The 56,369-nt window shown below is 63.6% G+C and carries 50 protein-coding genes and 1 pseudogene (2 of these 51 only partly in view); 20 read left to right on the top strand and 31 right to left on the bottom strand.

The features are described 5' to 3' along the window. The 3 genes from A9K66_RS25445 to A9K66_RS25435 all read left to right on the top strand — a co-directional run. Window positions 1-3,603 carry the 3' portion of a hydantoinase B/oxoprolinase family protein gene (locus tag A9K66_RS25445; RefSeq protein ID WP_067329019.1) on the top strand. The gene continues 24 nt to the left of window position 1, outside the view, so only the last 3,603 of its 3,627 coding nucleotides appear in the window; its start codon lies off the left edge, out of view; its stop codon occupies window positions 3,601-3,603. Window positions 3,604-3,687: 84 nt separating this feature from the next. Then, window positions 3,688-4,935, top strand: a complete 1,248-nt coding sequence (locus A9K66_RS25440; protein WP_067329013.1) for a DUF3419 family protein — start codon at window positions 3,688-3,690, stop codon at window positions 4,933-4,935. Then, entirely contained in the window at window positions 4,932-5,597 is a 666-nt protein-coding gene (locus A9K66_RS25435; protein WP_067329011.1) for a class I SAM-dependent methyltransferase, read from the top strand. The genes A9K66_RS25440 and A9K66_RS25435 overlap by 4 nt, the downstream gene beginning before the upstream one ends. Window positions 5,598-5,603: 6 nt before the next feature. Here the strand turns inward: A9K66_RS25435 and A9K66_RS25430 are convergent, their stop codons facing one another. Beyond that, entirely contained in the window at window positions 5,604-6,989 is a 1,386-nt protein-coding gene (locus tag A9K66_RS25430) for a serine hydrolase (protein WP_067329156.1), read from the bottom strand. A 230-nt stretch (window positions 6,990-7,219) separates the two neighbouring features. Here A9K66_RS25430 and A9K66_RS25425 point away from each other — a divergent pair, with 230 nt between their 5' ends. Both A9K66_RS25425 and A9K66_RS25420 read left to right on the top strand, forming a co-directional pair. After that, entirely contained in the window at window positions 7,220-8,011 is a 792-nt protein-coding gene (locus tag A9K66_RS25425; RefSeq protein ID WP_067329008.1) for a GH25 family lysozyme, read from the top strand. Between the two features lie 171 nt (window positions 8,012-8,182). Next, window positions 8,183-9,361, top strand: coding sequence for a lytic murein transglycosylase (locus A9K66_RS25420; RefSeq protein WP_067329003.1), 1,179 nt, complete (start codon window positions 8,183-8,185; stop codon window positions 9,359-9,361). 36 nt (window positions 9,362-9,397) lie between these two features. On the opposite strand, the gene A9K66_RS25415 is transcribed toward A9K66_RS25420, so the two are convergent. Continuing rightward, the gene (locus A9K66_RS25415; RefSeq protein WP_067329154.1) at window positions 9,398-10,618 is read right to left on the bottom strand and encodes an alanine racemase; all 1,221 of its coding nucleotides are present in this window, start codon (window positions 10,616-10,618) and stop codon (window positions 9,398-9,400) included. Window positions 10,619-10,831: 213 nt separating this feature from the next. Between A9K66_RS25415 and A9K66_RS25410 the strand changes: the two genes are divergently transcribed. Further along, the gene (locus A9K66_RS25410) at window positions 10,832-11,752 is read left to right on the top strand and encodes a DMT family transporter (RefSeq protein ID WP_067329001.1); all 921 of its coding nucleotides are present in this window, start codon (window positions 10,832-10,834) and stop codon (window positions 11,750-11,752) included. A gap of 425 nt (window positions 11,753-12,177) precedes the next feature. On the opposite strand, the gene metF is transcribed toward A9K66_RS25410, so the two are convergent. Together metF and A9K66_RS25400 are read right to left on the bottom strand one after the other, a co-directional pair. Further along, window positions 12,178-13,095, bottom strand: a complete 918-nt coding sequence (gene metF / locus A9K66_RS25405; protein ID WP_067328999.1) for a methylenetetrahydrofolate reductase [NAD(P)H] — start codon at window positions 13,093-13,095, stop codon at window positions 12,178-12,180. Then, window positions 13,095-14,102 carry a metalloregulator ArsR/SmtB family transcription factor gene (locus tag A9K66_RS25400; RefSeq protein ID WP_067328997.1) on the bottom strand — a complete coding sequence of 336 codons (1,008 nt, stop codon included), beginning with the start codon at window positions 14,100-14,102 and terminating at the stop codon, window positions 13,095-13,097. The genes metF and A9K66_RS25400 overlap by 1 nt, the downstream gene beginning before the upstream one ends. 141 nt (window positions 14,103-14,243) lie before the next feature. Between A9K66_RS25400 and tsaA the strand changes: the two genes are divergently transcribed. The 3 genes from tsaA to A9K66_RS25385 all read left to right on the top strand — a co-directional run bounded on the left by tsaA (window position 14,244) and on the right by A9K66_RS25385 (window position 16,118). Then, complete coding sequence (gene tsaA, locus A9K66_RS25395) at window positions 14,244-14,750, top strand: tRNA (N6-threonylcarbamoyladenosine(37)-N6)-methyltransferase TrmO (protein ID WP_067328995.1); 507 nt, start codon at window positions 14,244-14,246, stop codon at window positions 14,748-14,750. Further along, window positions 14,747-15,061 (top strand): DUF2293 domain-containing protein, encoded by a 315-nt coding sequence (locus A9K66_RS25390; protein WP_066990672.1) that lies wholly within the window; start codon window positions 14,747-14,749, stop codon window positions 15,059-15,061. Before tsaA ends, A9K66_RS25390 begins: the two co-directional genes overlap by 4 nt. 97 nt (window positions 15,062-15,158) lie before the next feature. Beyond that, window positions 15,159-16,118, top strand: coding sequence for a D-amino acid aminotransferase (locus A9K66_RS25385; RefSeq protein ID WP_067328993.1), 960 nt, complete (start codon window positions 15,159-15,161; stop codon window positions 16,116-16,118). 70 nt (window positions 16,119-16,188) lie between these two features. Here the strand turns inward: A9K66_RS25385 and A9K66_RS25380 are convergent, their stop codons facing one another. Then, window positions 16,189-16,818, bottom strand: coding sequence for an MOSC domain-containing protein (locus A9K66_RS25380; protein WP_067328991.1), 630 nt, complete (start codon window positions 16,816-16,818; stop codon window positions 16,189-16,191). A gap of 180 nt (window positions 16,819-16,998) precedes the next feature. Between A9K66_RS25380 and A9K66_RS25375 the strand changes: the two genes are divergently transcribed. Further along, window positions 16,999-17,565, top strand: a complete 567-nt coding sequence (locus tag A9K66_RS25375; protein WP_067328990.1) for an isoprenylcysteine carboxylmethyltransferase family protein — start codon at window positions 16,999-17,001, stop codon at window positions 17,563-17,565. 6 nt (window positions 17,566-17,571) lie between these two features. On the opposite strand, the gene A9K66_RS25370 is transcribed toward A9K66_RS25375, so the two are convergent. The 4 genes from A9K66_RS25370 to A9K66_RS25355 all read right to left on the bottom strand — a co-directional run bounded on the left by A9K66_RS25370 (window position 17,572) and on the right by A9K66_RS25355 (window position 22,433). Beyond that, the gene (locus tag A9K66_RS25370; protein WP_067328988.1) at window positions 17,572-18,693 is read right to left on the bottom strand and encodes a beta-ketoacyl-ACP synthase III; all 1,122 of its coding nucleotides are present in this window, start codon (window positions 18,691-18,693) and stop codon (window positions 17,572-17,574) included. A gap of 118 nt (window positions 18,694-18,811) precedes the next feature. Continuing rightward, window positions 18,812-19,579 carry a trans-aconitate 2-methyltransferase gene (gene tam, locus A9K66_RS25365; protein ID WP_067328986.1) on the bottom strand — a complete coding sequence of 256 codons (768 nt, stop codon included), beginning with the start codon at window positions 19,577-19,579 and terminating at the stop codon, window positions 18,812-18,814. A 37-nt stretch (window positions 19,580-19,616) separates the two neighbouring features. Next, window positions 19,617-21,266 (bottom strand): energy-dependent translational throttle protein EttA, encoded by a 1,650-nt coding sequence (gene ettA, locus A9K66_RS25360; RefSeq protein WP_067328984.1) that lies wholly within the window; start codon window positions 21,264-21,266, stop codon window positions 19,617-19,619. 156 nt (window positions 21,267-21,422) lie between these two features. Then, entirely contained in the window at window positions 21,423-22,433 is a 1,011-nt protein-coding gene (locus tag A9K66_RS25355) for a ribonuclease (RefSeq protein WP_067328982.1), read from the bottom strand. Window positions 22,434-22,629: 196 nt separating this feature from the next. Here A9K66_RS25355 and A9K66_RS25350 point away from each other — a divergent pair, with 196 nt between their 5' ends. The 3 genes from A9K66_RS25350 to A9K66_RS25340 are packed head-to-tail and all read left to right on the top strand — an operon-like array spanning window position 22,630 to window position 26,464. Continuing rightward, window positions 22,630-23,589, top strand: a complete 960-nt coding sequence (locus tag A9K66_RS25350) for an alpha/beta hydrolase (protein ID WP_067328980.1) — start codon at window positions 22,630-22,632, stop codon at window positions 23,587-23,589. A 53-nt stretch (window positions 23,590-23,642) separates the two neighbouring features. Further along, complete coding sequence (locus A9K66_RS25345; protein WP_067328979.1) at window positions 23,643-24,818, top strand: CaiB/BaiF CoA-transferase family protein; 1,176 nt, start codon at window positions 23,643-23,645, stop codon at window positions 24,816-24,818. Continuing rightward, window positions 24,815-26,464: a thiamine pyrophosphate-binding protein gene (locus tag A9K66_RS25340; protein ID WP_067328977.1), complete on the top strand. Its 1,650-nt coding sequence runs from the start codon at window positions 24,815-24,817 to the stop codon at window positions 26,462-26,464. Before A9K66_RS25345 ends, A9K66_RS25340 begins: the two co-directional genes overlap by 4 nt. Before the next feature lie 51 nt (window positions 26,465-26,515). On the opposite strand, the gene A9K66_RS25335 is transcribed toward A9K66_RS25340, so the two are convergent. From A9K66_RS25335 to A9K66_RS25310, 5 genes are all read right to left on the bottom strand, one after another. Then, window positions 26,516-26,962 (bottom strand): CHRD domain-containing protein, encoded by a 447-nt coding sequence (locus tag A9K66_RS25335; RefSeq protein WP_066990644.1) that lies wholly within the window; start codon window positions 26,960-26,962, stop codon window positions 26,516-26,518. A 174-nt stretch (window positions 26,963-27,136) separates the two neighbouring features. Then, a complete protein-coding gene (locus A9K66_RS25330) occupies window positions 27,137-28,108 on the bottom strand; it encodes an ABC transporter substrate-binding protein (RefSeq protein WP_067328975.1) in 972 nt (323 codons plus the stop codon). Window positions 28,109-28,146: 38 nt separating this feature from the next. Then, the gene (locus tag A9K66_RS25325) at window positions 28,147-29,301 is read right to left on the bottom strand and encodes an ABC transporter permease (protein WP_067328973.1); all 1,155 of its coding nucleotides are present in this window, start codon (window positions 29,299-29,301) and stop codon (window positions 28,147-28,149) included. Further along, window positions 29,298-30,176, bottom strand: coding sequence for an ABC transporter permease (locus tag A9K66_RS25320; protein ID WP_067328971.1), 879 nt, complete (start codon window positions 30,174-30,176; stop codon window positions 29,298-29,300). Before A9K66_RS25320 ends, A9K66_RS25325 begins: the two co-directional genes overlap by 4 nt. Window positions 30,177-30,537: 361 nt before the next feature. Continuing rightward, on the bottom strand, window positions 30,538-31,329 hold the full coding sequence (locus tag A9K66_RS25310) for an ABC transporter ATP-binding protein (RefSeq protein ID WP_066990627.1): 792 nt from the start codon (window positions 31,327-31,329) through the stop codon (window positions 30,538-30,540). A 110-nt stretch (window positions 31,330-31,439) separates the two neighbouring features. Here A9K66_RS25310 and A9K66_RS25305 point away from each other — a divergent pair, with 110 nt between their 5' ends. Continuing rightward, a complete protein-coding gene (locus A9K66_RS25305; protein WP_170950346.1) occupies window positions 31,440-31,850 on the top strand; it encodes a cupin domain-containing protein in 411 nt (136 codons plus the stop codon). A gap of 17 nt (window positions 31,851-31,867) precedes the next feature. On the opposite strand, the gene A9K66_RS25300 is transcribed toward A9K66_RS25305, so the two are convergent. The 4 genes from A9K66_RS25300 to A9K66_RS25285 all read right to left on the bottom strand — a co-directional run bounded on the left by A9K66_RS25300 (window position 31,868) and on the right by A9K66_RS25285 (window position 36,412). Further along, complete coding sequence (locus tag A9K66_RS25300; RefSeq protein ID WP_067328965.1) at window positions 31,868-32,245, bottom strand: hypothetical protein; 378 nt, start codon at window positions 32,243-32,245, stop codon at window positions 31,868-31,870. A gap of 2 nt (window positions 32,246-32,247) precedes the next feature. Further along, complete coding sequence (gene hydA, locus A9K66_RS25295; RefSeq protein ID WP_067328963.1) at window positions 32,248-33,699, bottom strand: dihydropyrimidinase; 1,452 nt, start codon at window positions 33,697-33,699, stop codon at window positions 32,248-32,250. Between the two features lie 64 nt (window positions 33,700-33,763). After that, entirely contained in the window at window positions 33,764-35,014 is a 1,251-nt protein-coding gene (locus A9K66_RS25290) for a Zn-dependent hydrolase (protein WP_067328961.1), read from the bottom strand. Window positions 35,015-35,083: 69 nt separating this feature from the next. Beyond that, window positions 35,084-36,412 carry an aspartate aminotransferase family protein gene (locus tag A9K66_RS25285; protein WP_067328959.1) on the bottom strand — a complete coding sequence of 443 codons (1,329 nt, stop codon included), beginning with the start codon at window positions 36,410-36,412 and terminating at the stop codon, window positions 35,084-35,086. Between the two features lie 254 nt (window positions 36,413-36,666). On the opposite strand from A9K66_RS25285, the gene A9K66_RS25280 reads away from it, so the two are divergent. After that, complete coding sequence (locus A9K66_RS25280) at window positions 36,667-37,296, top strand: TetR family transcriptional regulator C-terminal domain-containing protein (RefSeq protein ID WP_067329152.1); 630 nt, start codon at window positions 36,667-36,669, stop codon at window positions 37,294-37,296. A gap of 12 nt (window positions 37,297-37,308) precedes the next feature. Here the strand turns inward: A9K66_RS25280 and A9K66_RS25275 are convergent, their stop codons facing one another. Next, window positions 37,309-38,181 carry a helix-turn-helix transcriptional regulator gene (locus A9K66_RS25275; protein ID WP_067328958.1) on the bottom strand — a complete coding sequence of 291 codons (873 nt, stop codon included), beginning with the start codon at window positions 38,179-38,181 and terminating at the stop codon, window positions 37,309-37,311. A 102-nt stretch (window positions 38,182-38,283) separates the two neighbouring features. Between A9K66_RS25275 and A9K66_RS25270 the strand changes: the two genes are divergently transcribed. Both A9K66_RS25270 and A9K66_RS25265 read left to right on the top strand, forming a co-directional pair. Beyond that, window positions 38,284-39,129 carry an SDR family NAD(P)-dependent oxidoreductase gene (locus tag A9K66_RS25270; protein ID WP_067328957.1) on the top strand — a complete coding sequence of 282 codons (846 nt, stop codon included), beginning with the start codon at window positions 38,284-38,286 and terminating at the stop codon, window positions 39,127-39,129. Then, window positions 39,126-39,842: an SDR family oxidoreductase gene (locus A9K66_RS25265; RefSeq protein ID WP_067328956.1), complete on the top strand. Its 717-nt coding sequence runs from the start codon at window positions 39,126-39,128 to the stop codon at window positions 39,840-39,842. Before A9K66_RS25270 ends, A9K66_RS25265 begins: the two co-directional genes overlap by 4 nt. A 5-nt stretch (window positions 39,843-39,847) precedes the next feature. On the opposite strand, the gene A9K66_RS30865 is transcribed toward A9K66_RS25265, so the two are convergent. From A9K66_RS30865 to A9K66_RS25235, 6 genes and pseudogenes are all read right to left on the bottom strand, one after another. Further along, window positions 39,848-40,666 (bottom strand): DUF3592 domain-containing protein, encoded by an 819-nt coding sequence (locus tag A9K66_RS30865; protein WP_197507519.1) that lies wholly within the window; start codon window positions 40,664-40,666, stop codon window positions 39,848-39,850. A 210-nt stretch (window positions 40,667-40,876) separates the two neighbouring features. Then, complete coding sequence (locus tag A9K66_RS25255; protein WP_067328952.1) at window positions 40,877-41,335, bottom strand: carboxymuconolactone decarboxylase family protein; 459 nt, start codon at window positions 41,333-41,335, stop codon at window positions 40,877-40,879. Window positions 41,336-41,346: 11 nt separating this feature from the next. Then, window positions 41,347-41,865: an Rrf2 family transcriptional regulator gene (locus A9K66_RS25250; RefSeq protein ID WP_067328950.1), complete on the bottom strand. Its 519-nt coding sequence runs from the start codon at window positions 41,863-41,865 to the stop codon at window positions 41,347-41,349. A 110-nt stretch (window positions 41,866-41,975) separates the two neighbouring features. After that, the gene (preA, locus tag A9K66_RS25245) at window positions 41,976-43,289 is read right to left on the bottom strand and encodes an NAD-dependent dihydropyrimidine dehydrogenase subunit PreA (RefSeq protein ID WP_067329150.1); all 1,314 of its coding nucleotides are present in this window, start codon (window positions 43,287-43,289) and stop codon (window positions 41,976-41,978) included. A gap of 2 nt (window positions 43,290-43,291) precedes the next feature. Then, window positions 43,292-44,656: an NAD(P)-dependent oxidoreductase gene (locus A9K66_RS25240; protein ID WP_067328948.1), complete on the bottom strand. Its 1,365-nt coding sequence runs from the start codon at window positions 44,654-44,656 to the stop codon at window positions 43,292-43,294. 108 nt (window positions 44,657-44,764) lie between these two features. Then, window positions 44,765-45,491: pseudogene (locus A9K66_RS25235) on the bottom strand (gamma-glutamylcyclotransferase). Window positions 45,492-45,770: 279 nt separating this feature from the next. Here A9K66_RS25235 and A9K66_RS25230 point away from each other — a divergent pair. Continuing rightward, window positions 45,771-46,547: a VOC family protein gene (locus A9K66_RS25230; RefSeq protein WP_067328946.1), complete on the top strand. Its 777-nt coding sequence runs from the start codon at window positions 45,771-45,773 to the stop codon at window positions 46,545-46,547. Window positions 46,548-46,671: 124 nt separating this feature from the next. Here A9K66_RS25230 and A9K66_RS25225 read toward each other — a convergent pair whose 3' ends face one another. Next, entirely contained in the window at window positions 46,672-47,160 is a 489-nt protein-coding gene (locus A9K66_RS25225; RefSeq protein ID WP_067328944.1) for a hypothetical protein, read from the bottom strand. 199 nt (window positions 47,161-47,359) lie between these two features. Between A9K66_RS25225 and A9K66_RS25220 the strand changes: the two genes are divergently transcribed. After that, window positions 47,360-47,752 (top strand): DoxX family protein, encoded by a 393-nt coding sequence (locus tag A9K66_RS25220; RefSeq protein WP_067328942.1) that lies wholly within the window; start codon window positions 47,360-47,362, stop codon window positions 47,750-47,752. Between the two features lie 27 nt (window positions 47,753-47,779). On the opposite strand, the gene A9K66_RS25215 is transcribed toward A9K66_RS25220, so the two are convergent. Together A9K66_RS25215 and A9K66_RS25210 are read right to left on the bottom strand one after the other, a co-directional pair. Further along, entirely contained in the window at window positions 47,780-50,206 is a 2,427-nt protein-coding gene (locus A9K66_RS25215) for an FAD-dependent oxidoreductase (RefSeq protein ID WP_067328940.1), read from the bottom strand. A gap of 250 nt (window positions 50,207-50,456) precedes the next feature. After that, the gene (locus A9K66_RS25210) at window positions 50,457-51,995 is read right to left on the bottom strand and encodes a trimethylamine methyltransferase family protein (RefSeq protein ID WP_067328938.1); all 1,539 of its coding nucleotides are present in this window, start codon (window positions 51,993-51,995) and stop codon (window positions 50,457-50,459) included. 210 nt (window positions 51,996-52,205) lie between these two features. On the opposite strand from A9K66_RS25210, the gene A9K66_RS25205 reads away from it, so the two are divergent. Continuing rightward, window positions 52,206-52,796: a transglycosylase SLT domain-containing protein gene (locus A9K66_RS25205; protein WP_067328936.1), complete on the top strand. Its 591-nt coding sequence runs from the start codon at window positions 52,206-52,208 to the stop codon at window positions 52,794-52,796. Between the two features lie 20 nt (window positions 52,797-52,816). On the opposite strand, the gene A9K66_RS25200 is transcribed toward A9K66_RS25205, so the two are convergent. The 3 genes in view from A9K66_RS25200 to A9K66_RS25190 are tightly spaced (at most 50 nt apart) and all read right to left on the bottom strand, a layout consistent with a single transcriptional unit that may run on beyond the window. After that, window positions 52,817-55,027, bottom strand: a complete 2,211-nt coding sequence (locus A9K66_RS25200; protein WP_067328934.1) for an ABC transporter ATP-binding protein — start codon at window positions 55,025-55,027, stop codon at window positions 52,817-52,819. Between the two features lie 50 nt (window positions 55,028-55,077). Beyond that, the gene (locus A9K66_RS25195; RefSeq protein ID WP_066990564.1) at window positions 55,078-56,235 is read right to left on the bottom strand and encodes an ABC transporter permease; all 1,158 of its coding nucleotides are present in this window, start codon (window positions 56,233-56,235) and stop codon (window positions 55,078-55,080) included. Between the two features lie 12 nt (window positions 56,236-56,247). Beyond that, on the bottom strand, window positions 56,248-56,369 hold the 3' portion of the coding sequence (locus A9K66_RS25190) for an ABC transporter permease (RefSeq protein ID WP_067328931.1). 913 nt of this gene lie beyond the right edge of the window; only the last 122 of its 1,035 coding nucleotides appear in the window; the start codon falls outside the window, past its right edge — the gene reads right to left on this strand; the stop codon is at window positions 56,248-56,250.

The following is a 56,369-nucleotide window of genomic DNA, read 5'->3' as shown; positions in this document are numbered from 1 at the left end:
AAATGGGATTTCTGGATCGACCGGGGCGGGACCTTCACCGACATCATCGGCCGCGATCCGCAAGGCCGACTGCATCCCCGCAAGCTTTTGTCGGAGAACCCTGAGGCCTATGCCGATGCCGCTATCCAGGGCATCCGCGAACTGCTTGGACTGAAAACCGGCGCCGCCATCCCCGCGGAGCGCATCGGCGACATAAAGATGGGCACCACTGTCGCTACCAACGCGCTGCTGGAGCGCAAGGGCGACCGCGTGCTGCTGCTCATCACCAGGGGTTTTCGCGACGCGCTGCGCATCGCCTATCAGGCGCGGCCGGATATTTTCGCCAAGGAGATCATCCTGCCCGAACAGCTCTATGAGCGGGTGGTAGAGATCGACGAGCGCGTGCGCGTGGACGGGTCCGTCGAGCGCCTGCTCGACATCGCCGCCTGCCGCCCGGCCATCGAGCAGGCCAAGGCCGACGGCATCGACGCGGTAGCCATCGTCTTGATGCACGCCTGGAAATATCCCGACCATGAAAAGGCAGTCGCGAAAGTCTGTCGCAAGATCGGCTTCAGCCAGATATCGGTCAGCCACGAGGTCTCGCCGCTCATCAAGCTGGTCGGTCGTGGCGACACCACGGTGGTTGACGCCTATCTGTCGCCGATCCTGTCACGCTACGTGCAAAGGGTGGCGGGAGAATTGGGCGCCGGCCCGCGGCTGATGTTCATGATGTCATCGGGCGGGTTGACCGCCGCCGACATGTTCCAGGGCAAGGATGCGCTGCTTTCCGGCCCGGCCGGCGGCGTCGTCGGCATGGTCGAGACGGCGAAGCTCGCCGGCTTCGACAAGGTCGTCGGCTTCGACATGGGCGGCACCTCGACCGACGTCGCCCATTATGACGGCGAATACGAGCGCGCCTTCGACACTGAAGTCGCCGGCGTTCGCATCCGCGCGCCGATGATGCGTATTCATACGGTCGCGGCCGGCGGTGGCTCGATCCTGCATTACGAGGCCGGTCGCTTCCGCGTCGGCCCGGACTCCGCCGGCGCCAATCCCGGCCCGGCCGCTTATCGACGCGGCGGCCCGCTCGCCGTCACCGACGCCAATGTCATGCTCGGTAAGCTGCAGCCCGACGTCTTCCCGGCGATCTTCGGCCCCGGTCAAGACCAGCCGCTCGACGTCGCCGCCGTGCGCGAAAAATTCGCGGCTTTAGCCGCCGAGATCGGCGATGGACGCTCGCCCGAAGCGGTGGCCGAGGGTTTCGTCACCATCGCCGTCGAGAACATGGCCAACGCCATCAAGAAGATTTCGGTGCAGCGCGGTTACGATGTCACTGAATATCTCTTGAACTGTTTCGGTGGCGCCGGCGGCCAGCATGCCTGCCTCGTCGCCGATGCGCTCGGCATGGAAGCGGTGCTTATCCACCCCTTCTCCGGCTTGCTTTCGGCTTACGGCATCGGGCTGTCGACGGTTTTCGCCTCGCGCCAGCAGGCGTTGCTGAAGCCGCTCGCCGAAGAGTCCCGCTCCTCGATCGAGGACCTGATTGCGACCTTGCACCAGGGCGTCATCGCCGAGCTTGCAGTGCAAGGCATTGCGCAAGACGCCATCGCCTCAAAGCCGGTCCTGCAGATCCGTTATGACGGCACCGACACAACTTTGCCGGTCAACTTCGAGCACGGCTCGATTTTTCGCGCCAGGAGCGATTTCGAGGCCGCCCATCAAGCGCAATTCGGCTTCGTCTACGAAGACAAGCCGATGATCGTCGAGGCAGTCGGCGTCGAAGGCAGCGATGTCGGGACCGCCAGCCGCGACGAAAGTGAATCAGGGCTCGAAGACCAGGTGGGAAGCCCCTGGCAGTCCCGGCAATTCTTCGCCGACGGCGCCTGGCGCGATGCCGGCATCTTCCGTCGCGAGGATTTGAAGCCTGGTCACAAGGTGGCCGGCCCCGCGCTCGTCATCGAGCCGAACCAGACCATCGTCGTCGAGCCGGGCTGGCAGGCCGAGATCACGGCCAGGAACCATGTGCTGCTGCGGCGTATAGAGAAAAAGGCCCGACAGGCGGCGCTCGGCACCAAAGCCGATCCGGTGATGCTCGAGGTCTTCAACAACCTTTTCATGTCGATCGCCGAGCAGATGGGCGTCACGCTGCAGAACACCGCCTATTCCGTCAACATCAAGGAGCGACTGGACTTTTCCTGCGCCGTGTTCGACCGCCATGGCGCGCTGGTCGCCAACGCGCCGCACATGCCGGTGCATCTGGGGTCCATGGACCGCTCCGTCGAAACCGTCATCCGCCTGAATTCGGGCGATATCCATCCCGGCGACGTTTTTGCGCTCAACGCGCCCTACAATGGCGGCACGCATCTGCCCGACATCACCGTGGTGACGCCGGTGTTCGACGACGCACGCAAGGAAATCCTCTTCTGGGCGGCCTCGCGCGGCCACCATGCCGATGTCGGCGGCACGGCGCCCGGCTCGATGACGCCTTTGGCCACCACCGTCGACGAGGAAGGCGTGCTGTTCGACAATTTCCGCATCGTCGATCGCGGCCGCTTCCGCGAGGAGGAGCTCGAGGCGCTCCTCACCGACCATCCCTATCCTGCCCGCAATCCCGCCCAGAACATCGCCGACCTCAAGGCGCAGATCGCCGCCAACGAAAAGGGCGTGGCGGAGTTGCGCAAGATGGTCGCGCATTTTGGCCTCGCTGTCGTCGAGGCCTATATGGGCCATGTTCAGGACAATGCCGCCGAGAGCGTGCGCCGCGTGCTGGAAAGGCTGCCCGACAGTTCCGACTACGAGTATGCCACCGACACCGGCCAGGTGATCAAAGTGAAGATCACCGTCGATCGGCAAAGACGCGACGCGACGGTCGATTTCACCGGCACCTCGAAGGTCATGAAGAACAATTTCAATGCGCCGGAGCCGGTGGCGCGAGCCGCTGTGCTCTATGTCTTCCGCGTCATGGTCGAGGACATGATCCCGATGAACGCCGGATGTCTCAGGCCGATCAACATCGTCATCCCCGACGGTTGCATGCTCAAACCCTCCTACCCTGCCGCCGTCGTCGCCGGCAATGTCGAGACCTCGCAGCATGTCACCAACGCGCTGTTCGGCGCCATGGGCGCGATGGCCAACGCGCAAGGCACAATGAACAATCTCACCTTCGGCAACCGGCAATACCAATATTATGAGACGATCTGCTCCGGCTCGCCGGCCGGCCAAATGAATTCGGGCCGCGGCTTTGCCGGCACCTCCGGCGTCCACACGCATATGACCAATTCGCGACTTACCGATCCCGAAGTGCTGGAACTGCGCTTCCCGGTCGTGCTGGAAGACTTCCACATCCGCGACGGTTCCGGCGGCAAGGGCAAATGGAACGCCGGCAACGGCACCAAACGCACGATCCGCTTCCTCGAAAAAATGGAATGCGCCATCCTCTCCTCACACCGCAACCGCCCGCCGCAGGGTCTGAACGGCGGCGGCGACGGCGAGGCCGGCTCGACCAAGGTCAGACGCAACGACGGCTCGATCGAGGTGCTGAAGGCCTGCGACCAGACCACGCTCGACGCCGGCGAGGCCGTCATCGTCGTCACGCCGACGCCCGGCGGATTCGGCAAGGCCTAAGACTCAGCTTCAGCAGCCTGTCACCCGCCTGTCACAACGCTGCGCTACCCGCTTGCGCCAATGCAAACGGGGAATCAGCTTGCCATGTCGGATGTATCGGGAGAACTCGTTTTTCGACGCGGCAAGGAAGTTGGAAAGGCCGTCTACCAGAACCGCGCCCTGTCGAAGGACGGCATTTCCGAGCGGCTTTTCGCCTTCCTGTTTTCCGGCCTCGTCTATCCCCAGATCTGGGAAGACCCGGATGTCGACATGGACGCCATGCAGCTTGGCGCCGGCCATCGCGTCGTCACAATCGCGTCGGGCGGCTGCAACATTCTGGCTTACCTCACCCGCTCGCCGGCCCGGATCGACGCCGTCGACCTCAACGCCGCGCACATCGCGCTGAACCGCATGAAGCTGGAGGCGGTGCGCCATCTGCCCTCGCAGGGCGATCTGTTCCGCTTCTTCGGCGCAGCCGATACCAGCCACAACTCGGAAGCTTACGACCGCTTCATCGCGCCGCATCTCGACCCGGTCAGCCGTCACTACTGGGAGCGCAGGAACTGGCGCGGCCGCCGCCGCATCGCGGTTTTCGACCGCAACTTCTACCAGACCGGCCTGCTTGGCCTCTTCATCGCCATGGGCCATCGTGTGGCAAAACTGTTCGGTGTCGATCCGGCCGGCATCATGAAGGCCGAGAACATCGGCGAGCAGCGCCGTTTCTTTAACGAGGAGCTGGCGCCGGTCTTCGACAAAAAGCTGCTACGCTGGGCGACATCGCGCAAGGCCTCGCTTTTCGGTCTGGGTATCCCGCCGGCACAGTACGACTCGCTGATCACGTCCGGCGACGGTTCGATGGCGAGCGTCTTGAAGGCGCGGCTGGAGAAGCTCGCCTGCGATTTCCCGCTGAAGAACAACTATTTCGCCTGGCAGGCCTTTGCCCGCCGCTATCCGCAGCCCGGCGAGGCAGCCCTGCCCGCCTATTTGGAACAGCGCAACTACAGGACGATCCGCGCCAACACCGAACGCGTCGCCATCCATCATGCCAACTTGATCAAATTCCTCGCCGGCAAGGATGCGGGCTCGGTCGATCGCTTCGTCCTGCTCGATGCCCAGGACTGGATGACCGACGACCTGCTCAACGATCTGTGGACCGAGATCACCCGCACGGCCTCGGTTGGCGCGCGCGTGATCTTCCGCACCGCGGCCGAGCCCAGCCTGCTGCCGGGCCGCGTCTCCAGTTCCCTGCTCGACCAGTGGCGCTACGAAGCCGAGGCCTCGCGCGAATTCTCGGCCAGGGATCGCTCGGCGATCTATGGCGGCTTCCATCTCTATGTGAAGCGCGCCGCATGAGCACGACGGAGCTGCCGGTCCGCCATGCCGATCTGATGGATGGCGTCTATCGCTGGCAGCGCCATATCTACGACATTACCCGCAAATACTACCTGCTCGGCCGCGACCGGCTGATAGCGGGGCTCGACGTGCCGCAAGGCGGCACCGTGCTCGAGCTCGGCTGCGGTACCGGCCGCAACATCGTTCTTGCCGCCCGGAGCTATCCAGACGCCCGCTTCTTCGGTTTGGATATCTCGGCCGAGATGCTGGAGACGGCAAACGCGGCTATCGCTCGCGAAGGTCTCTCCGACAGGGTCGAACTGGCGCGCGGCGACGCCACGGATTTCGATCCGGCGGCGCTCTTCGGCATCGAGCGCTTCGACCGTGTCTTCATATCCTATTCGTTGTCGATGATCCCCGGCTGGGAGAAGACCGTGTCGGCCGCGCTTGCCGCGCTCGCACCCGGCGGCTCGCTGCATGTCGTCGATTTCGGCCAGCAGGAAGGTCTGCCAAACTGGTTCCGGGCCTTGCTGCGCGGCTGGCTGCGGAAATTCCATGTCACGCCGCGCGCCTCGCTGCGCGACGTCCTTGACTCGGAGTCGAAACGGACCGGCGCAACCTTCCGTTTCAGAACGCTTTATCGCGGCTATGCCTGGCTCGGCGTCATCGGAGCTCGGATGTAGAGAGCCTTACTGGTGTAAAGCTTTCACCAGCGCGGCCACCATCGCCTGCGGCCGATAGCCGAGCTTGGCAGGTGTCAGCCCGAGCCGCACCACCACCAATTGCTCCGACGGAATGATGGCCACCGTCTGGCCGTCATGGCCTTCCATCCAGTAGGTGTCCTTGGGCAGGCCGGCGGCAGCGCCCGCGCCCGGATTCTCCTCATCGCCCGGACCCTCGATCCACACCTGGCCGTTGCCGTAGACCTTCGAGGCCGGCGCCGGCTGCCGCATCCAGTCGACGAATCCGGCGGGCAGGATCTGCGCGCCGTTCCAGACACCGCCCTGCAGCAGGAACTGGCCGAAGCGGGCCCAGTCGTGCGCCGTGGCGTAGAGATAGGACGAGCCGACGAAAGTGCCTCGCTCGTCGGTTTCGAGCACCGCGCTGTGCATGCCGAGCGGCTCGAACAGCGCCGTGCGCGGCCAGGTCAGCGCCTTCGCCTTGTCGCCGATTGCCTCCTGCCACAGCCGCGACAGCATGACGGCCGTGCCGCTCGAATAGGAAAATGCCTTGCCCACCTCGCCGCCGAGCGGCTTGGCCTCGGCAAAGCCCGCCATGTCCGGCTCGAGATAGAGCATGCGCGTCACGTCGGCGACGTCGCCATAATCCTCGTTGAACTCCAGCCCGCTCGACATCGCCATCATGTCGGCAAGGCTGATCGCCGCCCGACCGTCGGCCTTCCACGGCGAGAACAGGCCCTTCTTGTCGAGCGCCATCTTGCCGTCCTTGACCAGCGTGCCGACGATCGCGGCATTCACCGTCTTGGTCATCGACCAGCCGAGCAGCGGCGTCTTGGCCGAAAAACCCTCGCCATAGCGTTCCGCGACGATGCGGCCGTTCTTCACCGCCACGACCGCGCGCATGCCTGTCCCGACCATCGCGGCATCGTCGACGATCTTCGTGACGGCGGGGTTTTGCAGGGCGTCCACCCTTTCGCCCTCCGGCCAGAGCGCATCCTGCGAGGCCACCGCCAAAGGCTCGATATGGACGGAGGTCTGCCGCGCCCTGCCGGTGTCGCCATCCGGAACCGACGCGCAGCCGACCCCGTGGCGCTCTACGGCGACGCTCTTGCCCAGCGTCCAAAGCAGGCCCGCCGAAACAAGGCCCCTTTCCTTGTCGACGGATACCTTCATCAGCTTGAGCAGCGGATGGCCCGGCGCCTGCACGTCGACGGCCAGCACTTCATTCGGGTCGCGGCCGGCGATGAACACGTTGGAGCAGACGATCTTGGCCGCATAGCCCGAGCCGACACGGATCAGTTCGGGCGGCGCAAAGTAGAGCCAGGCGAAGAGCGCGATCACCGCCAGCACAATGAGGCCGAACAGCCATTTGATGAACTTCACGACAGCCCGCATCTTTCCGCCCTTGGGTTTTCCGGTTCGCTTTATGTCATTGATTTGCCGCCATTGCTTCTCCAAAATCATGGTCGATGTCGAGCGCCGTCAATGGATTATCAACCATGTTCGGCGATGAACGGAGAGACTGGGCGGTCCTGTGGGGCGACCGTCCGGAGGGGGCCTGCGGAAGCGACCACCATCAGTGAAGGACCCATCAGCGGCCGGCTGATCCCGGCTCGGGGGATATCATGCGCCGTCTTGCGGCCATCCTGATGCTGACGCTGTTGAGCGCCTGCTCGACCGTGGACGATCTATCGCCGCTGGCGCCGTCATCGCAGACGGTCGCCCTGCGCGCGCCCCGTTTCGAAGATTCCAAACCGCATGAATGGGACAGCGGCGCGCCGTGGAATTATGCGATCCACGGCACCGACGTCTCAAAATACCAGACCTCTGTCGACTGGCCGACGGCCAAGGCCAGCGGCATCTCCTTCGCCTTCATCAAGGCGACCGAGGGCGGCGATCGCTTCGACGATTATTTCAACGAGCATTGGGCACGCACCAAGGCCGTCGGACTCCCGCGCGCGGCCTATCATTTCTTCTATTTCTGCACCCCGGCCGCCACCCAGGCGCGCTGGTTCATCGCCAATGTTCCGAAAGATCCGTCGGCGATGCCGCCGGTGCTCGACATGGAATGGAACCCGAAGTCCCCGACCTGCCGACTGCGCCCCGATCCCGCGACGGTGCGCAGCGAGATGACCACCTTTCTCGAGATCGTCGAGCGCCATTATGGCAAGAAGCCGATCATCTATACGTCGCTCGACTTCTTCGATGACAATAACCTAGCGACGTTCCGCGGCTATCCTTACTGGCTGCGCTCGGTCGCCGGCCATCCGCGCCAGAAGTATGGCAGCCATCCTTTCACCTTTTGGCAGTACACCGGAACCGGCATCGTGCCCGGCATGACCGGCAAGTCCGACATCAATGTTTTCAACGGCTCGGAAGCCGCCTGGAACAAGTGGCTGCGGCAGAACACCCGTTGACATCGGCCCCCTTGCCTGCTTTCGACATGGCGGGCGGTGATAGTTGCAACCGCTGGCGATGCGGAGCGGCGCACCCCACCGGGGTGCCGCACGGCGCTCCTGAATTTTGAAATCTACGCATGATGCGTCCGCACCCGGCCGTGATCATGCCCCGGTCTCGTAAGGGAAGCGATGCGATTGCGCGTTGAAATCCTGGCGGCGCTGCTGGTCGGCGCTTTCGCTTGGCCTGCGGCGGCGCAGGAATGCGGCGGCGATTTCGAAGCGTGGAAACAGGGCGTGGCCGCGGAAGCCAAGGCAGCCGGCGTCGGCGCCGTTGGCCTGAAGGCGCTGGAAAATGCCGCGATCGATGAAAAGGTGCTGGCGCGCGACCGCGCTCAAGGGGTGTTCGCCCAGACCTTCACCCAATTCTCGAACCGCATGATCTCGGCCTATCGCCTGAAGCAGGGCGCGGCCAACCTCAAGAAATATGCCGACGTCTTCGCGCGCGCCGACAAGGAATTCGGTGTGCAGCCGGCCGTCATCACAGCGTTCTGGGGACTGGAGACGGATTTCGGCGCCGTGCAGGGCGATTTCCACACGCTGGACGCGCTGGTCACCCTCGCGCATGACTGCCGCCGCCCTCAGTTGTTCCGGCCGCAATTGGTGCCGTTGCTGACCTTGATCGACCGCGGCGTGCTGCCGGCCGATGTCAAGGGCGCCTGGGCCGGCGAGATCGGCCAGACGCAGATTCTGCCGACCGACTATCTCGCCCGCGGAGTCGACGGCGACGGCGACGGCAAGGTCGATCTCCGGAACAGCGTGGCGGACGTCATCATGACCACGGCCGACAAAATCCTGTCGCGCGGCTGGAAGCGCGACCAGCCTTGGGTCGAGGAGGTGCGCGTTCCCGACGACATGCCTTGGGACCAGACCGGCCGCACCAACAAGCTGCCGCTGTCGCAATGGGCCCAATGGGGCGTGACCAATCCGGACGGCACGCCGCTCGTCGACAACGGCCTGAAGGCCGGGCTCGCCTTGCCCATGGGTCGCAAGGGTCCAGCCTTCCTGACCTACGACAATTTCGACGTTTATCTGGAATGGAACCAGTCCTTCACTTACGCGCTCACCGCTGCGGTGCTGGCGACCCGTCTGGCCGGGGCGCCGCAATTCGACCCGCGCACGCCCGAGCCCGGCCTCAACGGTGACCAGATGAAGGCCCTGCAGACCAAGCTTGAGGCCAAGGGCTACGATGTCGGCACGGTCGACGGTATCCTCGGCACGAATACCCGCGAAGCGATCCGCAAGGAGCAGATGCGCCTGGGCATGGCCGTGGACGGTTGGCCGACGCCGGAATTGCTGGCGAAATTGTAGCGCCCTGTCCTTCTCCCACAAGGGAGAAGGGGGAGCTCAATCCGCCATCGTCTCCAAGCTCGCGAAACCTTGCGGCGCGTCGCCCTCGTCGAACGGCGTCGTCACCTCCACGAACGTGTCGGGATAGAACCCGTTGAATCGCGTCCTCAGCGACAGCGAGTAGGCGCCGATGTGGCCGATCTCGATCCAGTCGCCCGTGTCGACCGTTTCCGGCAGCCAGAACGGCCTCGACAATATGTCGACGGAATCGCACGTTGCGCCGCAGACCTTGAACGGCACGACCGTCTTGTCGCTGCCATTGCGCGTGCGGATCGCCGGATCGGGAATGAAGCGCGCCGGCAGCGTGATCTTGCCGGTCCATGAATCCGAGAGCGACGCCCAGATGCCGTCATTGATGTAGAGCCTTTTGCCCTTGCGCAAGAGCACGCGCACGATCAGCGACAGGCAGCGCGCCACGATCACGCGGCCGGGTTCGGCGACCAGCGGCATCTCGTCGAACCGGTATTCCTTGAGGTCGCCGGCCAGCCGCGACATGAGCTGGCCGAGCGACGGCATCTCGATGTGCTTGCGGTTGGGATCGTGGCCGTACTCGGCCGGAAAGCCGCCGCCCACGTCGAGCCCGGCAATGTCGAAGGTCAGCCGGTTGCGCACCCAGTCGGCAGAGGCCAACGCGCGCTCGTAGGTGTCGGGGTCCTCGATCTGGCTGCCGACATGGAAGCACAGCCCGACCTTGTAGCCGGTACGGTTGAGCCGCTCGGCAAGCTCCACCGCATTGGCGGGACCGGCGCCGAATTTCTTGGACAGCTCATAGGCCGCGTGGCCCTTGGTCTGGATGCGCACGAAGACGGTGAGAGCGCCGGGATCGATGTCGAGCGCACGCACCACGCGCGTCAGCTTGGTGATCTCGTCCTCATGATCGAGCGAAATCACGCGGATGCCGTATTTCTCCAGCGCCAGCTTGATGTCCGACTGCGCCTTGATCGGATGCATGTAGAGCATTTCGGCCTCGGGCGAGACCCCCCGCACGGCGGCGAACTCGCCGGGCGAGGCGACGTCGAAGGCGCTCACGCCGGCCTCGACCAGCGTCTTCAGCACGATCTGCTCGCCATTGGTCTTGACCGCATAGGCGGTCTTGCCCGGGAACATGCCCATGAACTGCAAAGCATCGGCCTTAAGCACCTGCGGGCGGAAGCAATAGACCGGATCGTCCGGACGAAGCGCCAGTGCCGCCTCGCGGGCATTTTCGAATCGCTGCATGGACGAATCCTTGATCTCGGCGCGCACAATTAATCCTAGCTAGCCGCCAAAGAAAACAGTTCTGTGTCTCGCCTTCGCCTGCGAGCGGCCGCACCCTTTTGCGCCACGCTAAACCATTGGGCAGGTTTCGGGTGGCCCTTGCCACCGAACCGTATATCGGTTGGAGCTGGTTCGGCGGATTGAGGGAGCGATCGGCATGGGAGGGGTGACGACATGACGATGGCGGCTGGCGCCGCGCCGACACGCGGACCGATGACGCTCAGAGATTGGGCGCAGCTCCTGCTGCTCGGCGCGATCTGGGGCGGCTCCTTCTTCTTTGCCCGCATTGCCGTGGCGGAGATCCATCCTTTGGCGCTGGTGCTGTTTCGCGTCGCCATCGCGGCGGCCGCGCTTCAGCTCTATCTGGCGATCCGCGGCCCGTCCTTCCGTCTCGCCTTTCCCCACGCCGGCCTGTTCTTCCTGCTGGCGTTGGCCAACAATGTCATTCCGTTTTCGCTGATCTTCGCCGGCCAGACCGAGCTCGGCGCCGGTATTGCCTCTGTGCTCAATGCCACGACGCCATTTTGGACGCTGCTCCTCGCCAATGCGCTCACCGCTGACGAAAAACTGTCCTGGAACAAGCTGGCCGGCGTCTCGCTCGGCGTTGCAGGAACAGCTGTCATGATCGGTCCTGGTTTGGCTGACGATCTCGGCGAGCCGGTCTGGGCCAAGTTCGCGCTGATCGGCGCCTCGGTGTCCTACGCGATTGCCCTGATGATCGCGCGCTGGTTCAAGGGGGTGCCAGCGCCGGTCATCGCCACCGGGCAACTGACCGCATCGACCATCATCATGATCCCCGTCGTGCTGATTGCCTACGGCCCGACCGGAATGTTTTCGGTCTCGCCGCCAGTCTGGGCCGCGGTGCTCGGGCTGGCCCTGCTCTCCACAGCCTTTGCCTACATCCTCTATTTCAACCTCGTGGCCTCGGCCGGCGCCACCAACGCCTCGCTGGTCACTTTGATCGTACCGGTGAGTGCCGTGCTGCTCGGATTCCTGTTTCTGGGCGAGCGGCTGCAGCTCTTCGAAATGGGCGGCATGGCGCTGATCGGAGTCGGTCTGATCACCATTGACGGGCGCCTGTTCGGCCGATCGTAGCGGTGCCATGCCACGGCTTCGCCATAATTTATTCACAAACTCTTGGATCGATTTTTGCCGAAGAGTTTCAATGGCTAACGGCAAATTCGAGGTCGCAAATTCCACAATCACGTCGCAATGCAGCACATTTTCCGCTTGCCTGTGACCCAAATGACTCTAGATTCGGGCCATAGCTCTTAAGAGGAGGCTATGGCATGGGACTGACGAGGCCAATCAACGCATTGATGATTTGTGCTGCGTTTGCATTCATCGGCGCCCTTATCATGGGCGTTCTTCCCTGACCCGCCGAAGCCGGGAAGACCAACACCGAGGATGAGTCCAACCGATTCGAAAAGGCCGGGTTCCGCCCGGCCTTTTCCGTTTCAATCATTGTTTTGGATGCATGTCGTTTCGCAAAACCGCTGCACACTTTTCGGCGAGTTTGATCAGGCCGCGGCCGAGCCGGCCGCTTCCGCCTCATGCGAGCGGATGCCGATCATGTGGCAGACGGCGAAGACCAGATCGGCACGGTTCATCGTGTAGAAATGGAAATCGCCGACGCCGCGCTCGACCAGATCATGGACCTGCTCCGCCGCGACCGCTGAGGCCACCAGTGCATGCGTTTGCGGATCGTTCTCCAGCCCTTCGAAGCGCTCGGCCAGCCAGGCCGGCACCAGCGCGCCGCAGCGGGAGGAAAAATTGGCGACCTGGGTGAAGTTGTGCACCGGCAGGATACCCGGCACGATCGGGATGTAGATGCCGGCGCGGCGCGCGCGCTCGACATAGCGCTCGTAGAGGTCGTTGTCGAAGAAGAACTGGGTGATCGCCCGCGTCGCGCCATTGTCGACCTTGCGCTTCAGCATGTCGATGTCGGTGGCGAAGTCCGGGCTTTCCGGATGCTTTTCCGGATAGGCCGAGACCGAGATGTCGAAATCGCCGACGCTCTTCAGCGCCCCGACCAGTTCGGCGCCGTTCGCATAACCATCGGGATGCGGACGATAGGCGGTGCCCACGCCTGCTGCCGGATCGCCGCGCAAGGCGACGAAACGGGTGACGCCAAAGTCGGCGAATTCCTGGATGACGGCGTCGACCTCATAGCGGGCCGCGTCGACGCAGGTCATATGCGCCGCCGGGGTCAGCGTCGTCTCATTGAGGATGCGCTTCACGGTGCGCGCCGTGCGCTCTCGGGTCGAGCCGCCGGCACCGTAGGTCACCGAGACGAAGCGCGGCTTGAGCGGCTCGAGCCTTGTGACGGTGTCCCAGAGCCTTGCTTCCATCTCATCCGTTTTGGGCGGGAAGAACTCGAACGAAACCCGGACCTTGTCGCCAATGTCGGGGCGGCGGGAAAAGCGGAACTGGTTCATCAGGCTGTTTCCCTTGCTGGAAGTGTGTCGTTGGACGGATCGGCGATCAGCAGGCGGCGATCGCGACCCAACCAGAGCTTGACGGTGAGTCTCGCCTCGGCCTGGCCGCGCGGCTCGAACTCCTGGCTCTCTTCGAGGTCAAGCCCTGCCTCCTCGAACCAGTCGGCGATCTGCCGGTCGGAAAAGCCGAGCCGCATATGCGCGTGCTGGTCGCGCAGGAACTCCAGATTATGAGGCGCGAAATCGACGATCACCAGCCTGCCGGACGGACGCAGCAGCCTCGCGGCCTCGCCGATGGCGCGGGCCGGATCGTCGAGATAGTGCAGCACCTGGTGGATGGTGACGAGATCGAAGGCGTTGCGCTCGACCGGCGGCGAAAAGATGTCGCCCTGGCGCACCTGCGCATTGGCGACGCCGGCTTTGTCGAGATTGGCGCGCGCCACGGTCAGCATCTCGCGCGACATGTCGATGCCGACGCCGCGCCGGTAGAGCGGCGCGAAGATCTCCAGCAGCCTGCCCGTGCCGGTGCCGAGGTCGAGCATCGACTGGAACGGCCGTTTGCCGACAAGCTTGAGCAGTGCCGCTTCCACCGCGCGATCCGGCACATGCAGCGAGCGGATGCGATCCCAGCTGGCGGCGTTCTCCGAAAAATACTCCGCGGCCCGGTCCTGCCGCTTGCGCTTGACAGCGGCCAGCCGCTCCAGGTCGCGCACCACCTGCGGATCGGCCTCGCGCACGCCCGAGACGAGCCGCTGAACGAAATCGCGCGAGCTGTCTGTGTCCGACAGCCTGAAAAAGGCCCAGGACCCTTCCTGGTAGCGGCCGATCAGCCCGGCATCGAGCAGTAGCTTCAGATGCCGTGAGACGCGCGGCTGCGACTGGCCAAGGATTTCGGTAAGGTCGGAGACCGTGAGATCGCCGCGCGACAGCAGCACCAGAATGCGCAGGCGGCTGGATTCGGCAGCCGCCTTCAATGTATCTACCATCGTGTCGAGCGTGACATGCATGAAAGGTTCTCGCTGAAAGATATAAAGATATGTTTATGTCGAATTTAAAACCCTGGCAAGCGTTATGTCGCTCTCGGACAAGAAAATGGCGCAGCCATGGTCCGCGCATTGCAGGCCATGCGTCCGCGGATTGATTGAACGATGTTCGAGAGACGCGAGGACGAGACGCTCCTGGAAAACGACCCGGCCAATCTGCCGCCGGACGGCCATGTCGTCTTCATCGGCCGGATCGCCTCGCCTTGGACGAGCCGCGAGGATTGTCCCAAGAACATGCGCGCCGCCCGCGAGACCGGTCGGACTGGGGCCATCCTGATCGACAAGCCCTACCGCCGGGGGCTGCAGAACCTCGATCGCGCCAGCCACATCGTCATCCTGTCCTGGCTCGATCATGCCCCACGGAATCTGATTGTGCAGAAGCCGCGCCATGCGGCTGAACCGAAAGGCGTTTTCTCGCTGCGCTCCCCTGCCCGGCCGAACCCTGTCGGCCTGCACATCGCCAAGCTCGTCGCGCTCGATATCGAGGAAGGCCGGATCGAGATCGACGCCATCGACGTGCTCGACGGCACGCCGGTCGTCGACATCAAGCCCTACTATGCGTCGACCGATGCCTTCCCTGAGGCGGCCATTGCCGGACGCGAGGAGAAATGAGCGCGCCGACCGGCCGCCGCCGCGCGATTGCCAAGGCGCTCACCGCGCTCTTGCCGCTCGCCCCCTATTCCGACATGGAAAAAATCCGCGCCGATGCCGGAGCCGTGCATATGAAGAGCTTGCCGCCGACGATCGCGGTGTGGCTGGCAACCATCGCGCATGTCCGCCACACCCATACCGACTATGACAAACTGCTGGCCGAAGGCTATGACCGCGACTCGGCACGCTTCTTTGTCATCGACGAGACCAATGAGGTGCTGACCCGCTGGCGCGCGACGCGGCTGCTGGAAGAGGATGACGAGGACGAGTAAAGCACAGGCTAGGCTAGACAGCGCCGTTGGCCTGGCTCTTACTTCATTCGAAGCTGGACGCTAACCTGCCTTTCCACAACGACGAAGATGGAGCGAAATGAGCCAAGCCGCCCCCGCGCCTGCCGCGCCACTACCCGTTCTGTCAGAGCGTCATCTCGATCCGCATGCCTATCCCAACGGCGTCGCTTACCTCGATGGACAATATCTGCCGATGTCGCAGGCAAAGGTGTCGGTGCTGGACTGGGGCTTTCTGCATTCCGACGCCACTTACGACACGGTCCATGTCTGGGACGGCCGCTTTTTCCGTCTCGATCTGCATCTCGACCGTTTCTTCGGCGGGCTGGAAAAGCTTCGCATGACCATCCCGTTCGACCGCGACGGCATTGCCGAAATCCTGCACAATTGCGTCGCGCTGTCCGGCCATCGCGCCGCCTATGTCGAGATGCTGTGCACGCGCGGCGCCTCGCCGACCTTCAGCCGCGATCCGCGTCAGGCGATCAACCGGTTCATGGCTTTCGCCGTCCCCTTCGGCTCGGTCGCCAATGCCGAACAATTGCGAAGCGGCCTCCACGTCGCGATCAGCGACAAGGTCCGTATCCCACCTGCCTCGATCGATCCCTCGATCAAGAACTACCATTGGCTGGACCTGGTGCGCGGGCTCTACGACGCTTATGACCGCGGCGCCGACACCGCGCTGGTGCTCGACTTCAACGGCAACCTCGCCGAAGGTCCAGGCTTCAACGTGTTCTGTGTCAGGGCAGGCAAATTGACCACGCCCGCCGTCGGCGTACTGCCCGGCATAACGCGCCGCACCGTGTTTGACCTGTGCGCCGAGGCGGGACTGCCTGCGGTTGCCGCGGATGTCAGCGTGGCCGCGCTCAAGTCAGCCGACGAAGTCTTCATCACCTCGACGGCCGGCGGCATCATGCCCGTCACGATGATCGACGGTGCTCCGGTTGCCGATGGCAAGGTCGGGGCGATCACTGAGCGTCTGATGCGCCTCTACTGGCAAAAGCACGAGGATCCGGCCTGGTCCAGCGCAGTGCGCTACGGATGACAACCAAAGCCACTCCAACAGTTCACTCAGAGCGAGACTTGAACCGGCGATATCCAAAGCCGAAGCCCGATCACGCGCGATAGATCCACTGCTCCGGCACCCGCACCGAAATCTCTTCGCCGGTCCTGATGATGCCGGGTTTTTCGACCCAGGCGACCAGACCGCGCAGCCTCTTCGCCGTCTTCGGAAACAGCAAGGCCGTCGCGTCGCGATCCGCCGCGTTGACATGTTCGGCGATCGATTGCCCGGCGACCCGGCAGGGCTTGTTCTGGCCGTCGATCTTGATCGTCACGCCGCCGTTGAAGAACAACAGCGACCCCGCCGGCAGCATGGAAAGATGCGGCAGGCCTTCGATCATCAGGTTGGCGCCGATCCATTCCGCCTTGATCTCCTCGAGGCCCATGCGGTGGGCGACGATGGCGAGCTCATCCGCGGCGACGAGCGACAATTGCCGCTCGTTGCGCATTTCGGTGCCGCGCGGGTACCAGGGCTCGCGCCCGCCGGAGCGCCGCGTCGCGCCGGCATGGAAGTCACCCTCGATCCCGTCGAAGCCAAGGCGCAATTCGTCCACGGGCCTTGTCTCGAAATGATCGGACTGCGCGGCATAGAGTGCCGCTGCCAATGCTGTCAGCTTGCGGCCGGCGACGATGTCGGCCGTCGGCTCCGCCGACGGAAAAAGCTCTAGGTTCGTTTCCTGCATAGCGTTGGTCTAGAGACGCTCGGCTACTCGGTCCAGTCGAAAGCGCTGATGATCCGATCACAGCGCTTGATGGCGATCACGACTTTCTTACCTGAAGATGCCGCACGCTTTCACGTTCCGCCGCATTGCCGCCGCGCCGGCGGCGTAAATGGCGGCGCGAAACTTGGGAGGGTTCAGATCATGCAGGTTCAACATGCGATCGCCGCGCTCTGGTTGGCCTGGGTGGTGTCTTGGGTGCTGGCCGCCGCGTGGGCCGATCCAGCGCAAAAGCGCGCGGACTTCAAGGCTGAGGCCCGTTACCGGGTTCTCTGGCTGGCCGGCACCTTTCTGCTGTTCGCGCCGGCGCACGGCTATGTCGGCCGATTGCGGCTGTGGACGCCGACGCTTGCCGAGGGCTGGATCTGCGTCGCCCTGATCGCGATCGGCATCGCTTTCGCCTGGTGGGCGCGCTTGCATCTCGGTCGGCTGTGGTCGGGCACCGTCACCGCCAAAGCCGATCACCGCGTGGTCGACAGCGGTCCCTATCGGCTGGTCCGCCACCCGATCTACACCGGCCTGCTGGTGTCGATCCTCGCCACCATGGCAGCCAAGGGCACTGTCTGGGGTGTTGCCGGCGCTGCCCTGCTGCTCGTCGGCATCGTCGTCAAGGCCAGGCTGGAAGAGAGCTTCCTGCGCGGCGAGCTCGGCCCCGCCTATGACGACTATGCCAGGCGCGTGCCGATGCTGGTGCCGTTCGTTCCCGCCTGAGCCGGTTTACAACATCCTCAGCAGCGCGCCGCCGATCGAATAGCCTGCGCCGAAGGCGCAGAGCAGGCCGAAATCGCCGGCCTTCATGTCCGCATGATTTTCAGACAGTGCCACGATGGCGCCGGCGCCCGCCGTGTTGCCAAGCCGCTCCAGCACCATCGGCGCGCGGTCATGGTCGACATCATGGCCGAAGGCGAGTTTCAGGATCATCGCATTCATGCGCGCATTGGCCTGATGCAGCCAGAAGCGGCGGATGCCTTGCGGCGTCAGACCATGCTCGGCCAGGAACTCGACGATGAATTTGTGGCCCGCGACCGTGACTTCCTTGAACACCTTGTTGCCGACCTGCTTGATCAGATTGCCCTCGAGGTTGATCTGGTAGGGATCGTCCTGGGCAGTGCGGGTGTGGTAGCCGAGATTGGTGCGGATGTTGTTCGACATTTGCGTCCAAGTGCGCGTGTCGAGCACCTCGAAGCGTCCCGGCCGCTTCTCGCCCTGGTCGAGCCCTTCGACGATCATGGCGACCGAGGCGTCGCCGAAGATGAAATGCGTCTGCCGGTCGCGGAAGTTGAGATGTCCGGTGATGATTTCGGGCGTCGACACCAGGATGCGCTTGTGCGCCCCTGCCCTGACCAGGTTGACCGCGATGTGCAGCGCCGCCGCGGCGGAAGAGCAGCCGAGCCCCATGTCGAAGCCGGCGCCATTGGTGCCCAGGGCCTGCTGCATCTCGATGGCGATCGCCGGATAAGGCCGCTGATGATGCGAGGCCGAGCAGATCACCAGATCGATATCCCAGCCTTCCACGCCGGCATGGGCGATGGCCTTTTTGGCCGAAGCGATGCCGAACTCCGCCTGCAGCGACAGCGCGTCGTCCGGCCGGGCCGGAATGCGCGGCGCCATGCGGGTTGGATCGAGGATGCCTTCGCGTTCGATCACATGGCGGGTCTGCACGCCCGACGCATGGACGATGAAGTCGCTGTCCGACTTCTGCAGCAGCGTCTCGCCTGTGACGGCGCGGCGCGCATTCTCGGTGTCGACCCAGCTGTTGAAGCTTTCGACCAGCTCTTCATTGGTGATGACAGGCTCGGGGATTTCGGCGCCGATGCCGCTGATGATGACGCGATGCATGTCCAATCCGTCCGAGGCACGGCCTTTGTGCCGGAGCGCGCTACCCTTGTCGCATTTGGCCGGTTTATGCCAGCCTAAATCGCAGTTCCGGCTATCGCGATGAGTTGACCGGAAACGGTCAGGCCCGCTTGGCAATGATGAAGATGCGCGGGAAGCGCAGCAGCACCTTGCCGGTCGCCGTCTTCGGATAGGCCTTTGCGATCTTTGCGGTATAGCTTTCGAGGAATGTCTTTCTCTCGTCCGCGTCGAGCGGATCGAGGAACGGCTTCAGCCCCGTCGCCTTGACCCATTCGACGATCGCTTCGGCATCGGCCAACGGATGATTGTAGATCGTGTGCCAGATATCCACGCGATCGGCGAGCGGCGACAGAAGATCGTAGTAGAAGGAAACCGGGGGCAGCGGCGCGCGGGCGGCGCTCCTGAGCTTGGCCGAGAACGGCATCTCGGCCGCGGTGTCGCGCATCAACCGATGCGAGGGTTCGCCAAAATTATCGGGCATCTGGATGGCCAAGGCGCCGCCCGGCGCGAGCAGCCCGATCAGCTGCTGGAACACCGCCGGATGCTCCGGCAGCCATTGAAAGACCGCGTTTGCGAAGATCACGTCGACGGGCTGTGCCGGCTGCCATGCGGAAGCATCGGCTAGAGCGAAATTCACGTTGGGCAGCCGCGCCTTCGCCTTCTCGATCATGTCGGGTGAGGTGTCGAAGCCGCTGACCTCCGCATCCGGCCAGCGCTCGACCAGCAGCTCCGTCGAGTTGCCCGGACCGCAGCCGATATCGACGACGCGGCGCGGGAAATCGACCGGAACTTGTGCTGCCAGGTCCCGCGCGGGCCGCGTGCGCTCGTCCTCGAACTTCAGATATTGGGCGGCGGACCAGTCAGCCATTCGGAGCCTCATACTTGTTCGCCGCCCATGGACTTTGCTACCGCGTCAGCCGCTTGTGCGTCATACGGTGCGGGGTTGCTGCCTCCGCGCCCAGGCGGCGCAGCTTGTCCTTCTCATATTCCTCGAAGTTGCCTTCGAACCATTCGACATGCGCGTCGCCCTCGAAGGCGAGCATGTGGGTCGCCATACGGTCGAGGAACATGCGGTCGTGGCTGATGATCACCGCGCAACCGGCATAGGCTTCGAGCGCATCTTCCAGCGCGCCCAGCGTTTCGGTGTCGAGATCGTTGGTCGGTTCGTCGAGCAGCAGCACATTGCCGCCGCCCTTCAGCATCTTGGCCAGATGCACGCGGTTGCGCTGGCCGCCGGAAAGATTGCCGACCTTCTGCTGCTGGTCGCCGCCGCGGAAGTTGAAGGACGAGCAGTAAGCGCGGCTGTTGACCTCGTGTTTGCCGAGCTTGATGACCTCGGCGCCGCCCGAGATCTCTTCCCAAACAGTCTTGTTCGGGTCGAGCGCGTCGCGGCTCTGGTCGACATAGCCGAGCTTCACGGTCTCGCCCTTGCGGATCGAGCCGGCATCCGGTGTTTCCTGGCCGGTGATCATCCTGAACAACGTCGTCTTGCCGGCACCGTTCGGGCCGATGACGCCGACGATACCGCCCGGCGGCAGTTTGAACGACAGATCCTCGATCAAAAGCTCGTCGGCAAAGCCCTTGTTGAGGCCCTCGACCTCGATGACGACATTGCCGAGGCGCTCGCTCGACGGGATGACGATCTGCGTGTCGGTCGGCTTGCGGTTCTGCGACTGCTCGACCAATTCCTCGTAGGCCTTGATGCGCGCCTTGGACTTAGTCTGGCGCGCCTTCGGCGAGGATTGGATCCATTCGCGCTCGCGCCAGATCGCCTTCTGGCGGGCGTCGTCCTCGCGCCCTTCCTGGATCAGGCGCTTGGCCTTGGCATCCAGATATTTGGTGTAGTTGCCCTCGTAGGGAATGCCGCGGCCGCGGTCGAGCTCGAGAATCCAGCCGGTGACGTTGTCGAGGAAGTAGCGGTCGTGTGTGATGATCAGCACCGAGCCCGGATAGTCGCGCAGGTGCTTTTCCAGCCATTGCGTGGTCTCGGCGTCGAGATGGTTGGTCGGCTCGTCGAGCAGCAAAAGGTCGGGCTGCTCGAGAAGCAGCCGGCAGAGCGCCACCCGGCGCCGCTCGCCGCCCGAGAGGTTGGTCACTTCGGAATCGGCCGGCGGGCACTGCAGGGCGTCCATCGCCATCTCGACCTGCTGCTCGAGATCCCACAGGTTCAGCCGGTCCATCTCGTCCTGCAGCTTGGCCGACTCGTCCGCCGTCTCGTCGGAATAGTTCATCATCAGCTCGTTATAGCGCTCGATGATGGCGGTCTTCCTGGCGACGCCGTCCATGACGTTTTCACGCACGGTCTTGCTGTTGTCGAGCTGCGGCTCCTGAGCGAGGTAGCCCACGGTCGCGCCCTCGGCCAGCCACGCCTCGCCCTGAAACTCCTTGTCGAGCCCGGCCATGATGCGCAGGATGGTCGACTTGCCCGAACCGTTGGGGCCGAGGATGCCGATCTTGGCGTCCGGATAGAAGGACAGGTGGATGTTGTCGAGCACCTTCTTGGTGCCGTAGGCCTTCGACAGGCCTGACATGTGATAGATGAACTGGCGAGCCACGCGCGCTTTCCCTGAAACTGAACTGTCGAATTGGGTGGGGTTGCGCGCTATGTAGGCGATGAAGCGCCGAACGGCAATCGCTTTCGGCACGCCGCGATCTTCACCAGCCGGCGATCATGCTCGGTTCGGCCGCCAGATCCGGGCCTGGCACGCGCCCTATTGGAACCCTATCGCGTCGACCGTGCCCTTCGGGCAGCCCGCCTTGCTCGTCGGCGCCGAGGCGATCAGCAGGCTGGCGAGCTTGCTGTCGGGGCCGATCGGACCGGAGAGACCGAGCGTCAGCTCGCCGATCAACCGCCTTCCGCTCGACGGATCGACAAGGCAGGAGACGCGCACGCGGTCCCCGGCGCCCTTGCCGAAGGCCTGGTCGAAGGCATTGCGGATCTGCTCCGATGTCAGCTGCTTGCCGATGTTTTTGACAAAGAGATCGCGCACCGGCGAGGCGTTCACCGCGCGCATCAGATTGAGCGCGTCGGAGAAATACTCTTGCTGGCTCTTGCCGTAGCAGGTGCCGTGCTTGATCCATTCATGGCGCTCCAGCTTGGACGCCGTGCCCGGCATCATCTGGTCGAGCTCGGCGCGCGTGTTGGCGTCGAGTTCGACGGGTGGCAAATCTCCCCAATGCGCGGGATTGTCGTTGGCCTTGTCGCCCGCCGACACCTGGCAATAGAAATTGCCGTTCGGCTGCGGCCACAGCCCATGCAGCGTGAAGTGCGAAGCATCGAATTCGTTGGGATTCTGCGCCTTGCATTCGGGTTTGTTGGCCTTGGTCTCACAGAATGCGGGCTGCCAGCTCAGCGCGAACACATATTCAGGCTTGCCGGAACCAGGTTGCGACGGCTTCATCGGATCGGCCGGCGAGGGCGTGGCGGACGCGCTGCCGCCGATGACATGGCCGCAGTTGATCTTCACCCAGCGTCGCTCCGGATCGGCGCCAGGAACCTGGATGAGATAATGGGTAGGCTCGTCCTTGTTGCCTGCCAGAAGCTGATAGGTCTGTCCCGCTTGGGTAGACACGTTGCCGGAGTTCTTGCCGCTCTTGATGGCTTGCGTTGCCGGACAGGCGCTGTCGGCCACGAAGGTGCCGCTCATCTTCACATCGGCCTGAGCCGCGCCGGCACCAACCAGGGCCAGAACAACCGAACCCCATACTGCCCAAACCCGCATTCCCGCTCTCCCGGCGATCATCGAACCGTATCGGATTCGCCACATTAGAACAGGCGACGTGTCAGAATTGCGATCTTTGTCGTCGCGCGAAAATAATCCCCAGGAGAGCGATAAGCGCACTCCACATGGCTCGAAAGGATCGCGCTCTCTTGACGCCGCCGAAGCCCTCGCCCATCAGTCGCCAAGGGAGCGAGACATGCCATTCGACAAGCAGACCAGGCTGGCCTCACCGACCGAGGCCGACCTCAACCTCTATGTGAGACATGCGCAGGTATCCCCGCGCGCCGTCATCCAGATCAATCACGGCTTGGCCGAGCATGCGGCGCGTTACGCCCGCTTTGCCGACTTCCTCGGCGCGCGCGGCTTCCATGTCTACGCCCATGACCATCGCGGCCATGGCGCGACAAAGGCGCCCGATGCGCCGCTCGGCCGGTTCGCCGATACCGACGGCATCGCCAAGGTGATTGCCGATGTCGGCGCGGTGCATGATCTGATCGCCGTTGAACATCCGGGATTGCCGGTCATCGCTTTTGGACATTCGCTCGGCGCCTCGATCGCGCTGAATTTCGTCCTCCGCCACTCCGGTCGCGTCCATGCCGCCGTGATCTGGAACGGCAATTTCTCGCAAGGCCTGCTCGGCCGGCTGGCCCTGGCCATCCTGGGCTGGGAAAGGATGCGGCTGGGCTCCGACGTGCCATCTTGGCTGCTGCCCAAGCTGACCTTCCAGGCCTGGGGCAAGGCCGTGCCCAATCACCGGACCTTGTTCGACTGGCTGTCGCGTGATCCGGTCGAGGTCGACAAATACATCGCTGACCCGCTCTGCGGCTGGGATGCCTCGGTCTCCATGTGGCGCGATGTGGTCAACCTGGCGCTCTACGCCGGCAGGGATTCTAGCTTCGCCGGCGTGCGCCGCGACCTCTTCGTCAATCTGATCGGCGGCGAGAAGGATCCGGCATCGGACTACGGCAAAGCGGTTCACCACCTTGCCCGGCGTATGGGCAAAATGGGCTTTTCGAATCTGGTTTCAAAGGTTTACGCCGACACCCGCCACGAGAGCCTGAACGAGGTCAACCGTGACATCATCATGAATGATTTCGCCGCCTGGGCGGATCATACGCTGAACTCTAGCGGCATTGGCCCATTGCATGGGTCGTGACAGGGGCGACCTCTGTTGGTAGACGCTGCGCTTTCAACCCTTCACGGTGATCCATGGCTGAACCCCCGCTGAAAGGCATCCGCGTCATCGAACTCGCTCGCATCCTGGCAGGCCCCTGGGCCGGGCAGTTGCTCGCCGATCTCGGCGCCGATGTCATCAAGGTGGAGAGCCCGCACGGCGGCGACGACACCCGCAAATGGGGCCCGCCCTTCGTCATGAGCCATGACGGCGAGAACCTTTCGGCGGCGTACTATCATTCCTGCAATCGCGGCAAGCGCTCGGTCGCCATCGATTTCTCCAAGCCCGAGGGCGCCGACACCCTCCGCCGCCTCGTCGCCACGGCCGACGTGCTGATCGAGAACTTCAAGCTCGGCGGTCTCAAGAAATACGGGCTCGACTATGAAAGCCTGAAGAGGATCAACCCGCGTCTCGTCTATTGCTCGATCACCGGTTTTGGCCAGGACGGGCCCTACGCGCCCCGCGCTGGGTACGATTTCATCATCCAGGCGATGGCCGGCATGATGTCGATCACCGGCGAGGTCGGCCGCGAGCCGCAGAAGGCGGGCGTCGCCATCTCCGACCTGTTCACTGGCCTTTATTCGGTGATCGCCATCCAGGCGGCGCTCCGCCACGCAGAAAGGACCGGTGAAGGCCAGCATATCGACATGGCGCTCTTCGACAGCCAGATCTCGGCGCTCGGCAACCAGAATCTCAACTATCTGGTCTCCGGCAAGTCGCCCGTGCAGATGGGCAACGCGCATATGAACATCGCGCCTTACGAGGTGCTGCCGGTCAGGGACGGCCATATCATCCTCGCGGTCGGCAACGACGGACAATTCACCAAGTTCTGCGCAGCGGTCGGGCTGACCGAGTTGCCCGCCGATTCCGATTTCGCCACCAACCCCGCCCGCGTCGCCAATCGCGCCAAGCTGCGCGAGCGGATCATCGAGAAGCTGAGCACGTGGGATCGCGATCCGCTGCTGGCGAAGCTCGAGGCAGCCGGCGTGCCGGCAAGCCCGATCAACACGATCGGCCAGATGTTCGCCGACCCGCAGACGATCGCGCGCGGCATGAAGCTCGACCTGGAGGACGGCCATGGCAATTTGCTGCCTTCGGTACGTGCGCCGATGGTGATGTCCGGCACGCCGCTCGTCTATGAGCGCCCCTCGCCGCGTCTCGGCGAGCACACTGAGGAAATCCTTGCCGAACTGGAGAGAGCAGCAAAATGAAAACGGGCGGACAATTGATCGTCGAGGCGCTCGAAGCGAACGGCACCGACCGCATCTTCTGCGTTCCTGGCGAATCCTATCTGGCGGTGCTCGACGCGCTGCATGACTCGCCGATCCGCACCATCGTCTGCCGTCAGGAAGGCGGAGCGGCGATGATGGCCGACTGCCAGGGGCGCCTGACCGGCAAGCCCGGCATATGCTTTGTCACGCGCGGCCCCGGCGCCACCAACGCTTCGGCCGGCATTCATATCGCCATGCAGGATTCGGTGCCGCTGATCCTGTTCATCGGCCAGGTCGCCAGTCACGCCAAGGAGCGCGAGGCTTTTCAGGAGGTCGACTACAAGCGCTTCTTCGGCGACATCGCCAAATGGGTGGTCGAGATCGAGGATGCCTCACGCATCCCGGAATTCGTCACCCGCGCCTTCGCGGTGGCGACGTCAGGCCGCCCTGGCCCAGTTGTCATCTCGCTGCCCGAGGACATGCTGACCAGCGAGGTCGAGGCCCCAACGGCGCTGGCTCATACGCTGGTCGAAACAAGCCCTGGTGAAGCCGAACTCGACCGGCTTGAGGCCCTGCTCAATGCCGCCAAACGGCCGATTGCCATCCTGGGCGGCACGCGCTGGGATATTCAAGCGGTTCAGGACGTCACCCGTATCGCAGAGGCCTGGTCACTGCCGGTCGGCTGCTCCTTCCGCCGCCAGATGCTGTTCGACCACTTGCATCCGAACTATGCCGGCGATGTCGGCATCGGCATCAATCCGAAGCTGGCGGCAACGGTCAAGCAGGCAGACCTGGTGCTGCTCATCGGCGGCCGCATGGGCGAGATGCCGTCCTCGGACTATACGCTGTTGAAAAGCCCTTACCCGGACCAGATGCTGGTGCATGTCCACGCCGACGCCGGCGAGCTTGGCCGCGTCTATCGGCCGACCCTGGCGATCAACGCCTCCCCCGCCGCCTTCGTGCGAGCCTTCGCCAGACGCAAAGGTCCGGCCGCGCCCGGTTGGGCGGCGGAGACGGCAAAGCTGCATGCCGCCTATCTCGAATGGTCGACGCCGCCTCAGACCGGCCCCGGCGCTGTGCAGATGGGGCCGATCATGACCTATCTGGAAAAGGCGCTGCCGGAAGACGCCATCCTCACCAACGGCGCCGGCAACTACGCCACCTGGGTACATCGCTTCCACCGCTTCCGCCGCTTCGCCACGCAGGCGGCGCCGACTTCCGGCTCGATGGGCTACGGCACGCCGGCCGCGGTCGCGGCCAAGGCCCTATACCCGGATCGCGAGGTCATCGCGTTTGCCGGCGACGGCTGTTTTCTGATGAACGGGCAGGAGTTCGCGACCGCCGTGCAATACGACCTGCCGATCATCGTGGTGGTCGTCAACAACGGCATTTACGGCACGATCCGCATGCATCAGGAGCGGGAATATCCGAGCCGCGTCGTGGCGACCGACCTCAAGAACCCGGATTTCGCCGCCCTCGCCCGCGCCTATGGCGGCCATGGCGAGACCGTCGAAAAGACCGAAGACTTTGCGCCGGCCTTCGAACGCGCACGCGCCAGCGGCAAACCGGCGATCGTCGAGATCAGGCTCGATCCCGAAGCCATCACACCGACCCGCACGCTGACACAGATACGCGACAAGTCCTGATCAGGCAGAACGAGGCGGTCGCCCCCCTCGTTGCTGCCTGAGGAAACTCCGCTACATCGATCCGCCGGCTTTCTCGATCTGGCCGCGGATCTCGCCGTCCGGATTCGCCTTGGTGTGGACGTTGACGTAGTACTTGCCGGCCTCGAGGTCGGCCGCCTGCGCGTCGGTCAGCGTCGCCGATCCCTTGATCGGGCTCTTGAGCTTCTTGAATGGGATCACCGGAGGTGCGTTTTCACCCGACGCGGCCGGCCCGTGAATGTGAGCAGCCGTCGCAGGTCCGCTGAGGCCGGAATATTTGACGTTCCAGCTGAGCTTCTTCTTGGCGGTGTCGAAGGTGAATGTGGCGGTTCCCTTGCCTTTGGTGGTGACGGGCGGGCTCTGCTGGCTACCGTCGAGCGTCGCATTGTACTTCACAGTTTCGGCCAAGGCCGGAGATGCGAGCAGCAAAGCAGTCGAGACAGCAAAGGCCGAAAGCATCGGCCATGATTGGATGCGCATTGGAGAACCTCCTTGGCTGGCGCGCATCCGCCCCGCCGCGGCTCCCCCGGCGCGCGGATGCCCCACTGCAACGGTTGGCAGGCCGCTTGTATCCCTGCACACGGATATTTTACCACAGCCAAGCAAAAGGGGCGGTCACCCGCCCCCGTTAAGTCTCGACTGGCGAGGTCAACCTTACTTGATCGCCTTGTCGGTGATCGCGGTCGTGTAGGCGCCCGACGGCTCCTTGGCGATGATCTTCTGGTCGAGCAGCGCCTTGGCGGTGCGCTCATATGTGGCCGGATCGAGCTTGCCGTCGGCATTGTCGATCAGCTTGGCGACTTCGCCCATCATGCGCTTCTGATGGTTCTCGTCCTGGCCGCCATTATCCATGACGATCTCGGCCGCCTCATCCGAATTGTCGACGGCATATTTCCAGCCCTTCATCGAGGCGCGCACGAAGCGCACCATCTTGTCCTCGAAGGCCGGATCCTTGAGCTTGTTCTCCAGCGCGTAGAGGCCGTCCTCGAGCAGGTCGTTGCCCATGGCCGAATAGTTGAAGACGATGAGCTGCTCCGGCTTGTAGCCGGCGTCGATCAGCTGCCAGTACTCGTTATAGGTCATGACCGAGATGCAGTCCGCCTGCTTCTGGATCAGCGGCTGAACGTCAAAACTCTGCTTCAGCACGGTGACGCCGTCCTTGCCGCCGTCGGTCTTGAGGCCGAGCTTGTTCATCCAGGCATAGAACGGGTACTCGTTGCCGAAGAACCAGACGCCGAGGGTGTGACCCTTGAAGTCGGCTTCGGTCTTGATCGGGCCGTCCTTCGGGCAGACCAGCTCCATGCCGGCTTTCTTGAACGGCTGGGCAATGTTGACCAGCGGCACGCCTTTTTCACGGGCGGCCAACGCGCCGCCCATCCAGTCGACGATCACATCGGCGCCGCCGCCGGCGATCACCTGCTCGGGCGCGATATCCGGCCCGCCCGGCTTGATGTCGACGTCGAGCCCCTCGGCCTCGTAGAAGCCCTTGGCCTTGGCGACGTAGTAGCCGGCGAACTGGGCCTGCGTGACCCATTTCAGCTGCAGCGTCACCTTGTCGGCCGCCATCGCTTGGAAAGCGGCCAGCGACATCGCCCCGGCCAGAGCAGAAATTACCAGTCTTTTCATGTTTTTACCCTCTGAAGTTAGCACCCAACCCACCGCCCCTATCCACCACGGACAGAGGGATGCCAAAACGTGACGGCTCTTTCGACAAGAGCGACCACGCCATAAAAGACCGAACCCGCAAGTGCTGCAACTGCGATTTCGGCCCAGACCATGTCGATGTTCATCCGCCCAACTTCCGTCGAAATGCGGAATCCCATGCCGACCACGGGCGTGCCGAAGAACTCCGCGACGATGGCGCCGATCAGCGCCAGCGTCGAGTTGATCTTCAGCGCATTGAAGATGAACGGCATTGCCGCCGGCAGCCGCAGCTTCAGCAAGGTCGGCCAGTAGCCCGACGCATAGGTGCGCATCAAATCGCGCTCCATGTGGCCGGAGGCGGCAAGCCCCGCGACGGTGTTCACCAGCATCGGGAAGAAGGTCATGATGATCACGACCGCCGCCTTGGACGGCCAGTCGAAGCCGAACCACATCACCATGATCGGCGCGACGCCGATGATCGGCAGCGCCGATACCATGTTGCCGATCGGCAGCAGCCCGCGCCTGAGGAACGGCACACGGTCGGCGAGAATAGCGACGACGAAGCCGGCGAGATTGCCGACGATGTAGCCGATCAGCACCGCCTTGAAGATCGTCTGCCGCACGTCCGATCCCAGGATCGGCAGCGAGTTGGCGATGCGCGCACCGATGGCGCTCGGCGGTGGCAAAAGGATGAAGGGAATGCCGGCGCCGCGCGTCACCGCTTCCCAGATGATCAGGATCCAGGCGCCGAAGATCGCCGGAATGATCAGGCGAAGCGCCGTTTTGGCCCCGCTGGCTGCAGTCCGTAGCGAGGACAACAGCGCGACGCAGCGCCAGGCAAGCAGCCAGGCGGCAGCGAGAACCAGAAAGTACGGCGCCAGCGCCGTGCCCTCGAAGCCTCCGATGCCCCTGACCAGAAGCCACGCTGCGACATGAGCGCCGACGAACAGGACAACCGCCTCGACAAGTGGCGCGAGTCTCACTGTCGAAACCAGCGCCGCGATCAGCAGCAATCCGAGGATGAGGCCTTTGGTGCCCATATATGGGTAGGCAACCGTCGCGGCGGGCTCGGCGAGCGCAGCCGCTTCCGGTGTCGACATCGCGCCGAGCGCGAAGGCGACGACGCAAAGAAGGATCGCCAGCACCGCTTGCCACGATGGTTTCAGCCAGGTCATGCCGGCCTCCCACCCATGGCGCGGTCGACCAGGCGGCCGGCGATGCCGACCACCATGACCAGCAGCGCCGCGACGATCGACCCCGCGACCAGCGCCGACCAGATCTCGATCGTCTGGCTGTAATAGGCGCCGGAAAGCAGCTTGGCGCCGATTCCGGCGACAGCACCCGTCGGCAATTCGCCGACGATGGCGCCGACCAGGCTCGCCGCCACCGCCACCTTCATCGACGTGAACAGGAACGGCACCGAGGCCGGCACGCGCAGTTTCCAGAAGGTCTGCGAGGCGCTGGCATTATAGGTGTGCATCAGGTCGAGATGCATGAGCTCGGGCGAGCGCAATCCCTTCACCATGCCGACCGCAACCGGGAAGAACGACAGATAGGTCGAGATCAGCGCCTTGGGGATCAGCCCGGTGATGCCGATGGCCGCCAGCACCACGATGATCATCGGCGCCACCGCCAGGATCGGAATGGTCTGCGAGGCGATGATCCACGGCATAAGGCTGCGGTCGAGCGTCGTCACATGCACGATGCCGACGGCGATCACGATGCCGAGCGCCGTGCCGAAAGCAAAGCCGAGCAGCGTCGAGGACAGCGTCACCCAGGCATTGTAGACAAGGCTGCGGTTCGAGGTGATGCCGCGCAGGAAGGTGTTCTCGAAGAAGTTCACCGCCACCTGGTGCGGCGCCGGCAGCGTCGGCTTCGGCTGCGATAATGTCTTGCCGATGAATTCGACCGTGCCGGGGGTTTCGTTGGCTCTGGCGTCGAGATCGCGCTGGAACGGCGCATTGAGGATGACGGCGAAGACATACCAGAGCACCACCACGCCGGCGAGGATTGAGGTGACCGGGATGATCTTGGAACGGAAGGAGTCCATTTAGCAGGCCTTCCCCCGGCGCAACGGCAGCACGCGGCGCTGCGCGTTTTTCGTCATGCTAGAGCAGAGCGAGGAGCGAAGCGACGCGGCGCAGACCCTAGGATCCATGCCGTTATCTCGACGCTCCGCCGTGGCGCAGAATGCGGCTCCCTGCGCCGCGCTCAGCTCGTCGGGTATTCTGAGCCGCTTACGGCCTTCGGTCGACGTCACGGCATGGATCCTAGGGTCTGCGCTCCGCTTCGCGTCGCTCCACCCTAGGATAACGAAATCACGGCGGTCGGCTCCCGCCACGCGCGCGGCTTCGCGCTTGCTCCGCCCCAGGATGTCGAAGCAGCGGGTGTCCGTCCGCTGGCAAGCACCCTCAATCATCATAGCTGTGCCCCGCCCTCAACCCGTCGCGCACGCGCGCGGCGATCGCCAGGAATTCCGGCGTCTCGCGGATGTCGAGCGGCCGCTTCCTGGGCAAGGTGGATTCGATCACGTCGGTGACGCGGCCCGGTCGCGGCGACATCACCACGATGCGGGTCGACAGATAGACCGCCTCGGGGATCGAGTGAGTGACAAAGCAGATCGTCTTGTTGGTCGAATCCCAGAGTTCGAGAAGCTGTTCGTTCAGATGATCGCGCACGATCTCGTCGAGCGCGCCGAACGGCTCGTCCATCAAAAGCAAATCGGCGTCGAAGGCGAGCGCGCGCGCGATCGAGGCGCGCTGCTGCATGCCGCCGGATAGCTGCCAGGGATACTTCTTCTCGAAGCCGGAGAGGTTGACGAGTTCGAGGGTTCGCTTGATGCGTTCCGCCTGCTCGGCCTGGCTGAGGCCAATGATTTCCAGCGGCAGCGCCACATTCCGCTCGATTGTGCGCCAAGGAAACAGCGCCGCCGCCTGGAAGACATAGCCGTAAGCCCGCTTCTCGCGCGCCTGCTCCGGCGAAATCCCATTGACGGAGATCGTTCCCGAGGTCGGCTTCTCCAGATCGGCGATGACGCGCAGCAAGGTTGTCTTGCCGCAGCCGGAGGGGCCGATGAAGGAGACGAACTCACCCTTGCCGATGGTGAGATCGACATTGGACAGCGCCTGCACCGGACCGTCATTGGTCTGGAAGGTGAGGCCGAGCTTGCTTGCCGAAACGACGGCTGGCGACTGTCCGCTCATCGGCAGAAACCTGTCTTTCGCAGCCGCTGCCGCGCCGGCCGGAATCCGGTTGATTTTACGATTGCCTTGCTTTCCACTCGTCCAGTCCCACTTGATCGACGCCCGGAGCCTTGCCGATGTCGCCTAAACCCACATGCCACCTTATTCGCCCTGAAAGCACTTATGAAGGCAAGCAAGGCTTGAGCTATTTCGCCGGTATAGCCGCCGAAACCGTCGGCTCCTCCGGCATTTGTATGCATCTTCTCACCATGCCGCCCGGCGCCCGCGCCAAGGCGCATATGCATGAGAACCACGAGACCGCGATCTATGTGCTCTCCGGCGAGGTCCACACCTGGTATGGCGACCGGCTCGAGCATCACGAAGTCGTCAAGGCCGGCGACCTGTTCTACATTCCGGCGGGCGTGCCGCATCTGCCCGCCAATCTGAGCGGAGCGCCCTCTTCGGCGGTCATCGCCCGCACCGATCCCAACGAGCAGGAAAGCGTGGTCCTGATGCCGGAACTGGATGCGTTGGTTGCCTGAGGTCGACGGGACCGCCGTCATTTGCACCGGGAGACTTCTCCCATCGCGTTGCCGTCCTTGTCGGCGATCACCAGTCTCTTGGCGTTCTTGGCGCTGCGCTTGATGATGAACTGGGCCGGCGTCTGCCCCTCCTCGCCTTCCGCCTCGCACTGCGCCGTCACCACAAGGGAGCCATTCGCCTGGGGTCTCTTGTCGGTAAAGGTGCAGGCGCTGGCGACCGTGACGAACGCCTCGCTGGTCAACAGCAGCATGTCCTCGGCATAGACCTCCTGGCCGTTCTTGTTGATGCAGCCGGATTTGTTGCCCCAGGGCTTGGAGAGATCGATGCCGGCGGCGAAAGCTTGGCCCGCGGCCAGCAGCACGGCTGCCCCGGTCAGAAGGTGAGTTGCGCGCACGCTCAAACTCCGGTCGCCGGAATGCCCGTGCGCTCCACCTTGCGCGGTGCGCTGATCTCCTTCCAGGTCGAAAGCGCGCGGTTGACAGCGGCGTTCGGTTCGCGCGCCACGAACTCCCCGTGCCCGACCTTGGCCTTGACGTCCGCTTCTTCGATCGACAGTTCGCCGCGCGAAAAGACGAAGCGCGGCAGCCCTGTCACCTCGAAACCCTCAAAGACGTTGTAGTCGATCACCGACTGCTGGTTCTTGGCCGTGATCGTCTTCTTGCGCTTCGGGTCCCAGACCACGATGTCGGCATCCGCGCCTTCGACGATCGCGCCCTTCTTCGGATACATGTTGAGGATCTTGGCGATGTTGGTCGAGGTCACCGCGACGAACTCGTTCATCGTCAGCCGACCGGTGTTGACGCCGGTCGTCCAAAGCACGGGCAAACGATCCTCGAGGCCGCCGGTGCCGTTCGGGATCTTGGTGAAGTCGCCGACGCCGTTGCGCTTCTGCTTGGTGGTGAAGGAGCAGTGGTCTGTCGCCACCACCTGCAGCGATCCGGCCTGCAGGCCCGCCCACAGAGAATCCTGGTGCCACTTGCTGCGGAAAGGCGGGCTCATCACGCGCCGCGCCGCATGGTCCCAGTCCTTGTTGAAATATTCGCTCTCGTCGAGCGTCAGGTGCTGGATCAGCGGCTCGCCATAGACGCGCATGCCCTTCTGGCGTGCCCGGCGGATGGCTTCATGGCTCTGCTCGCAGGAGACGTGCACGACATAGAGCGGCACGCCCGCCATGTCGGCGATCATGATGGCGCGGTTTGTCGCCTCGCCTTCCACTTCGGGCGGACGCGAATAGGCATGCCCCTCGGGGCCGTTATTGCCGGCGGCAAGCAGCTTCTGCGAGAGTGCCGCGACCACGTCGCCATTTTCGGCATGGACCAGCGGCAGCGCGCCGAGATCGGCGCAGCGCTGGAACGAGGAATACATCTCGTCGTCGTCGACCATCAGCGCGCCCTTGTAGGCCATGAAGTGCTTGAACGAGGTGATGCCCCTGTCGACGACGGTCGCCATCTCGTCGAAGACCTGCTTGCCCCACCAGGTGATCGCCATGTGGAAGGAATAGTCGCAGGCAGCTTTCGAGGTCTTGTTGTCCCACATCTGCAGCGCCTCCAGCAGCGACTGCTGCGGCGCCGGCAGGCAGAAATCGACGACCATGGTCGTGCCGCCCGAAAGCGCCGCGCGCGTGCCGGATTCGAAATCGTCGGCCGAATAGGTGCCCATGAAGGGCATTTCGAGATGGGTGTGCGGATCGATGCCGCCCGGCATGACATAGCAGCCGGTGGCGTCGAACTCGTGATCGCCATGCAGGTTCGAGCCGATGGCGATGATCTTGCCGTGCTGCATCAGCACGTCGGCTTTCCACGTGCGGTCGGCGGTGACGATGGTGCCGTTCTTGATGACTTTGGTCATAGCTGTTCCCCTGATCTTTTCACGCTTCTTTGCGAGCGGCTTTTTCGAGGTGATTTCTAATCGGTCATTCGACGATTCCTGCCGTCTCGACCACCGCGTGGAACAGCACATCGGCGCCTGCCGCCGCCCATTCCTTGGAGATGTCCTCGGCCTCGTTGTGGCTGAGCCCGCCGACACAGGGACACATGACCATGGTCGCCGGCGCGACCTTGGCCGCCCAGCAGGCGTCGTGGCCGGCGCCGGAGATGATGTTCATATGGCTGTAGCCCAGCTTCTCGGCGGCGGTGCGGACACGGCCGACCAGCGTCGGATCGAAGGTCACCGGATCGAAATGGCCGACCGCCTCGACGGCGCATTTCACGCCGAGCGGCTCGCAGATCTTCGGCGCCTCCTTCTCGATGCGCGCGCGCATGCCGTCGAGCTTCGCCTTATCGGGCGAGCGGATATCGACAGTGAAGATCACCGTGCCCGGCAAAACGTTGCGGGAGTTGGGCGAGAACTTCACCTGGCCTACACCGCCGACAGCGCCAGGCTGGTTCTCCATCGCGACCGTCTGCACCATCTCCAGGATGCGCGCCATGGCCAACCCCGCATTGACGCGCATGTTCATCGGGGTCGAGCCGGTATGCGCCTCCCTGCCGGTCAGCGTGAATTCCAGCCACCACAGGCCCTGGCAGTGGGTCACCACGCCGATCTGCCTGTTCTCGGCCTCGAGGATGGGCCCCTGCTCGATATGGTACTCGAAATAGGCGTGCATCTTACGCGCGCCGACCGTCTCGTCGCCGACCCAACCGATCCGCTTCAGCTCGTCGCCGAAGCTCAGGCCGTCGAGATCCTTGCGGGCATAGGCATAGTCCTGCGTGTGAACGCCTGCGAACACGCCGGAGGCGAGCATGGCCGGCGCGAAACGGGCTCCCTCCTCGTTCGTCCAGTTGGTGACGACGATCGGATGTTTGGTCTTGATGCCGAGATCGTTGAGCGAGCGCACGACCTCGAGGCCAGAGAGCACGCCGAGCACGCCGTCATATTTGCCGCCGGTGGGCTGGGTGTCGAGATGGGAACCGACATAGATCGGCAGCGCGTCCGGATCGGTGCCGGGCCGCGTCATGAACATGGTGCCCATCTGGTCCACGCCCATCGTGAGCCCGGCCTCGTCGCACCAAGACTTGAACAGTTCGCGGCCTTGCTTGTCGGAATCGGTCAGCGTCTGGCGATTGTTGCCCCCGGCGATGCCGGGGCCGATCTTCGCCATCTCCATGATGGAATCCCACAAACGGTCTGAATTGATTCGCAGATTCTCGCCGGGGGCGGCCATTCAAAGTCCTCTCATTTCAGATCTCCGGTCGGGCGGCGGTTCCCGTCGCCGCCCGAGCGGTTTGAGCAGTTAGTCTATCGAGCGCAGAACATCGCGAACATGGTCGATCAGTTCGTTGATCTGGCCCTTGGTGATGATCAGCGGCGGCGACAGCGCGATGATGTCGCCGGTTGTGCGGATCAGCGCGCCGCGTTCGAACGCTTTGACAAAGGCCGAGAAGGCCCGCTTGGTCGGGCTACCGGCGATCGGCGCCAGCTCGATCGCGCCGATCAGGCCGATATTGCGGATGTCGATGACATGCGGCTCGCCCTTCAACGAATGCAGCGCGTCTTCCCAGTAAGGCGCCAGCTCCTCGCCGCGGGTTAGCAGGCCTTCTTCCTTGTAAGTGTCCAAAGTGCCGAGAGCCGCGGCGCAGGCGATCGGATTGCCCGAATAGGTGTAGCCGTGGAAGAACTCGATCATGTGCTCCGGGCCGTTCATGAAGGCGTCGTGGATTTCCTTCTTCACGAAAACCGCGCCCATCGGGATGACGCCGTTGGAGACGCCCTTGGCCGTCGTCATGATATCCGGCGTGACGCCGAAATAATCGGCGGCGAATGGCGCGCCAAGACGGCCGAAGCCGGTGATCACTTCATCGAAGATCAACAATATGCCGTGCTTGGTGCAGATTTCTCGAAGCTTCTGCAGGTAGCCTTTCGGCGGCAGGATGACGCCGGTCGAGCCTGCGACCGGCTCGACGATGACCGCCGCGATGGTCGAGGCGTCATGCAGGGTGACGAGACGCTCCAGCTCGTTCGCCAATTCGGCGCCGTGCTCAGGCACGCCCTTCGAGAAGGCATTCTTCTCCGGCAGATGGGTGTGCGGCAGATGGTCGACGCCGCCGAGCAGCGTGCCGAACATCTTGCGGTTGGCGACGATGCCGCCGACCGAAATGCCGCCGAAATTGACGCCGTGATAGCCGCGCTCGCGGCCGATCAGCCGGGTGCGCGAGCCCTCGCCTCGGACACGGTGATAGGCGATCGCCATCTTCAACGCGGTCTCGACCGACTCCGAACCGGAATTGGTGAAGAACACATGGTCCATGCCCTTCGGCGCGATATCGACCAGGCGGTTCGCCAGTTCGAAGACGATCGGGTGGCCCATCTGGAAGGCCGGCGCATAGTCGAGTTCGGCGGCCTGCTGCTGAATGGCCTCGGTGATCTTCGGCCGGCAGTGGCCGGCGTTGACGCACCAGAGGCCTGCAGTGCCGTCGAGCACCTTGCGGCCATCGCTCGTCGTGTAGTGCATGTCCTTGGCGGACACGAACATGCGCGGCGCCTGCTTGAACTGCCGGTTTGCCGTGAACGGCATCCAGAATGCGCTGAGATCGTTCGGCGTGACTTTCAGCCGGTTGGACATGACCAAGATTTCCCCTTGTAACCTGTTTCTGTGCGCTAACGCTTGGTCTTCCCAAGGCTTGGTCTTCGTTGCGTTTTCGTGCTACGCAAAATTTTGACCGGTTGGACAAACGTTAGCACCGCCCTGTCGGCGGTCAAGGGACTACTAACGGAAATGCGGCATCGAAAGCGCGCTCCACGGCTCGGAGAAAAACTGGTCCAGAGAATTGGTCCAGAGTGCCCACACGGCAGCAGCCGGCAAGGATGACGGACAGGATGGAAGGCTCAGCTCCACGCCGCACCCGCATCCAGCAGGAAAAGCGCGAGCTCATCCTGGAAGCCGCGCTGGAAGTCTTCTCCGCCAACGGTTTTCGCGGCTCGACCATCGACCAGATTGCCGAAGCCGCCGGCATGTCGAAGCCGAACCTTCTCTATTACTTCCGCCGCAAGGAGGACATTCACGAGACATTGATGCAGCGGCTGCTGGACACCTGGCTGGCGCCGCTCCGCGAGCTTGACGATATCGGCGATCCGATGACCGAGCTCAGAAGCTACATCCGCCGCAAGCTCGAAATGGCGCGCGATTTTCCACGCGAAAGCCGGCTCTTCGCCAACGAGATCCTGCAGGGCGCGCCGCGCATCATGCCGATGCTGGAGGGCGAGCTGAAAACGCTGGTCGAGGAGAAGGCCGCCGTCATCAAGGGCTGGATGCGCTCCGGCAAGATCGCCCGCACCGACCCCTGGCATCTGATCTTCTCGATCTGGGCGACGACGCAGCATTACGCCGATTTCGACGTCCAGGTGCGCGCCGTGCTCGGCCCCGACCGCGGCGGCGACGGCCGCTTCGAGGATGCTGCCCGGTTCCTGGAGCAACTGTTCCTCGATGGGCTGAAGCCGAAAGCTTAGGTCGGGCGAAGATCAGGCGCTGCGCCGTTCGGCGGGCTTCTCTTCCAGCAGCTTCTTGAGCTTGGCGATCGTATTCTGCTCGGGCAACGGCGTGTAGACGATCAGCCGCATGTCCGAGCCGTCGTCGATCGACAGGCTCATATGCTCGAAAGCCATCGGGCCGGCTGTGGGATGGCGGACGTGTTTCACGCCCGTCAGCCTTCTCGCCACGTCCCGCCGCGGCCACCAATCACGGAACTCCGGGCTTGAGCGCATCATCAGCGCGATCAGCCGCTCGAAATCCGGATCGCCGACATATTTGGCGCTCTCCGCGCGAAACGAAGCGAGCACCATGCGGGCAAGCGCGTCCCAGTCGACCAGCAGCCGGCGGTGCTGCGGGCTTGTGAACACCAGATGGACGATGTTGCGGGCATCGCCCTCCAGCAGGCCATAGTCGCCGAACAAGGCGACCGCCGCCGGATTCCAGGCGAGCACATCCCAACGCCGGCCAACCACATAAGCCGGCTGCAGGACGAGGCTCCCCAGCATGTGCAGCAGTGTGGCGTCGACCTTTTCAGACGTCGCCGTGCGCTGCTCCGGCTGCTGGCGGCCGGCAAGGATGAACAGATGCCGCTTCTCGACGGCGTCCAGGCGCAGCGCCTCGCAGAGCGCGGTCAGCACCTCGACCGAGGGCCGCACGTCCCGCCCCTGCTCCAGCCAGGTGTACCAGGTGGTACCGACGCCGGCGATCATCGCCACTTCCTCGCGCCTCAGCCCGGGCGTACGCCGCCTGGCGCCGCTCGCAATCCCAATGTCGGCAGGCGAGAGCCGCTCCCGGCGCGAGCGCAGGAAAGCGCCGAGCTCGCGGCGGCGGCTGTCGTCAGGGGAATGGGGCACGGCATCCATGCAGCTATTATAGCAGTATCGATACCAGGATAAAATTTGAACTGTTTGGCCTGCGCGCCGCGCCCCATCTTGCGTTCAGAGCAGCATAAGGAGGCTCTGAACATGGAACTTAAGAATAAGACCGTTCTCGTCACCGGCTCGACCGACGGGGTTGGCCGCGTGGTCGCTGAAAGGCTCGGCGCTGCCGGCGCCCGCGTGCTGGTACATGGCCGCGACCAAACTCGCGCCAAGGCGACAGTCGCTGCCATCGAAGCCGAGGGCGGCAACGCCGAATTTCTGCTTGCGGATCTTTCGTCGCTCGCCGAAGTGCGCCGCCTTGCCGGCGCCGTGCGGGCAGGAACCGACCGGCTCGACATATTGATCAGCAATGCCGGCGTCGGCACGGGCGGCGAAGGCGCAAAAAGGCAAGTGAGCGCCGACGGCTACGAAATGCGCTTCGCCGTAAACTATCTCGCAGGCTTCCTGCTGTCGTCGGAGCTTTTGCCCTTGCTGAAGGCAAGCGCGCCGGCGCGCATCGTCAATGTCGCCTCCGCCGGCCAGCAGGCGATCGATTTCGACGATATCAATCTGGCCCACGGCTATAGCGGCGTGCGCGCCTATTGCCAGAGCAAGCTGGCGCAGATCTTGTTCACCATCGATCTGGCCGAGCAGCTCGAAGGCAGCGGCGTCACCGTCAATGCACTCCATCCGGCAAGCTACATGGATACCACCATGGTCCGGCAGGCCGGCATCACACCGTGGAGCTCGGTCGAGACCGGCGCCGACGCGATCCTCAACTTGGCAATATCTCCGGCGCTCGAAGGGCGCAGCGGCCTCTATTTCGATGGCCAGCGGGAAGCGCGCGCCGATGCCCAGGCCTATGACGAAAAAGCCCGCAGCCGGTTGCGGGCGCTCAGCCTCGAACTGACCGGACAATCTTCCGCGACATCCAAGGAACAGCATTCATGAGCATCGAACATTGCGTCATCATCGGCGGCTCGTCTGGCATTGGCCTTGCCACAGCCAAACGGCTGCTCAGCCCCGCGATGAAGGTGACGATCACCGGCCGCAGCGAGGACAAGCTGAACAACGCCTGGAAGAGCCTCGGCGGCACCGTCGGCAAGGCCGCTTTCGACGCGACCAAGCCGGACGCGGTCCGGCACTTCTTCGATGGTCTCGGCCCATTCGATCATCTCGTTCTCGCCGCAAGCGGCGGCAAGGGCCTTGGGCCGTTCGCGACCCTCGACCTTGCCGACATCGGCGGCGGCGTCGACGAGAAGATCAAGCCGCAGCTAGGCTGCTTGCAAGCGGCCCTGCCGACCTTGAACAAAGCCGGATCGGTCACTTTCATTTCGGCCGTCTCGGCGCAGATCGCAGCACCCGGCATTGCCGGCATCGGCGCCATCAACGGCATGCTTTTGACCGTAGTCCCGATCCTGGCCGTTGAACTGAAGCCGCTGCGCGTCAACGTCGTGGCCCCCGGCGTCATCGATACGCCCTGGTGGGATTTTCTATCGGGCGAAGAGCGGCAGGCGGTCTTTGCCGAGTACGCCGGAAAGACGGCGGTCGGCCGTATCGGCCGCGCCGAGGACGTCGCCGACGCGATCGCCTTCCTGGTGTCCAACGGTTTCATGACCGGCCAGGTGCTGACCTGCGACGGCGGCCTGCGCTTCGCCGCCTGAATGGATCAATTGGAAATGAGGCCGGGCAGGAAGGCCAGCACCATCAGCCCGGCGACGACCGCATACCAGACAACCAGGTGGACTGCCTTCATCAGCGGGCGGCCCACTTCCCGCGCCCGCTTCGGGTGGAGAGGGTCATAAATCACTTCGACCGCTGCGCCGACGTTCCCGGTCGTTCTGTTGACCGGCAGGTGCGAGTAGAAACGCCAGGTCTTGCCCAGTCGGTCGGCGAATTCGATGATCGGCGTGTCCGGCCCGTCGCTCGACTTGTCGATGCCGATCACCTTGCCGGTGGCAAAGGCGCCGCGTCGCCTGAGCATGATGTCGCCATAGGTCTGTATGGCGACGACCGCCAGGAAGAAGACGCCGCACAGAAAGCACCATATCTGAATGTCGCTCGGATGCTGGCCGAAGGCTCCCGCGACTGCACGGAACGGAGCCAGCGCCTGGTGAAAGGCATCCGAAACGCGTGCCCAGAATGCAGTCCAGCTCTGCTCCATGAACGCTCCGACGGGCGAACCTGTTTTTTGCCAATACAGGACAATCGCGACAAACCGATTAACGCGGCGCCATCGATTGCGCGGAATCCGAGTGCGGTTGTCAGGCATAGTGCGCGACCCGCGCCAGGAACCCGCGGCCAGGGCGACATTGCCGACGAAGCCGTTGATGCGTGAGGCGCGATCCGGACCCTGATGTCCAGAAATGGTGAAACATCGGCCGTCGCGACGATCAGGAACAGGATCAGGCTTGCCGCCGCCAGCGCGGTGAACAAGACGCCGATCACCTGCCGTCCGGCGCGACCTGCAGGACATGCCCAGCCACAATGCCGGCCCTGCCTGGCACGCCGCGTGCCGTCATCATTGGGATGAGCAGGTCTTGTGCTGGACGTTGCGCAGGCCGGCAGAGACGAAGGCGCCGCCGAGCAGCGGGCGCGCGGCAAACAGAATCTCGCTCTGAAAATTCTCAAACATGTCATTGATCTCGCAAATGAAAGCCGCGCGGAACCGTCTTCGGATCCGCGCGGCTTTGGATGATCAGGCAGCCTTGGCGGCCGGCATCGGATGGATGGCGTGGAACGACACGCAGAGCCGGTTCCAGGTGTTGATCATGCCGATCACCACTGTCAGCTTGACCAGCTCTTCCTCGGAGAACTGCTCCAGCGTCCTGGCGTAGAGATCGTCCGGAACGCCGTTGTCGGAGATGTTTGTCACCTTCTCGGTCCAGGCGAGCGCGGCGCGCTCGCGCTCGGAAAACAGCGGCGACTCCTTCCAGGCGGCGACCAGATAAAGCCGCTGCTCCGTTTCGCCATCTCGCCTTGCCTCGCGGCTGTGCATCTCGACACAATAGGAACAGCCATTGATCTGCGAAGCCCTGAGCTTGACCAGGTGCATCAGGCTTTCTTCCAGCCCGCACTCCTCGACGGCCTTGTTGAGCGCCATCACCGCCTTCATGATTTCAGGCGCCTTGGCGAAGAACTGCAGCCTCTGTTTCATTCTCTTACCTTTCACGCTTTGCTTGGTTGTTGAACTTTCTGCGCCCGCTGATGGCGTTCGACGAAGGCGCAGCTTGCGGCGACGGTGCGGGGATCGGCGTCGTTCATGAAATCGGCGACGATGTCGGAGAGCTTTGCATCGGCAAGCGCGGCGCGATAAGCGCGCTCGGCCCTCAGCATCGCGGCATTGATGCCGCACGGTTTGACATAGGCCGACGCGTCGAGCTTGACCGGGCCGCGCTGGCGGATCTCGCCGCAGCGGAAGGCAGGCTCCCTGCCCTCGACCGCAAGCACGATGTCGAGCAGCGTGATCCGCTCGGCCGGCCGCGCCAGCCTGTAGCCGCCTGCCGGCCCCGGCACGGATTCCAGGATGCGCGCCGTTGTCAGCTGATTGAGATGCTTCAAGAGATAGCTCGGCGACAGGCCGAACGCCTCGGCCATGGCCGCGCCCGACATGGTGCTGTTGCCGTCGACGCCGGCAAGCATGGCGGCGCAGTGGATCGCCGCTTCGACGCCCTCTCCCAGCTTCACGATCTTTGGCTCCAATTCATGGATAGTACTTATCATGGATAACTCTTATCTGCAATATAGGTAACGAAAAACGGCACCCGAAGGCGCCGCATTTCCTTCAAAAGTGTTCCCTACTCCGCGGCCACCTTGGCCATCGGATTGTTCGGATGCGTCGTCCAGTTGGCGTAGACCGGCGACACCGGTATGCCCGTGCGCTGATCCAGCACGCCGGCGGCCAGCGGTTCCATGGTGATGCAGCCCTCGACCGGGCAGACATTGACGCAAAGATTGCACCCGACGCATTCGGCCTCGATCACCTCGAAATGCCTGACGCCGTCGACCATGCTGGTGATCGCCTGATGCGAGGTGTCCTCGCAGGCGATGTGGCAGCGCCCGCATTTGATGCACGCGTCCTGGTCGATATGCGCCTTAGCGACATAGTTGAGGTTGAGATACTGCCAGTCCGTGACATTGGGTGTGGCGCGGCCGATGATGTCGGACAGCGAGGCGTGGCCCTTCTCGTCCATCCAGTTCTCCAGCCCCGCGATCATCTCCTGCACGATTTTGAAGCCGTATGTCATTGCCGCGGTGCAGACCTGCACGTTGCCGGCGCCGAGTGCCATGAATTCGGCAGCATCCCGCCAGGTTGTGATGCCGCCGATGCCCGAGATTGGCAGGCCGTGCGTTTCCGGATCGCGCGCGATCTCGGCCACCATGTTCATCGCGATCGGCTTCACCGCCGGGCCGCAATAGCCGCCATGCGAGCCCTTGCCATCGATGGTCGGCTGCGGCGCGAAACTGTCGAGGTCAACCCCGGTGATCGAGTTGATGGTGTTGATCAGCGACACCGCGTCCGTGCCGCCGGCTTTGGCGGCGCGCGCCGGCTTGCGGATGTCGGTGATGTTCGGCGTCAGCTTGGTGATGACCGGCATGCGCGTATACTGCTTGCACCAGCGCACCACCATCTCGATATATTCCGGCACCTGGCCCACCGCCGAGCCCATGCCGCGTTCGCTCATGCCGTGCGGGCAGCCGAAATTGAGCTCGATGCCGTCGGCGCCGGTCTCCTCGACCAGCGGCAGGATCGCCTTCCAGCTTTCCTCCTCGCAAGGCACCATGATCGAGGCGACCAGCGCCCGATCCGGCCAGTTCATCTTCACCTGCTTCATCTCGCGCAGATTGGTCTGCAGGTCCCGGTCGGTGATCAGCTCGATATTGTTCAGGCCGAGCAGCCGGCGGTCGGCGCCCCAGATCGCGCCGTAGCGCGGGCCGTTGACGTTGACGACCGGCGGGCCCTCTTCGCCAAGCGTCTTCCAGACCACGCCGCCCCAGCCGGCTTTGAAGGCGCGTTCGACATTATAGGCCTTGTCGGTCGGCGGCGCCGAAGCCAGCCAGAACGGATTTGGCGACTTGATGCCGACGAAGGTGTTGCGGATGTCTGCCATGCTCATGCCCTCCCGTTAGAGGTCAGTGCCCGGTGGATGGATTCGGCGGCGTCGCGGCCTTGCGCCACGGCCGAGACCGTCAGGTCGTCGCCGCCGAAGATGCAGTCGCCGCCCGCCCAGACTTTCGCCAGCGAGGTGCGGCCCTCGGCATCGACCCTGATGCGGCCGCCATCGAGCTCGATGGAGGCAACGCTGCCGTTGAGATGAGCCGGCACAAAGCTCTGGCCAATCGCCTTGAACACCTGGTCGGCGTTGAGCCTCAGCATTTCGCCGGTACCGGCGAGCTTGTCGCCATTCATGGCTGTGTATTCGAGCTCGATCGCCGACACTTTGCCGTTCTCGGCGATGACGCGCTTCGGCTGCAGCCAGTGGCGGATCGTGACGCCGTTCGCGGCGGCCAGATCCTGCTCGAAGCCGGAGGCATTCATATGCTCCTGGCCGCGCCGGTAGCAGATCGTCACCTCCTCGGCGCCGAGCAGCTTCGACTGCACCGCGGCGTCAATCGCCGTCATGCCGCCGCCGATGACGACGACGCGGCGGCCGACCGGCAGGCTGGAAAGGTCGCTTGCCTGCCTGAGTTCGGCGATGAACTCGACTGCGTTGGCGACGCCATCCGTATCCTCGCCTTCGGCGCGCAGCGCATTGACGCCGCCGAGCCCGAGGCCAAGGAACACCGCATCGTAGTTGCGGATCAGGTCGGAAAGCTGGAAGTCCCGTCCGAGCGCTTTGCCGTTCTGGATGTCGATGCCGCCGATCGCGGTGACGTAGTCGACCTCGGCCTGAGCGAAATCGTCGACGCTCTTGTAAGCCGCGATGCCGTATTCATTGAGGCCGCCAGCCTTCGGCCGCGCTTCGAGGATCGTCACATCGTGGCCGTGGCGGGCCAAGCGATGGGCCGCCGCCAAGCCCGCTGGCCCGGCGCCGACCACGGCGACCGTTTTTCCGGTCGGTTCGGCGCGCTTGTAGAACTGCTTGCCCTCATCCATCGCGACGTCGGTCGCATAGCGCTGCAGGCGGCCGATCTGCACCGGCTTGCCCTCCGCCACCTCGCGCACGCAGACCTCTTCGCACAGCGTCTCCGTTGGGCAGACGCGGGCGCACATGCCGCCAAGAATGTTCTGGTCGAAGATGGTCTTGGCCGAGCCCAGCGGATTGCCGGTCGCGATCTGCCGGATGAACATCGGGATATCGATCGAGGTCGGGCATGCATTCATGCACGGCGCATCGTAGCAGAAATAGCAGCGATCGGACTCGACCAGCGCCTCGTGATGATCGAGCGGCGGGTGCAGGTCGGAAAAATTATCGGCATACTGCTCGGCAGACAGCCGGCCGCCGGCTATGCCTTCGATGAAATGACCAGTCGCCATTCCAGTTCCCCTTGTTTGTTTTGAGGAAGGCTAGCACGTTTTATTTTTTTATCAATTGGTCAATTTTCGGCCAAGCTGCTGTATTGCTTGCATAAAAACATGATAATATCAGTCATGTTTCGCCACGCCGATGTCTGTCGGTTCAGCGCATTCAATCCTGGAGGGATGGATCGACCTGATCTCGTCGGCCACGAGCTCCTGCAGGCGCCACAGATTGCCGTCATGGATGCCGAATGTTTCGAGGTGGCTGACGGTGTAGTAAAGATATTCGGCGCCGGAACCTACATGGCCGCACGCGCGTGTCAGTATCTTTGCCACCCTTTCGAGCGGCTGCCTGAGCGACGTGCCCCTACCCGTACCCCGACCCAGAAACCCAGCGCCCGCAGCGATCCTTGCGCCGTGCGTACCGGAACCCACCGGACCGAGCTGACGCTTTCATGATCGTCGATTTCTCGCCGCAGCAATCTCTCGATCTGGGCGGGCTTCTCGCCGTCCGGCAGACGATAGATGACGCCGTCACAAAGCCGCCGCGCTCGAGCATCATCAACCCCGGCTGCGCGGCGCTGCCTCGCCAGCGCACCATGTCGAGGCAGAAGGAGCGATGCCAGCCATAGGCGGAGGCGCGGCGTTGCTCGATGGATTCCAACGCCGGCTTCCAGATCAGCGAGCCATAAGCGAACACCCAGAGCGGCCCCTCGTCGGCCTCGTCTGACAGGCGCGAGGCGAGCGCGCGGAAATCGTCGTCGTTAAGCTGGGTCCAGTCCCCGCTCGGACCAGGGTCGAGCTCCTCGCGATGGCACAAAGCCACTCTCGGGCGTAAGCGACATTCACGCATGGAAGACAGCCCCTCGTTGCCCGCAGCAAAGGCTAAAACCCCGGGCCATGCAAGATCACGGTTCCTATGGCGCTTCGCGCAGAACGGATTGGCCGACGCGCTTCAAGCTCCGATTTTGATGCGTGTCGGCCGCCCAAAACCGCTGCGCATTTTTGAGTGACATGCATGAGCGCCTTGCCGTTCTCGATTTCTGGTCCAGATGTCGGATTTCTGTCGCCGAGATCGTCCTACGATGGATCGGAACCGCGATCGCTGCCTGAACCGGTGAGGAGACCGACCATGCCGAATGCCGCAAAACCCTTCTTCTGGTACGAACTGATGACCACCGACCTCGACGCCGCCGAGGCTTTCTATACTGCTGTCGTCGGCTGGCGGGCCGAGCCCTTCGACAAGGCGTCGGGCATGCCGCGCTATATCGTGGTGAATTCCAGCCTGCGCGGCGTCGGCGGATTGATGACGATGCCGGAGGATGCCGCCAAGATGGGCATGCCGCCGGCCTGGCTCGGTTACATCTACACCAAGGACGTCGATGCCTCGACGAAGGCGCTCAAGGACGCTGGCGGTGCCGTTCATCGCGCGCCGGATGATATTCCCGGCGTCGGTCGCTTCGCCGTCGTCGCCGACCCGCAGGGCGCGACCTTCATGTTCCTGCAGCCCAACCAGCCCGAGCAGCCGCCGGTACCCGCTACCACGCCCGGTCATGTCGGCTGGCACGAGCTCTACACCTCGGACTGGAAAGCCGCTTTCGACTTCTATTCCAGCCAGTTCGGCTGGAAGAGCGCCGGTCAGTTCGACATGGGCGAGATGGGCATCTACCAGACCTTCGGCGCCGGCCCCGAATCCGGCGGCGGCATGATGAACAAGCCGCCGCAGATCCCGATCCCAGTCTGGCAGTTCTATTTCAACGTCGACGCGATCGACGCCGCCGCCAAGCGTGTCACCGACAATGGCGGCAAGGTATTGATGGGGCCGATGGAGGTGCCGAGCGCGCAGTGGATCGTCCAATGCCAGGACCCGCAGGGCGCGCATTTCGCGCTGCTGGCGCCTGGGCGGTAGAAACTGCCGCCCCCTTGTGGGGCAGATATCCGGTCCATCCTCCGCAGCCGCGGCGCAGCTGCTGCGGAGGTCGGGCCGGGCAGAGGGGAGCGCTGGCCCGGCGCCGGCGTCGCCCTCTTGGGCGTCACTCCGGCGTCAGCACCGCCACTTTGAGATCGGCCTTCTTGGCGCCGCTGAGCTGCACGGTGGCCGGACCGGCCGACAGCTTGAAGCGCACGCTCTTGCGAATGCCTGGGCAGGTCTTCGCGCGGCTGAAGCCCGCCGACTTCACGGCGCGGCCGTCTTGGACGACATCGATCCAGACCTCATCGGACAGGCTGAACTGGAGCTCACCTTCAGCCGGTACGGTCACGCTTGCCATCGCGCCGAACGTGCCGGCTGCCGGTGCACGTCCAGGCGGAACTTCAAACCCGATCGTGTCGACCGCTGCAAGTGAGAAATCCGCCGCTTGCCCGACTGTCAGGGCCGCGCCGGACTGGGCGGCGGACGCTGACGGAAACAGGGCCTGCTCGCGTGTCACCGGCCATTTGAAGGCATCACAACCAGCATCGGCAGCTATGGCGAAGCTCGTGCCTGCAAGGAATGCGAAGAGGCTGATGGCGAATTTTTTCATGGCGATGGATTCCCGGATGATTTGGTGTATCCGCGCATCAATACAACTTATGAGAGACAATTGCAACCACGGCGAGAATAAGCCGGAAGAGGTGAACTCATGCCCACTCACCGATTGTTGATGGCAGGGCATGGGAAGTGAATGGTCCGCTTCCGGGCGATAATTTATGGCGGGTCCGGAAGGGCAAGATGGAGTTTAGATGAAGCTTTTTGAAGGTCTCTCCCGCTATCAGCCGCAGGCGCTGGGCGTGCTTCGCATCATGACGGCGTTGCAGTTCACCGAGCACGGCACCCAGAAGCTGTTCAATTTCCCCGCCGGCGCCCATGCCGGGGCGCTGACGGGGCTCGCGCTGACGTCCGCAATCCTTGAATTCGCCGGCGGCATCCTGCTGGCGCTGGGGCTGTTGACCCGACCCGTGGCGTTCCTGCTCTGCGGCGAAATGGCCATCGCCTATTTCATGGCGCATTTCCCGCGCGACTTCTTCCCCGTTAACAATGGCGGCGACGCTGCGATCTCGTTCTGCTTCATTTTCCTCTATCTGGTCTTTGCCGGTCCCGGCGCTTTCGCGCTCGACAACCGCCGCAGCGCCTGATGCCCTGTGCGGACGCGCGCCTGTTTTTCAGGCGCGCATCCGCTCGAAATTGGCATCGAACAGCGGCGTTGCCTGAATGCGCGCGGCGTGGCGCTTGCCGAGGATCTCGATCTCGAAGCCGTCGGGCCTGTCGGCGATCTCCTTCGGCACGTAGCCCATGGCGATGGACTTTTTTGCATTGTGCGCATAGCCGCCGGACGTCACCCAGCCGCGCACGACGCCGTCGTGCCAGATCGCCTCGTCGCCGATGACGTCGGCATCAGTGGCCTCGACGATGAAGGCGCGCAGCCGGAGCTTGCCGCCCTGCTTGCGCTCGGCAATGGCGGCTTCCTTGCCGATGAACCCGGCCTCCTTGCCGTAGGCGACGAAACGGTCGAGCCCGGCCTCGAGCGGTCCGTAGATCGGCCGGTATTCGCGCGCCCATGAACCGTAATTCTTTTCGAGCCTGAGCGCATTGAGCGCGCGCGACCCGAACAGGCCGATGCCGAATTCCTCGCCGGCCCTGATCAGCGCCTGGTAGGCGGCGCGCTGATATTCCGGCGCCACCCAGATCTCATAGCCGAGATCGCCGGTGTAGCTGACGCGGCCGACAAGACAGGGCGCCATGCCGATATCCATCCTGGCGACGGCCATGAATGGGAACGCCGCGCTGGAGACGTCGGCGCGGGTGACTTTGGCCAGCACCGCCCTCGCCTTCGGCCCGGCGATGGCTAGGCCGGTGAGCTTCTGCCCCAGCAATTTTATCTCCACCGAGCCGTCCTTCGGAAGATGCGCTTCGAACCAGCGCATATGGTACTGCTCGGCGACGCCGGAGCCGGCGATGAACCAGTCGCTGTCGTCGATGTTGGCGAGCGTGAAATCGCCGATCAGCTTGCCGTCTTCCTTCAGCATCGGCGCCAGCGTCATGCGGCCGGGTTTCGGCAACCTGCAGGCAAGCAGACGGTCGAGCCAGGCTGCCGCCCCCTCGCCCGTCACCTTGTACTTGGCGAAGCTCGAGATCTCCGAGAGGCCGACGCCGTTGCGAACGGCGGCCACTTCGCTGCCGACATGGTCGAAATCGGTCGACCGCCGCCAGGAGAACTCGTCCTTGACCCCTTCGGGCGCATACCAGAGCGGCACTTCCAGCCCAAAGGCGACGCCCCATTGCGCGCCCTTGGCCGACAATGTGTCGTAAAGGGGCGTTGTCTTCAGCGGACGCCCGGCCGGCAGTTCCTCGTTCGGGAAGCGGATCGAGAAGCGGCGCGAGTAATTCTCGCGCACCTTGGCATTGGTATAGGCCATCGTCGCCCAGTCGCCGTAGCGCGCCACGTCCATCGCCCAGATATCGGCGCCGGGATCACCCTCGATCATCCAGTTTGAGAGCGCCAGGCCAACACCGCCGCCTTGAGAAAAACCCGCCATGACGCCGCAGGCGACCCAGAAGCCCGGCAGGCCGCGCACCGGACCGACCAGCGGATTGCCATCCGGCGCAAAGGTGAAGGGGCCATTGATGATCTGCTTGATCCCGGTTTTCTGAAAGGCCGGGAAGTGACGGAAGCCGATTTCGAGCGAGGGCGCGATACGGTCGATGTCCGGCTCCAAGAGCTCATGGCCGAAATTCCAGGGTGTGGAGAATTCGGACCAGACCTTGTTGGCTTTCTCGTAGGTGCCCATCAGCATGCCGCCGCGCTCCTGGCGCAGATAGAGCTCGCCGTCGAAGTCGACCGCATGGATGATTTCCGTGCCGGTCTTCTTGTTCCAGTCGGCGACCTCCGGCATGTCCTCGGTGATCAGGTACATGTGCTCCATGGCGAGCACCGGCAGTTCGAGCCCGACCATGCGGCCGACCTCGCGCGCCCAAAGACCGCCGGCGTTGACGACATGCTCGGTGATCACATCGCCCTTGTTGGTGATGACGCGCCAAAGCCCGTCGGGCCGGCGCACGATGTCCTCGACCTTGGTGAAGCGCTCCACTTCCGCGCCCAGCTTCCGCGCCGCCTTGGCGTAAGCGTGGGTGGCGCCGGAGGGATCGAGATGGCCGTCCTCCTTGTTGCGCACGGCGCCGACGAATTGCTTCGGATCGATGAGCGGCATCAACTCGGCCGCTTCCTTCGCCGAGATCACCTCGAGGTCGATGCCGAGATAGCGGCCCTTGGAGACGACCCCGCGCAGCCAGTCGAGCCGCGCCTCGGTTGCTGCCAAGAGCACGCCGCCGGTCAGATGCACGCCTGTAGCCTGGCCGGAAAGCTCCTCGATCTCCTTGTAAAGCGAGATCGTGTATTTCTGCAGCTTAGCGACGTTGGGATCGCCGCTGATGGTGTGCATGCCGCCGGCCGCATGCCAGGTCGAGCCCGAGGTCAGCTCATCGCGCTCCAGAAGCACCACGTCCGTCCAGCCGTGGCGGGCAAGATGGAACAGCACGGAACATCCTACGACACCGCCGCCGATGACCACGACCTTTGCATGCGACTTCATGGGTTCTTCTCGTTATCTCAGTGAGTTGGGAAGACAAATTGAATCGGAAAGGCAGCGCCAGGCACCCCCCTCTGGCCTGCCGGCCATCTCCCCCTCAAGGGAGAAGATTGGCAGTTCATGCGTCTCGCTAAATTCCCCGCGCTGAAGATTGGCGAAGGCCGAGGTGACATCCAATCTCCCCCCTTGAGGGCGCCCTTGAGGGGGAGATGTCCAGCAGGACAGAGGGGGGTGCCTCGCGCCGACGGAAAAGTCACGGCTCGCCGTGCCCGATCGCTTCCTTGCGGCGCGCCATATAGGCTTCAAGTGCCTCGCGCACGGCTGGGTCCATTGTCGGCTGAACGTACTCTCCCAGCGCCTTCTTCCAGAGCCGGGTCGCGCGCGCCGTCGTGTCAAGCGCGCCGGCCTCCTGCCAGGCCTCGTAGTTCTGCCAGTTGGAAAGCATCGGCTGATAGAAGGCGGTGGCATAGCGTTCAAGCGTATGCGGCTCGCCGAAGAAGTGGCCGCCGGTGGGCACGGCGCCCAATGCGTCGACCGCCAATTCGCCTTCGTCGACCACGATCGGCCGCAGGAATTCCATCATATGTTGCATCATCTCGACATCGATGATGAGTTTTTCGAATGAGGCCGTCAGTCCGCCCTCCTGCCAGCCGGCGGCATGATAGACGAGATTGCCGTGGCCAAGCACGGCACCCCACAGCGCCATCAGCGTCTCATAGGCGCCTTGCGCATCGGCGGCATTGGACGCCGAGCCCGGCGTCGTGCGGTACGGCAGATTGTAGCGCCGCGCCAATTGCCCGGAAGCGATGTTGGCCTTGGTGTTCTCCGGCGTGCCGAAGGCCGGCGCGCCGGACTTCATGTCGACATTGGAAGTGAAGGCGCCATACGTCACCGGCGCGCCGGGCCGCACCAATTGGGTCAGCACGATGCCGAACAGTGCCTCGGCATTTTGCTGCGCCAGCGCGCCGGCAAGCGTCACCGGGCTCATCGCGCCCATCAGCGTGAACGGCGTCACCGCCACCGACTGGCCGAACTCGGCCATGGTCATCAGCCCTTCGGCCATCATCTCGTCGAAGCGGCGCGGCGAGTTGACGGAAATGATGGTGGTGACGCCGGGATCCCGGCCGATCTGGTCGAGAGTCAAGCCACGCGCGATCGCCATCATCTCGATGCCGTCCAGCGCCCTGCCCCGGCCGATCGCCGAGACATGGAAGCATTTGTCGGTCAGCGTCAGATTGGCAAAGTAGGTGTCGAGGTGCCGCGAATTCGCCGGCAGCTCGATCGGCGCGCAGACCTGGTTCCCCAGCATATGGATGCAGTTGAAATGCTGCGCCAGCCGGACGAGATCGCAATAGTCGGCGAGATTGCCGGCGCGGCGGCCGCGCTCCATGTCGTGCACATTGGGCGGCCCGGCCACCAGCGTGAAGTTGATCGTGTTGCCGCCGAGATAAACGGCGTGAGCCGGGTTGCGTGGCGTAAGTGTGTAGCCGGCCTGTGTCGTCTTCAGCGCTTCGTCGACCATGCCCCGATCGAGGCGCACATTCATCGAGCTGTGATCGACCTTGGCGCCGGCGCGTTCGAACAGCGCGAGCGCTCGCGGGCTCATCACCTCGATGCCGAAACTTTCGAGAATATGCATCGAGGCCTGGTGAATGGACTCGATCTGGTCGGCCGAAAGCACCGCCATGGGCGGGTAAGGGTTGACCACACGCCGTGGCGGCAGCTGCGGAATGGGGGCGGGCCCGCGGTTGCTGGTCCGTTCGGCGCCGCGTTTTCGTCTTGGTTCGGTCATGCGTCTATCAGAGCGCCGACGTCAGGCGCGAGCTGTCAGGAATTCGCCATTTGCCGGCGTGATTTTAGCCAAGGCGGCATTTTTTCGTTCTGATGAAGACAAATGCGACGAACGACGTCGAAATATCGATAGAGTCAAATCGAGGCGCCTCGGCCGGCGTTAAGGAAGCTCGAAAGATTCCTTTTATGATTTCGCCCTATTCGTCTTCCGATGCCTAGCTCGAGTTTTAGTAAAATTGTCGTTGTCTCTGTGCTGCTGGCGCTTTCGGCCTGCGCGACGGCGCCCAGCCACATCAACAATGTCTGCGCCGTCTTCGACCAGAATGACGGTTGGTTCGACAACTGGCAGTCCGCCGCCGAGCGCACCGAACAAAAATACGGCGTTCCCGTTCCGGTGCTGATGGCGACGGTGCGCAAGGAATCCGGCTTCAAGAGCAACGCCCGGCCACCGCGCGCCAAGCTGCTCGGCTTCATTCCCTGGAAACATGTCTCCACCGCCGCGGGCTATTCGCAGGCGCTGGACGGCACCTGGTCGCAATATCAGATGGAGACCGGCAACTGGGCGGCGCGCCGCAGCCGTTTCGCCGACGCCATCGACTTCGTCGGCTGGTATCATTCCAAGACTGTCGACAGCTTCGGCGTCGCCCGCAACGACACCTACAGTCTCTATCTCGCCTACTATCTCGGCTGGTCGGCCTACGGACGCGGCAATCGCGGCGATGCCGGCGTGCAGAACTACGCGCGCGCCACGGACCAAATGGCCCGCGACTACGCCGCCCAGTTGCGGCAATGTGGGAACTGAGGCCGGGACCCGGCGAAGTTTTAATTCGACTTCGGCCTCTTGCCCCTCGGGCGCTTGGGCGGGGTGCCGGCAAAGCCCGGCCCGGTGCCGTGCGGCGCGTCGTCCGGCACGCCTTCATGTGCCGCATGCTCCTTGTCGAACTTGATGACCGGCTCCATCTTCGCCAAGACATCGTCCGACAGCCAGCACAGGCTCATATGGCCGTTGCCGAGATTCTTCACCGGCGGCACCGTCGTCTCGCACAGATTGTCCGGCACCAGCTTCTTATAGCCGCAGCGCGTCTGGAAGGGGCAGCCGGTCGGCGGATTCATCGCCGATGGGATATCGCCTTCGAGCACGATGTGCTTCTTGACCACGCTGGTGTCGGCGATCGGGATCGCCGAGAGCAGCGCCTCGGTGTAGGGATGGTAGGGCGGCGAGAATATCTGGTCCGTCGTGCCCTGCTCGACGATATAGCCGAGATACATGACGACGACACGGTCGGCGATGTAGCGCACCACGGACAGGTCGTGGCTGATGAACAGCATCGTCGTCTTGTTCTTGCGCTGGATGTCCATCAAGAGCTCGGTCACCGCCGCCTGCACCGAGACGTCGAGCGCCGAGACCGGCTCGTCGGCCACCACCACCTTGGCGTCGCCAGCGAAGGCGCGGGCCACGCCGATGCGCTGCTTCTGGCCGCCTGAGAGCTGGCGCGGCTTGCGGGTCTCGAAGGCCCGCGGCAGCTTCACCAGGTCGAGCAGCTCCAGCATGCGCTTGCGCCGCTCGGCGACGGTCTTGCCGACATTGAACTTCTCCAGCGTGCGGATGATCTGCGAGCCGACCGTATGGCTGGGGTTTAGCGTGTCGAACGGGTTCTGGAACACCATCTGGATCGACGATACCGTTTCGACATTGCGGCTCTCGATGCCGGTCGACTGGATCTCCTTGTTGCCCAGCGTCACGGTGCCCGAGCTTGCGGTCTCAAGCCCCAAAAGCACCTTGGCGAGCGTCGATTTCCCGCAGCCGGACTCGCCGACGATTGCGACCGTTTCGGACTCGCGCGCGGTGAACGAAATCGTCTCGTTGGCCTTGACGACGCGGCCTTCGCTCGAGCCGAACACCTCGCTGCCGCCGACCTTGTAGTACTTCTTGAGATTGTCGATCTTGAGCACCGGCGCGCCGGGCTCGACCTTTTCGTTGACCTTCTTGGCGCCGGGCGGCAGCGCTTCCCAGTCGATCTCGTTGAAGCGCACGCAGCGCGAAAAATGGCCCTCATGCCCCTCGACGGCAACCATCGGAATTTCGGCGGCATTGCAGACGCCCTCGACGAAATGGTGACAGCGGGGTCCGAAATTGCATCCCTTCGGCCGCTCATGCGGCAGCGGCAATTGGCCGGGAATGGAGATCAGCGGCCGCGAATTCTTGTCGGCGCCGGGCAGCGGAATCGAGCGGAACAGCCCTTGCGTATAGGGGTGGCGCATCCGGTCGAACACGTCCTCGATCTTGCCGGTCTCGACGGCCTCGCCGGAATACATCACCGTGATCTTGTCGCAGGTCTCGAGAATGAGGCCGAGATTGTGCGACACGAAGATCATCGAGGTGCCGAACTTCTGGCCCAGTCCCTTGACCAGTTCGACGATGCCGGCCTCGACGGTGACGTCGAGCGCCGTCGTCGGCTCGTCGAGGAGCAGCAGCGCCGGTTTCGACAGCAGCGCCATGGCGATGACGATGCGCTGCTGCTGGCCGCCCGAAAGCTGGTGGGGATAGGAGCGCATCATGCGCTCCGGATCGGGCAGCTTGACCGCGCGCACCATCTCCAGTGCACGGTTATGGGCCTCTTCCTTCGAGACCTTGTCGTGGATCAGCGGCACTTCCATCAATTGCTGGCCGACCTTCATCGCCGGATTGAGGCTCGCCATCGGCTCCTGATAGATCATGGCGATCTTGTTGCCGCGGATGGCCCGAAGCTCCTCGTCGGACATCTCGCCCATGTCCCTGCCCTGGAACTTGATGCGGCCGCCGACGATCTTTCCGATGTTTGAGAGGTCGCGCATGATGCCGAGCGATACGGTCGACTTGCCGCAGCCGGATTCGCCGACGATGCCCATCGCCTCGCCGGGCATGACCGTGCAGGAAAAGTCCATCACCGCCGGGATCTCGCCCTTGCGGGTAAAGAAGGAGATCGAGAGGTTCTCGATCTCGATGATCGGCCCATTGGTCGTCTTGGCTGGATCTCGAACTGCCTCGTTCATGGGTCGCTCCAATCCTTGCTTCCTGGAAGATGGGGCCCGAAGCCCCGCCATCAATCCTTCATCGACTGTTCGCGCAGCGAATCCGCCAAAAGGTTCAGGCCCAGCACGAACGACATTAGCGCGATCGTCGGCGGCAGCGCCGGGTGGATGAAGGAGCGCAAGAGCCGGCTGGCATCCTTGATCGCGGTGCCCCAATCGGGACTCTCGGGCGCCAGCCCCAGGCCGAAATAACCGAGCGTGCCGAGCAGGATCGTCGTATAGCCGATGCGCAGGCAGGCATCGACGATCAGCGGTCCGCGTGCATTGGGCAGGATTTCCCATAGCATGATGTACCAGGGCGATTCACCGCGTGTCTGCGCCGCCGCCACGTAGTCGCGCGTCTTGATATCCATGGTCAGCCCGCGCACGATGCGGAACACGCCGGGGCTGGAAGCGAACACCACCGCCACGAAAATGTTGAGTTGGTTGGGATCGATGTGGACGATCCTCAGCGGATCCTTGTCGAAGACGAGGCCCGTATAGATCCAGCCCCCGATGACGAGCGTCAGGCCGAGCAGGATATAGAGCCGGTCCGGCCGGTTCTTGTAGCGGGTCCAGAACAGCACGCAGAAGAAGATGATCGGGAACAGGAAGAACAGCCCCGCCAGGGCGTACGGGATAGGCGTATCCATGATGCCTGGCGTCACCAGCAGGTAGAACAAAAGGATTACCGGGAAGGCCAGCACCAGATTGGCGAGGAACGACAGCACCGTGTCGATCTTGCCGCCGTAGTAACCGGCCGGCAGGCCGAGCGTGATGCCGACCATCAGCGCAAAACCGGTCGCCGCCGGCGCGATGATCAGCACGATCTGGCTGCCATAGACCATGCGCGAGAACACGTCGCGGGCGAGCTTGTCGCCGCCGAAATAGTAGACGAGCTTCGATGTCGGCTCGATCGCGCCGGGCAGCGTATCCTTCATGATCGACACCTGCGCCAGCGGATCGAAAGGCGAGATGGTCGAGGCGAAGATCGCCGTGAACAGCCAGAACAGGCAGATGCCGACGCCGGCAATGCCGACGCCGCTGTCAAAGAGCTGGCCGTATAGCCCGAGCTTTTTCTTGTAGGTAAAGCTAACGCCCATCACCAGGACAAGCGCGACCCATACCGGCCAGAAGCGCCAAAGCACGCCGAGCACGACATCGAAGGCACCGATATATTCGATCTGCATCCGCCGTGCCCCCTATTGAACTCTGATGCGCGGATTGAGAAACGCGTAGCCGACATCGGAGATGAGTTGGGTGATCAGCACGATGAATACCGAGACCAGCGAGCAGCCGAGCAGAAGGTCGATGTCGTTGTTGC

Origin of the sequence: Mesorhizobium sp. AA23, assembly GCF_001672435.1 — a bacterium.
Taxonomy (GTDB): domain Bacteria; phylum Pseudomonadota; class Alphaproteobacteria; order Rhizobiales; family Rhizobiaceae; genus Mesorhizobium.
Note: the sequence above shows the minus strand (reverse complement) of the source record. Positions and strands in the feature narration are given on the sequence as shown.

Excerpts from the sequence above, each read along its gene's own strand:
- A9K66_RS25205 (WP_067328936.1), top strand. The coding sequence starts at position 52,206 with ATGCCTAGCTCGAGTTTTAGTAAAATTGTCGTTGTCTCTGTGCTGCTG.
- A9K66_RS25220 (WP_067328942.1), top strand. The coding sequence starts at position 47,360 with ATGAAGCTTTTTGAAGGTCTCTCCCGCTATCAGCCGCAGGCGCTGGGC.
- A9K66_RS25325 (WP_067328973.1), bottom strand. The coding sequence starts at position 29,301 with ATGACCTGGCTGAAACCATCGTGGCAAGCGGTGCTGGCGATCCTTCTT.
- A9K66_RS25270 (WP_067328957.1), top strand. The coding sequence starts at position 38,284 with ATGGAACTTAAGAATAAGACCGTTCTCGTCACCGGCTCGACCGACGGG.
- A9K66_RS25285 (WP_067328959.1), bottom strand. The coding sequence starts at position 36,412 with ATGTCCAACCGGCTGAAAGTCACGCCGAACGATCTCAGCGCATTCTGG.
- tam (WP_067328986.1), bottom strand. The coding sequence starts at position 19,579 with ATGGCTGACTGGTCCGCCGCCCAATATCTGAAGTTCGAGGACGAGCGC.
- A9K66_RS25355 (WP_067328982.1), bottom strand. The coding sequence starts at position 22,433 with ATGCGGGTTTGGGCAGTATGGGGTTCGGTTGTTCTGGCCCTGGTTGGT.
- A9K66_RS25195 (WP_066990564.1), bottom strand. The coding sequence starts at position 56,235 with ATGCAGATCGAATATATCGGTGCCTTCGATGTCGTGCTCGGCGTGCTT.
- A9K66_RS25420 (WP_067329003.1), top strand. The coding sequence starts at position 8,183 with ATGCGATTGCGCGTTGAAATCCTGGCGGCGCTGCTGGTCGGCGCTTTC.
- A9K66_RS25430 (WP_067329156.1), bottom strand. The coding sequence starts at position 6,989 with ATGCGGGCTGTCGTGAAGTTCATCAAATGGCTGTTCGGCCTCATTGTG.
- A9K66_RS25330 (WP_067328975.1), bottom strand. The coding sequence starts at position 28,108 with ATGAAAAGACTGGTAATTTCTGCTCTGGCCGGGGCGATGTCGCTGGCC.
- tsaA (WP_067328995.1), top strand. The coding sequence starts at position 14,244 with ATGTTCGAGAGACGCGAGGACGAGACGCTCCTGGAAAACGACCCGGCC.
- metF (WP_067328999.1), bottom strand. The coding sequence starts at position 13,095 with ATGAACCAGTTCCGCTTTTCCCGCCGCCCCGACATTGGCGACAAGGTC.
- preA (WP_067329150.1), bottom strand. The coding sequence starts at position 43,289 with ATGGCAGACATCCGCAACACCTTCGTCGGCATCAAGTCGCCAAATCCG.
- A9K66_RS25415 (WP_067329154.1), bottom strand. The coding sequence starts at position 10,618 with ATGCAGCGATTCGAAAATGCCCGCGAGGCGGCACTGGCGCTTCGTCCG.
- A9K66_RS25255 (WP_067328952.1), bottom strand. The coding sequence starts at position 41,335 with ATGAAACAGAGGCTGCAGTTCTTCGCCAAGGCGCCTGAAATCATGAAG.
- A9K66_RS25240 (WP_067328948.1), bottom strand. The coding sequence starts at position 44,656 with ATGGCGACTGGTCATTTCATCGAAGGCATAGCCGGCGGCCGGCTGTCT.
- A9K66_RS25280 (WP_067329152.1), top strand. The coding sequence starts at position 36,667 with ATGGAAGGCTCAGCTCCACGCCGCACCCGCATCCAGCAGGAAAAGCGC.
- A9K66_RS25265 (WP_067328956.1), top strand. The coding sequence starts at position 39,126 with ATGAGCATCGAACATTGCGTCATCATCGGCGGCTCGTCTGGCATTGGC.
- A9K66_RS25215 (WP_067328940.1), bottom strand. The coding sequence starts at position 50,206 with ATGAAGTCGCATGCAAAGGTCGTGGTCATCGGCGGCGGTGTCGTAGGA.
- A9K66_RS25425 (WP_067329008.1), top strand. The coding sequence starts at position 7,220 with ATGCGCCGTCTTGCGGCCATCCTGATGCTGACGCTGTTGAGCGCCTGC.
- A9K66_RS25225 (WP_067328944.1), bottom strand. The coding sequence starts at position 47,160 with ATGAAAAAATTCGCCATCAGCCTCTTCGCATTCCTTGCAGGCACGAGC.
- A9K66_RS25375 (WP_067328990.1), top strand. The coding sequence starts at position 16,999 with ATGCAGGTTCAACATGCGATCGCCGCGCTCTGGTTGGCCTGGGTGGTG.
- A9K66_RS25370 (WP_067328988.1), bottom strand. The coding sequence starts at position 18,693 with ATGCATCGCGTCATCATCAGCGGCATCGGCGCCGAAATCCCCGAGCCT.
- A9K66_RS25410 (WP_067329001.1), top strand. The coding sequence starts at position 10,832 with ATGACGATGGCGGCTGGCGCCGCGCCGACACGCGGACCGATGACGCTC.
- A9K66_RS25385 (WP_067328993.1), top strand. The coding sequence starts at position 15,159 with ATGAGCCAAGCCGCCCCCGCGCCTGCCGCGCCACTACCCGTTCTGTCA.
- A9K66_RS25380 (WP_067328991.1), bottom strand. The coding sequence starts at position 16,818 with ATGCAGGAAACGAACCTAGAGCTTTTTCCGTCGGCGGAGCCGACGGCC.
- A9K66_RS25290 (WP_067328961.1), bottom strand. The coding sequence starts at position 35,014 with ATGGCCGCCCCCGGCGAGAATCTGCGAATCAATTCAGACCGTTTGTGG.
- A9K66_RS25350 (WP_067328980.1), top strand. The coding sequence starts at position 22,630 with ATGCCATTCGACAAGCAGACCAGGCTGGCCTCACCGACCGAGGCCGAC.
- hydA (WP_067328963.1), bottom strand. The coding sequence starts at position 33,699 with ATGACCAAAGTCATCAAGAACGGCACCATCGTCACCGCCGACCGCACG.
- A9K66_RS25230 (WP_067328946.1), top strand. The coding sequence starts at position 45,771 with ATGCCGAATGCCGCAAAACCCTTCTTCTGGTACGAACTGATGACCACC.
- A9K66_RS25340 (WP_067328977.1), top strand. The coding sequence starts at position 24,815 with ATGAAAACGGGCGGACAATTGATCGTCGAGGCGCTCGAAGCGAACGGC.
- A9K66_RS25390 (WP_066990672.1), top strand. The coding sequence starts at position 14,747 with ATGAGCGCGCCGACCGGCCGCCGCCGCGCGATTGCCAAGGCGCTCACC.
- A9K66_RS25275 (WP_067328958.1), bottom strand. The coding sequence starts at position 38,181 with ATGGATGCCGTGCCCCATTCCCCTGACGACAGCCGCCGCCGCGAGCTC.
- A9K66_RS25435 (WP_067329011.1), top strand. The coding sequence starts at position 4,932 with ATGAGCACGACGGAGCTGCCGGTCCGCCATGCCGATCTGATGGATGGC.
- A9K66_RS25210 (WP_067328938.1), bottom strand. The coding sequence starts at position 51,995 with ATGACCGAACCAAGACGAAAACGCGGCGCCGAACGGACCAGCAACCGC.
- A9K66_RS25400 (WP_067328997.1), bottom strand. The coding sequence starts at position 14,102 with ATGCATGTCACGCTCGACACGATGGTAGATACATTGAAGGCGGCTGCC.
- A9K66_RS25310 (WP_066990627.1), bottom strand. The coding sequence starts at position 31,329 with ATGAGCGGACAGTCGCCAGCCGTCGTTTCGGCAAGCAAGCTCGGCCTC.
- A9K66_RS25440 (WP_067329013.1), top strand. The coding sequence starts at position 3,688 with ATGTCGGATGTATCGGGAGAACTCGTTTTTCGACGCGGCAAGGAAGTT.
- A9K66_RS25200 (WP_067328934.1), bottom strand. The coding sequence starts at position 55,027 with ATGAACGAGGCAGTTCGAGATCCAGCCAAGACGACCAATGGGCCGATC.
- A9K66_RS25345 (WP_067328979.1), top strand. The coding sequence starts at position 23,643 with ATGGCTGAACCCCCGCTGAAAGGCATCCGCGTCATCGAACTCGCTCGC.
- A9K66_RS25335 (WP_066990644.1), bottom strand. The coding sequence starts at position 26,962 with ATGCGCATCCAATCATGGCCGATGCTTTCGGCCTTTGCTGTCTCGACT.
- A9K66_RS25320 (WP_067328971.1), bottom strand. The coding sequence starts at position 30,176 with ATGGACTCCTTCCGTTCCAAGATCATCCCGGTCACCTCAATCCTCGCC.